56 protein-coding genes (2 of these 56 only partly in view) are annotated in these 55431 nt (G+C 72.6%); 18 read left to right on the forward strand and 38 right to left on the reverse strand.

Annotation, left to right across the window (positions count from 1 at the left end; genetic code table 11):
- Positions 1-861 carry the 5' portion of a methionine ABC transporter ATP-binding protein gene (locus tag DEJ51_RS05940; RefSeq protein WP_150256636.1) on the reverse strand. Its footprint begins 186 nt before the window's first position, so only the first 861 of its 1047 coding nucleotides appear in the window; the start codon lies at positions 859-861; its stop codon lies off the left edge, out of view.
- A 615-nt stretch (positions 862-1476) separates the two neighbouring features.
- On the opposite strand from DEJ51_RS05940, the gene DEJ51_RS05945 reads away from it, so the two are divergent.
- Together DEJ51_RS05945 and DEJ51_RS05950 are read left to right on the forward strand one after the other, a co-directional pair.
- Positions 1477-1845: a hypothetical protein gene (locus tag DEJ51_RS05945; protein WP_150256637.1), complete on the forward strand. Its 369-nt coding sequence runs from the start codon at positions 1477-1479 to the stop codon at positions 1843-1845.
- Positions 1846-1918: 73 nt separating this feature from the next.
- The gene (locus tag DEJ51_RS05950) at positions 1919-2308 is read left to right on the forward strand and encodes a hypothetical protein (protein WP_150261717.1); all 390 of its coding nucleotides are present in this window, start codon (positions 1919-1921) and stop codon (positions 2306-2308) included.
- Here DEJ51_RS05950 and DEJ51_RS05955 read toward each other — a convergent pair.
- The 3 genes from DEJ51_RS05955 to DEJ51_RS05965 all read right to left on the reverse strand — a co-directional run bounded on the left by DEJ51_RS05955 (position 2298) and on the right by DEJ51_RS05965 (position 4651).
- Positions 2298-2804, reverse strand: a complete 507-nt coding sequence (locus tag DEJ51_RS05955) for a GNAT family N-acetyltransferase (protein ID WP_150256638.1) — start codon at positions 2802-2804, stop codon at positions 2298-2300. The two genes, DEJ51_RS05950 and DEJ51_RS05955, sit on opposite strands and share 11 nt — an antisense overlap.
- Positions 2805-2841: 37 nt before the next feature.
- The gene (locus tag DEJ51_RS05960; protein WP_150256639.1) at positions 2842-3402 is read right to left on the reverse strand and encodes an RNA polymerase sigma factor; all 561 of its coding nucleotides are present in this window, start codon (positions 3400-3402) and stop codon (positions 2842-2844) included.
- 73 nt (positions 3403-3475) lie between these two features.
- Positions 3476-4651, reverse strand: a complete 1176-nt coding sequence (locus tag DEJ51_RS05965; protein WP_150256640.1) for a glycerophosphodiester phosphodiesterase — start codon at positions 4649-4651, stop codon at positions 3476-3478.
- 294 nt (positions 4652-4945) lie between these two features.
- On the opposite strand from DEJ51_RS05965, the gene DEJ51_RS05970 reads away from it, so the two are divergent.
- Positions 4946-5575, forward strand: a complete 630-nt coding sequence (locus DEJ51_RS05970; RefSeq protein WP_030765574.1) for a lysophospholipid acyltransferase family protein — start codon at positions 4946-4948, stop codon at positions 5573-5575.
- A gap of 7 nt (positions 5576-5582) precedes the next feature.
- Here DEJ51_RS05970 and DEJ51_RS05975 read toward each other — a convergent pair whose 3' ends face one another.
- The 3 genes from DEJ51_RS05975 to DEJ51_RS05985 form a co-directional block, all read right to left on the reverse strand.
- On the reverse strand, positions 5583-7058 hold the full coding sequence (locus DEJ51_RS05975; protein ID WP_150256641.1) for a membrane-associated oxidoreductase: 1476 nt from the start codon (positions 7056-7058) through the stop codon (positions 5583-5585).
- A 69-nt stretch (positions 7059-7127) separates the two neighbouring features.
- Positions 7128-8672 (reverse strand): MFS transporter, encoded by a 1545-nt coding sequence (locus tag DEJ51_RS05980; protein WP_150256642.1) that lies wholly within the window; start codon positions 8670-8672, stop codon positions 7128-7130.
- The gene (locus DEJ51_RS05985) at positions 8669-9220 is read right to left on the reverse strand and encodes a TetR/AcrR family transcriptional regulator (RefSeq protein WP_150256643.1); all 552 of its coding nucleotides are present in this window, start codon (positions 9218-9220) and stop codon (positions 8669-8671) included. The genes DEJ51_RS05980 and DEJ51_RS05985 overlap by 4 nt, the downstream gene beginning before the upstream one ends.
- An 89-nt stretch (positions 9221-9309) precedes the next feature.
- Here DEJ51_RS05985 and DEJ51_RS05990 point away from each other — a divergent pair, with 89 nt between their 5' ends.
- Both DEJ51_RS05990 and DEJ51_RS05995 read left to right on the forward strand, forming a co-directional pair.
- Positions 9310-9837, forward strand: a complete 528-nt coding sequence (locus DEJ51_RS05990; RefSeq protein WP_150256644.1) for an HAD domain-containing protein — start codon at positions 9310-9312, stop codon at positions 9835-9837.
- A 179-nt stretch (positions 9838-10016) separates the two neighbouring features.
- Positions 10017-10445 (forward strand): hypothetical protein, encoded by a 429-nt coding sequence (locus tag DEJ51_RS05995; protein ID WP_150256645.1) that lies wholly within the window; start codon positions 10017-10019, stop codon positions 10443-10445.
- A 53-nt stretch (positions 10446-10498) separates the two neighbouring features.
- Here DEJ51_RS05995 and argH read toward each other — a convergent pair whose 3' ends face one another.
- Both argH and DEJ51_RS06005 read right to left on the reverse strand, forming a co-directional pair.
- A complete protein-coding gene (gene argH / locus DEJ51_RS06000; RefSeq protein ID WP_150256646.1) occupies positions 10499-11926 on the reverse strand; it encodes an argininosuccinate lyase in 1428 nt (475 codons plus the stop codon).
- A 127-nt stretch (positions 11927-12053) separates the two neighbouring features.
- Positions 12054-13247: an argininosuccinate synthase gene (locus DEJ51_RS06005; RefSeq protein WP_030009472.1), complete on the reverse strand. Its 1194-nt coding sequence runs from the start codon at positions 13245-13247 to the stop codon at positions 12054-12056.
- A gap of 183 nt (positions 13248-13430) precedes the next feature.
- Between DEJ51_RS06005 and DEJ51_RS06010 the strand changes: the two genes are divergently transcribed.
- Positions 13431-14909, forward strand: a complete 1479-nt coding sequence (locus DEJ51_RS06010) for a hypothetical protein (RefSeq protein ID WP_150256647.1) — start codon at positions 13431-13433, stop codon at positions 14907-14909.
- Between the two features lie 61 nt (positions 14910-14970).
- Positions 14971-15657: a L,D-transpeptidase gene (locus DEJ51_RS06015; RefSeq protein WP_150261718.1), complete on the forward strand. Its 687-nt coding sequence runs from the start codon at positions 14971-14973 to the stop codon at positions 15655-15657.
- Here DEJ51_RS06015 and DEJ51_RS06020 read toward each other — a convergent pair.
- The 8 genes from DEJ51_RS06020 to DEJ51_RS06055 all read right to left on the reverse strand — a co-directional run bounded on the left by DEJ51_RS06020 (position 15644) and on the right by DEJ51_RS06055 (position 23936).
- Entirely contained in the window at positions 15644-16561 is a 918-nt protein-coding gene (locus tag DEJ51_RS06020) for a hypothetical protein (RefSeq protein WP_150256648.1), read from the reverse strand. The genes DEJ51_RS06015 and DEJ51_RS06020 overlap by 14 nt on opposite strands.
- A gap of 86 nt (positions 16562-16647) precedes the next feature.
- Complete coding sequence (locus DEJ51_RS06025) at positions 16648-17184, reverse strand: arginine repressor (protein ID WP_150256649.1); 537 nt, start codon at positions 17182-17184, stop codon at positions 16648-16650.
- Between the two features lie 7 nt (positions 17185-17191).
- Positions 17192-18397 carry an acetylornithine transaminase gene (locus DEJ51_RS06030; protein WP_150256650.1) on the reverse strand — a complete coding sequence of 402 codons (1206 nt, stop codon included), beginning with the start codon at positions 18395-18397 and terminating at the stop codon, positions 17192-17194.
- On the reverse strand, positions 18394-19326 hold the full coding sequence (gene argB, locus DEJ51_RS06035; protein WP_150256651.1) for an acetylglutamate kinase: 933 nt from the start codon (positions 19324-19326) through the stop codon (positions 18394-18396). The genes DEJ51_RS06030 and argB overlap by 4 nt, the downstream gene beginning before the upstream one ends.
- On the reverse strand, positions 19323-20480 hold the full coding sequence (gene argJ, locus DEJ51_RS06040) for a bifunctional glutamate N-acetyltransferase/amino-acid acetyltransferase ArgJ (protein WP_150256652.1): 1158 nt from the start codon (positions 20478-20480) through the stop codon (positions 19323-19325). Before argJ ends, argB begins: the two co-directional genes overlap by 4 nt.
- A gap of 139 nt (positions 20481-20619) precedes the next feature.
- A complete protein-coding gene (gene argC, locus DEJ51_RS06045; RefSeq protein WP_150256653.1) occupies positions 20620-21660 on the reverse strand; it encodes an N-acetyl-gamma-glutamyl-phosphate reductase in 1041 nt (346 codons plus the stop codon).
- A gap of 223 nt (positions 21661-21883) precedes the next feature.
- Positions 21884-22459 carry a histidine phosphatase family protein gene (locus DEJ51_RS06050; RefSeq protein ID WP_150256654.1) on the reverse strand — a complete coding sequence of 192 codons (576 nt, stop codon included), beginning with the start codon at positions 22457-22459 and terminating at the stop codon, positions 21884-21886.
- A 31-nt stretch (positions 22460-22490) separates the two neighbouring features.
- Positions 22491-23936: a PLP-dependent aminotransferase family protein gene (locus DEJ51_RS06055; protein ID WP_150256655.1), complete on the reverse strand. Its 1446-nt coding sequence runs from the start codon at positions 23934-23936 to the stop codon at positions 22491-22493.
- Between DEJ51_RS06055 and DEJ51_RS06060 the strand changes: the two genes are divergently transcribed.
- Both DEJ51_RS06060 and DEJ51_RS06065 read left to right on the forward strand, forming a co-directional pair.
- Complete coding sequence (locus DEJ51_RS06060) at positions 23935-24840, forward strand: DMT family transporter (protein WP_150256656.1); 906 nt, start codon at positions 23935-23937, stop codon at positions 24838-24840. The two genes, DEJ51_RS06055 and DEJ51_RS06060, sit on opposite strands and share 2 nt — an antisense overlap.
- A gap of 58 nt (positions 24841-24898) precedes the next feature.
- Entirely contained in the window at positions 24899-25096 is a 198-nt protein-coding gene (locus tag DEJ51_RS06065) for a DUF1918 domain-containing protein (protein ID WP_030010502.1), read from the forward strand.
- A gap of 1 nt (position 25097) precedes the next feature.
- Here DEJ51_RS06065 and DEJ51_RS06070 read toward each other — a convergent pair whose 3' ends face one another.
- Positions 25098-26342 (reverse strand): glycoside hydrolase family 10 protein, encoded by a 1245-nt coding sequence (locus tag DEJ51_RS06070; protein WP_150256657.1) that lies wholly within the window; start codon positions 26340-26342, stop codon positions 25098-25100.
- A 139-nt stretch (positions 26343-26481) separates the two neighbouring features.
- On the opposite strand from DEJ51_RS06070, the gene DEJ51_RS06075 reads away from it, so the two are divergent.
- Positions 26482-27375, forward strand: a complete 894-nt coding sequence (locus DEJ51_RS06075; protein ID WP_150256658.1) for a 3-hydroxybutyryl-CoA dehydrogenase — start codon at positions 26482-26484, stop codon at positions 27373-27375.
- 3 nt (positions 27376-27378) lie between these two features.
- On the opposite strand, the gene DEJ51_RS06080 is transcribed toward DEJ51_RS06075, so the two are convergent.
- The 10 genes from DEJ51_RS06080 to infC all read right to left on the reverse strand — a co-directional run bounded on the left by DEJ51_RS06080 (position 27379) and on the right by infC (position 37624).
- Complete coding sequence (locus DEJ51_RS06080) at positions 27379-27915, reverse strand: NUDIX hydrolase (RefSeq protein ID WP_150256659.1); 537 nt, start codon at positions 27913-27915, stop codon at positions 27379-27381.
- Positions 27916-27968: 53 nt separating this feature from the next.
- Positions 27969-29309, reverse strand: coding sequence for a transcriptional regulator (locus DEJ51_RS06085; RefSeq protein WP_150256660.1), 1341 nt, complete (start codon positions 29307-29309; stop codon positions 27969-27971).
- 350 nt (positions 29310-29659) lie between these two features.
- Positions 29660-29797 (reverse strand): hypothetical protein, encoded by a 138-nt coding sequence (locus DEJ51_RS34415; RefSeq protein WP_190620226.1) that lies wholly within the window; start codon positions 29795-29797, stop codon positions 29660-29662.
- Positions 29798-29931: 134 nt separating this feature from the next.
- Complete coding sequence (gene pheT / locus DEJ51_RS06090; protein WP_150256661.1) at positions 29932-32460, reverse strand: phenylalanine--tRNA ligase subunit beta; 2529 nt, start codon at positions 32458-32460, stop codon at positions 29932-29934.
- Positions 32460-33587 carry a phenylalanine--tRNA ligase subunit alpha gene (pheS, locus tag DEJ51_RS06095; protein ID WP_030012061.1) on the reverse strand — a complete coding sequence of 376 codons (1128 nt, stop codon included), beginning with the start codon at positions 33585-33587 and terminating at the stop codon, positions 32460-32462. Before pheS ends, pheT begins: the two co-directional genes overlap by 1 nt.
- A 153-nt stretch (positions 33588-33740) precedes the next feature.
- Positions 33741-34985, reverse strand: coding sequence for an ATP-binding protein (locus tag DEJ51_RS06100; protein ID WP_150256662.1), 1245 nt, complete (start codon positions 34983-34985; stop codon positions 33741-33743).
- Positions 34986-35041: 56 nt separating this feature from the next.
- Entirely contained in the window at positions 35042-35902 is an 861-nt protein-coding gene (locus DEJ51_RS06105; protein WP_150256663.1) for a TrmH family RNA methyltransferase, read from the reverse strand.
- A 195-nt stretch (positions 35903-36097) separates the two neighbouring features.
- The gene (rplT, locus tag DEJ51_RS06110) at positions 36098-36484 is read right to left on the reverse strand and encodes a 50S ribosomal protein L20 (protein ID WP_007263143.1); all 387 of its coding nucleotides are present in this window, start codon (positions 36482-36484) and stop codon (positions 36098-36100) included.
- A 105-nt stretch (positions 36485-36589) separates the two neighbouring features.
- Positions 36590-36784 (reverse strand): 50S ribosomal protein L35, encoded by a 195-nt coding sequence (rpmI, locus tag DEJ51_RS06115; RefSeq protein WP_030012385.1) that lies wholly within the window; start codon positions 36782-36784, stop codon positions 36590-36592.
- A gap of 105 nt (positions 36785-36889) precedes the next feature.
- Entirely contained in the window at positions 36890-37624 is a 735-nt protein-coding gene (gene infC, locus DEJ51_RS06120; RefSeq protein WP_150256664.1) for a translation initiation factor IF-3, read from the reverse strand.
- A 325-nt stretch (positions 37625-37949) separates the two neighbouring features.
- Between infC and DEJ51_RS06130 the strand changes: the two genes are divergently transcribed.
- A complete protein-coding gene (locus tag DEJ51_RS06130; protein WP_030723460.1) occupies positions 37950-38327 on the forward strand; it encodes a DUF1844 domain-containing protein in 378 nt (125 codons plus the stop codon).
- Between the two features lie 99 nt (positions 38328-38426).
- Here the strand turns inward: DEJ51_RS06130 and DEJ51_RS06135 are convergent, their stop codons facing one another.
- From DEJ51_RS06135 to DEJ51_RS06145, 3 genes are read right to left on the reverse strand one after another with little or no spacing between them, the layout of a single operon-like run.
- Positions 38427-39167, reverse strand: coding sequence for an SseB family protein (locus DEJ51_RS06135; protein ID WP_150256665.1), 741 nt, complete (start codon positions 39165-39167; stop codon positions 38427-38429).
- Between the two features lie 12 nt (positions 39168-39179).
- Positions 39180-40385 (reverse strand): type VII secretion-associated serine protease mycosin, encoded by a 1206-nt coding sequence (gene mycP / locus DEJ51_RS06140; protein WP_150256666.1) that lies wholly within the window; start codon positions 40383-40385, stop codon positions 39180-39182.
- Entirely contained in the window at positions 40382-41173 is a 792-nt protein-coding gene (locus DEJ51_RS06145; protein ID WP_223835684.1) for a hypothetical protein, read from the reverse strand. Before DEJ51_RS06145 ends, mycP begins: the two co-directional genes overlap by 4 nt.
- Positions 41174-41422: 249 nt before the next feature.
- Between DEJ51_RS06145 and DEJ51_RS06150 the strand changes: the two genes are divergently transcribed.
- On the forward strand, positions 41423-42625 hold the full coding sequence (locus DEJ51_RS06150; protein ID WP_150256667.1) for an amino acid deaminase/aldolase: 1203 nt from the start codon (positions 41423-41425) through the stop codon (positions 42623-42625).
- Here the strand turns inward: DEJ51_RS06150 and DEJ51_RS06155 are convergent.
- The 4 genes from DEJ51_RS06155 to DEJ51_RS06170 all read right to left on the reverse strand — a co-directional run bounded on the left by DEJ51_RS06155 (position 42622) and on the right by DEJ51_RS06170 (position 47013).
- Positions 42622-43266, reverse strand: a complete 645-nt coding sequence (locus tag DEJ51_RS06155; RefSeq protein WP_150256668.1) for a GNAT family N-acetyltransferase — start codon at positions 43264-43266, stop codon at positions 42622-42624. The two genes, DEJ51_RS06150 and DEJ51_RS06155, sit on opposite strands and share 4 nt — an antisense overlap.
- Positions 43267-43440: 174 nt before the next feature.
- Positions 43441-44226, reverse strand: coding sequence for a 3-oxoacyl-ACP reductase (locus DEJ51_RS06160; RefSeq protein WP_150256669.1), 786 nt, complete (start codon positions 44224-44226; stop codon positions 43441-43443).
- Positions 44227-44231: 5 nt separating this feature from the next.
- Complete coding sequence (locus DEJ51_RS06165; protein ID WP_263411696.1) at positions 44232-45578, reverse strand: aldehyde dehydrogenase family protein; 1347 nt, start codon at positions 45576-45578, stop codon at positions 44232-44234.
- Positions 45579-45648: 70 nt separating this feature from the next.
- The gene (locus DEJ51_RS06170; RefSeq protein WP_150256671.1) at positions 45649-47013 is read right to left on the reverse strand and encodes a glutamine synthetase family protein; all 1365 of its coding nucleotides are present in this window, start codon (positions 47011-47013) and stop codon (positions 45649-45651) included.
- A gap of 77 nt (positions 47014-47090) precedes the next feature.
- Between DEJ51_RS06170 and DEJ51_RS06175 the strand changes: the two genes are divergently transcribed.
- The 4 genes from DEJ51_RS06175 (at position 47091) to DEJ51_RS06190 (ending at position 51119) form a co-directional block, all read left to right on the forward strand.
- Positions 47091-47837: a FadR/GntR family transcriptional regulator gene (locus tag DEJ51_RS06175; protein WP_150256672.1), complete on the forward strand. Its 747-nt coding sequence runs from the start codon at positions 47091-47093 to the stop codon at positions 47835-47837.
- A gap of 121 nt (positions 47838-47958) precedes the next feature.
- Positions 47959-49437, forward strand: a complete 1479-nt coding sequence (gene eat, locus DEJ51_RS06180; protein ID WP_223835685.1) for an ethanolamine permease — start codon at positions 47959-47961, stop codon at positions 49435-49437.
- A 43-nt stretch (positions 49438-49480) separates the two neighbouring features.
- Positions 49481-50188 (forward strand): gamma-glutamyl-gamma-aminobutyrate hydrolase family protein, encoded by a 708-nt coding sequence (locus DEJ51_RS06185; RefSeq protein ID WP_150256673.1) that lies wholly within the window; start codon positions 49481-49483, stop codon positions 50186-50188.
- Positions 50189-50306: 118 nt separating this feature from the next.
- Complete coding sequence (locus DEJ51_RS06190) at positions 50307-51119, forward strand: hypothetical protein (protein ID WP_150256674.1); 813 nt, start codon at positions 50307-50309, stop codon at positions 51117-51119.
- 36 nt (positions 51120-51155) lie between these two features.
- Here DEJ51_RS06190 and DEJ51_RS06195 read toward each other — a convergent pair whose 3' ends face one another.
- Entirely contained in the window at positions 51156-51506 is a 351-nt protein-coding gene (locus DEJ51_RS06195; protein WP_150256675.1) for a hypothetical protein, read from the reverse strand.
- Positions 51507-51744: 238 nt separating this feature from the next.
- Here DEJ51_RS06195 and DEJ51_RS06200 point away from each other — a divergent pair, with 238 nt between their 5' ends.
- A complete protein-coding gene (locus DEJ51_RS06200) occupies positions 51745-52548 on the forward strand; it encodes a thioesterase family protein (protein ID WP_150256676.1) in 804 nt (267 codons plus the stop codon).
- Here the strand turns inward: DEJ51_RS06200 and DEJ51_RS06205 are convergent.
- Positions 52545-53468: a LysR substrate-binding domain-containing protein gene (locus DEJ51_RS06205; RefSeq protein WP_150256677.1), complete on the reverse strand. Its 924-nt coding sequence runs from the start codon at positions 53466-53468 to the stop codon at positions 52545-52547. The two genes, DEJ51_RS06200 and DEJ51_RS06205, sit on opposite strands and share 4 nt — an antisense overlap.
- Positions 53469-53538: 70 nt before the next feature.
- On the opposite strand from DEJ51_RS06205, the gene DEJ51_RS06210 reads away from it, so the two are divergent.
- Entirely contained in the window at positions 53539-54657 is a 1119-nt protein-coding gene (locus DEJ51_RS06210) for a TDT family transporter (protein ID WP_150256678.1), read from the forward strand.
- Between the two features lie 484 nt (positions 54658-55141).
- Here DEJ51_RS06210 and DEJ51_RS06215 read toward each other — a convergent pair whose 3' ends face one another.
- Positions 55142-55431, reverse strand: the end of a protein-coding gene (locus DEJ51_RS06215; RefSeq protein ID WP_223835686.1) for a helical backbone metal receptor. 430 nt of this gene lie beyond the right edge of the window; 290 of the gene's 720 nt are visible here — the last part of the coding sequence; the start codon falls outside the window, past its right edge; its stop codon occupies positions 55142-55144.

Below are 55431 nucleotides of genomic sequence, written 5' to 3' on the forward strand. Positions count from 1 at the left end.
CGAGATGTCGATGTTGTACGTGCGCGAGAGCTGCGAGATCACCGGCTGGGCGGCGCTCTCGCCGTGGAAGGTGACGTCGACGACCGTGCGGTCGGGGCCGGTGGCGCTGCCGGTGACCGGGAAGAGTTCGCCGGCGAGCTCGGAGCCGGGGGTGGCGAGGAGTTCGGCGACGGTGCCGGACTCGACGATCCGGCCGTTCTTCATCAGGGCGGCCGAGTCGCAGACGGTCTTGACCACGTCCATCTCGTGCGTGATCAGCAGCACGGTGAGGCCGAGCTGCTGGTTGAGGTCGCGCAGCAGGCCCAGGACCGAGCGGGTGGTCTCCGGGTCCAGGGCACTGGTGGCCTCGTCGGACAGCAGCACCTTGGGGTCGCCGGCCAGGGCGCGGGCGATGCCGACGCGCTGCTTCTGACCGCCGGAGAGCTGGGTCGGGTAGGCCTTGGCCTTGTCGGCGAGGCCGACGAGGTCGAGCAGTTCCAGGGCCTTGCGGGAGCGCTCGCGGCCGGAGACGCCGAGGATCTCCAGGGGCAGCTCGACGTTGGCCTGGACGGTGCGCGAGGACAGCAGGTTGAAGTGCTGGAAGACCATGCCGATGCGGCTGCGTGCCTGGCGGAGCTCCTTGCCCGCGCGCCGGCCGCGGCCGGCCAGGGCGGTGAGGTCGACGCCGTCGACGGTCACGGTGCCGGAGGTGGGGCGCTCCAGCAGGTTGACGCAGCGGATCAGGGAGGATTTGCCTGCGCCGCTCTGGCCGATGACTCCGTAGACCTCGCCCTCGCGGACGTGGAGATCGACGCCGTCCAGGGCGGTGACCTCGCGGCCACGGGACTGGTAGACCTTCGTGAGGCCCGATGTGGTGATCACAGGATTTCCGTCGCTGTCGAGTGCGCGGCGCAGCGGGGTGCCGGCACGGGGCAAACAATCTGGGGACGCGATACGGGACGAACCGTCAGAAAACGATGGCATCGACGCGTGCGCGGGGCATGAGTGAGCCGTGCTGTTCATCAGCGGTGACGTGATGGCGCGGCGGCTGGTCTCGCTTCGGGGCGCGAGGCTCAGGAAGGGGCCCTCAGAAGGCGCACATTCGACACATACAACGAGCACCGGGCGTCATCGTCGCCTCGGTCGCAAGGGTGCGGCTGCTCGTCGTGGTCATGGGCCCCAGTAAAGCAGACGTATCCCGTCACCGATCAAAACTGTCCGGATAGCGGACGAATTTCGGCCGCATACCGGACAGGGACGGGCAGTGCCGACACCCTGTCCCACGACCGCCTCCCCCGTGCTGACCTGCACCGACACTCCGGGAAGGGCGCCGGGGAGCGGACCCGCCGGGAGGCGTCCCGGAGGCCCCGTTGTGGTCAAGACCACGGCGGTCGGGCCGGTGCGCGAGCCGGAGTCGCGGACCGGAGGGCGATCCGGAGCGTCGCCCCCGGAAGGGGCGGGCACGGCGGGTCCCCGGGCCCGTAATACCCTCGCTGCATGCTCGACGCCCTGACGGTCGCCATCGGCGTGGCCGCACTCGCCCTCGCCGCCTGGTGCGGCCACGCCGCATGGCGGGACCAGCCGACCAAGGACTGGCACTTCATCGGCATGGCCGTCGTGACCGTGCTCGTCCTCGCGCAGCTGGTGATCGGCGTGGTCAGCCTGGCCCAGGGGAAGAAGCCCGACGAGGGCACCGTGATCTTCGTGGCCTACCTGGTGGGTGCGTTCGCCGCGGTACCGGCGGCCGGGCTGCTCTCGCTGACCGAGCGGACCAAGTGGGGATCGATCACGGTGGCGGCCGGCGCCGTCGTGCTCGCCGTCCTCGAAGTACGGCTCTACGACATCTGGGGAACCACCGGTGCCTGACTCCGACACGACGAACGACACCGGCACCGCCGCCACCGACCGCGGCGCCACCACCGCCACCGGGCGCAAGCGGCTGGTCTCCGGGCCCGGCCTGCTCCTGGTGTGGCTGTACGGGGTGATGGTGGTGGGCGCGGTCTCCCGCTCGGCCTTCCAGATCTCCACCGAGTTCGACCGGGCGCCGCTGCCGTACTCGCTGTCCGCCGTGGCCGCGCTGGCCTACGCGTTCATCACGTACTCACTGGTGCGCGGCGGCGAGACGGCCCGCAAGGCGGCGCTGGTCTGCTGCGCCGCCGAGCTGGCCGGAGTGCTGGCCGTCGGCACCTGGACCCTGGTGCGGCCCGAGTCCTTCCCCGACACCACCGTGTGGTCCCAGTTCGGGATGGGATACCTGTTCATCCCGGTGGTCCTGCCGATCACCGGGATGCTCTGGCTGCGCAGGCGCGGAGAAGCGGCTACGCGCTGACCGTGAAGTCGGTCGGGTCCTTGGCTTCCTTCTCCAGGATCACCAGCTGGACGCCGTCGGAGGCGGTGCGGCCGCCGACCTTGACGTAGCCGGCCTTGCGGTACAGCCGCAGGTTCGACTCGCTCTTGTGCCCGGTGTGCAGGCGGAAGCGGGTGGTGTGACCAGGGCTCGCCAGGGCCTCCTCGACCGCGCGCAGCAGGCGCGCCCCGAGACCGTGACCCTGCAGGCGCGGGTGCACGCAGAGCTTGGCGATCTTGCCGGTGCCGTCCTCGTCGACGTTGCCGCGCACGGTCCCGACGACCTCGTCGCCGAGCCGGGCCACCAGGACGGTGTCCGTCGCCAGCTCCCCCTTGAGGGAGTCCAGGGACTGGGTGAGCGGCTGGATGAGGTAGTTGCCGTACAGCTCGGCCTCCCGCTGGAAGGCCAGGTACTGCAGTTTGAAGATCTGCTCAGCGTCCTCGGCAGCCGCCGCCGAAATGGTCACGCTCATGCCCATGTGCGCATGCCTCCAGCTCACCTGGTAGCCCGTTGGTCTACCGCTCCTTTCCCCGCAGGCCAGGAGCCGCAACCTCTGCAGCCAGCATTCTGCGCAGACATCCCAGGCAACGGGAACGGACGGGCCCTAAACTTCCTTGTGAGATACCCAACTCTCCTGCGATTTCACGGTAAGTGAGGTCTCTGGGCGAAAGAAGTGCCTTCATCAGCTCGGGACAGCGTCCGGGCAACCGGGCGACCGCCGATCGGAGTGCGCGGTTCTCCTCGCCGTGCAGCAGGGCGTCTTCCGGCTCGGCAGCGGCGGCCGCGCCGGGCGGAGTGCTCCCGTCCACCGCGTGCTGGCGGTGGCCGTACGGGATCTCCCGCCTCGCCCGGCGCCGGGCGAGGCGGGCCTCGGCCCGGACCGCCCGGCGCAGCCACCGCGCCGGCTCGGCGGGTTCGGCCGGATCGGGGACGTGGCGGCCGCTCTCCAGCAGCCTGACCCAGACGGCTTGTTCCAGGTCGGCCGCGTCCACTCCGGCGCCCGGGGCCTCCGCGGCCGCCTCGGCGGAGAGCAGAGGGCCGAGCTTGTCGAGGTAATCAGCCTTCAGCAGGTCCATGCCGGGCGGGACGAGCGGGCCGGGCCGGACGGTTTCCCCGCCGGGCCCGGCCCACTCGTACGGGAAGCGGCGCTCAGCGGTTGACGGGGCGTCGGCCGGGGCGGAAGGCCTCCGCCGCGAGCAGCCCGGTGTCGGGGTTGTCGGTGAAGATCCCGTCGATGCCCTGTTCGAAGTAGGTCCGGAAGGCGCCGAGGGCGTCCCCGTACGCGGTGGGATCGGTTCCCTTGCGGTACTCGGCGGGCAGGAAGCTGTTCTCGTTGCGCGCGGTGTAGGGGTGCAGCAGCAGTCCGCGGGCGTGGGCGTCCTTCACCAGGGTGGTCGGCGTGCCGAGCCCGCCGGACGCGTCGCGCGGCAGGATCAGGTCCATGGTCGGGCCGATGCCCTGGGCGAAGCCGGAGATCCACTTCAGCCCCTCGGGCTTGACCAGGTCCGCGACCGTACGCGGGTCCTTGGCCACCTCGAAGTCCCACGGGCGGGTGCCGGCCGCGGAGAGCAGGACCACGCGGGGCGCGGAGACCAGCCGGGAGAGCCGCTGGATGCTGGAGGGCTCGAAGGACTGGAGGAAGACGGCTGCGTTCCGCCCGTCGCGCCCGTAGCGGCGCAGCAGCTTGGCGAGGGGCTCCTCCAGACCGAGGCCCAGGCCCCGGAAGAAGCTGGGGTGCTTGGTCTCGACGTGCAGCCACACCCGCCTGCCGCGCCGCCTGCCCTCGCGGTCGGCCCAGCGGAGCACCTCTTCGAAGGTGGGCACGGCCCACTGCCCGTCGTAGAGCGTGTTGCGCTGGCGGACGGCGGGGATACGTTCCTTCGCACGCAGGGTCCGCAGCTCGGCCAGGGTGAAGTCCTCGGTGAACCAGCCGGTGACGGAGACCCCGTCGACGGACTTGGTGGTACGCCGGGAGGCGAACCCGGGGTGCTGGGCGACGTCGGTGGTCCCGCCGATCTCGTTCTCGTGGCGGCACACCAGATGGCCGTCCCGGGTCGGGACCAGGTCCTGCTCGACCACGTCGGCGCCCAGGTCGAGGGCGAGCTGGTAGGAGCCGATCGTGTGCTCCGGGCGGTAGCCGCTGGCCCCGCGATGGCCGATGACCGTCGGGTAGGGGAGGTCGCGGTATCCCCCGTCGCCGCGGCCGTCCGCGTACCCGTCCTCCGCCGCGGCGGCGGAACCCGCCGTGAGTCCGGTGACCGCGGTGCCCGCCGCCAGGACGGCCGCCCCCAGGACCGTGCGCCGCGCTGCCCCACCCTGTGTCATGAGTGCCCACTCCTCGTCGTGAACGCCGTGTCGCGGCCCGCGATCGGCGTGCCGATGGTAGGCAGAACGGGGTGGCCGAGCGGCGTGCACGGAGGGCCGATCCGGGGAACTTGGCGCAAACGTGCGTCAACACTCTGTATCCGACACGTGAACCCGATGTGCGCTCCGACCTGACCCGCGAGTATCGTCCTCACCTGCGCTACCGCCGTGTGGTGGGTGCGCGAATCGCTTTTCGATGCCGGAGGGCCCACGTTGTTCCGTACGAAGCTCATCAAAGCCACTGTCGGACCGGTCATGCGCATGATGTTCCGCACCCGTGTGGAGGGCATCGAGAACATCCCCGGTTCCGGTCCGGTGATTCTGGCGGGCAACCACCTCACCTTCATCGACTCCATGATCCTGCCGCTGGTGTGCGACCGCACGGTCCACTTCATCGGCAAGGACGAGTACGTGACCGGCAAGGGCATCAAGGGCCGCGCCATGGCCTGGTTCTTCACCGGCTCCGGCATGATCCCCGTCGACCGGGACGGCGCCAACGGCGGCGTCGCGGCCCTGATGACCGGCCGCCGGATCCTCGAAGAGGGCAAGATCTTCGGCATCTACCCCGAGGGCACCCGCTCCCCCGACGGCCGGCTCTACCGCGGCCGCACCGGCATCGCCCGCCTGACCCTGATGACCGGCGCCCCCGTGGTGCCGTTCGCGATGATCGGCACCGACAAGCTCCAGCCCGGCGGCGCCGGCATGCCGCGCCCGGGCCGGGTCACCGTCCGGTTCGGCGAGCCGATGGAGTTCTCCCGCTACGAGGGCATGGACCGCGACCGCTACGTGCTGCGCGCCGTCACCGACTCGGTGATGGCCGAGGTCATGCGCCTCTCGGGCCAGGAGTACGTCGACATGTACGCCACCAAGGCGAAGGCCGCGTAGCGCTCCGCTACTGACGCTGGAGTGACCGGCTGACGCCCGCCACCGTGGTGGTGGCGAGGATCCAGCCGGTCACGATCAGCAGGTACGACAGCCACTGGTGCCAGCCGCCCGGTGCGAAGGCCGCTTCCTGGCCGAAACTGACGATCGGCACCATCAGGTCGATCGTGTAGAAGACCGCGTTGAAGTCCGGGGCCTCCCCCGCCTTCAGGGCGCGCGGCGGGTCGATCCCGTATGCGATCGCCCCGGTCGCCAGCAGGGCCACCAGCCAGCCCGCCGCCCGCAGCGGCCGGAAGCCGTAGCCGACGGTGGCGTCCTGGAGCAGGCCCCACAGGCGTGTGTGCCGGGGCAGTGTGCGGCGGTGCCTGCGCAGCTTGGCGAGCTGGACGGTCCGGGCGGCCGCCTCGTCGCCCGCGGTGCGGTAGGCCGCGGCCAGCTGCTCGTACGGGTACGGGAGGTATCCGGGCTCGCCGGCCTCCAGTGCGGCCAGCCGCTCCTCGGCCGGCAGGTGGGGCCCCAGGGTGCGGTAGGTCAGGCCGTCCAGGCGCAGCGGGTCCCGCCAGGTCCCGGCCCGCATGTTCAGCAGGTCGAACTGCGATCGCCGCAGGTTCACGGTGCCCCGTACGTCCTCGCAGGCGGGCAGCCACACCTCGCCGACCGTGCAGCTGGAGGCGCGCAGGGCGATGCCGCCCGGGTTCTCCAGGACGGCGTGGGCGAGGTTGAGGCGGCCGGGTATCCGTGAGCCGGTGAGGTTGAGGCGGCCCTGCGTCCGGGCCCGGGCGGCGTGGAGGTTGGTGCCGACCGTGAGGGTCTCGGCCTCCAGGGCGGTGCCGTCGGGGGCGAGCAGGCGGGCGTCGTCCAGGTTGATCCGGCCGCCGACGACGGCTCCGTTGAGGCGGAACTGGCCGTGGACGGTCAGGTCGTTGGCGATGATGTCTGTGCCGACCTCCGCGTGGTTGAGCTGGAGCGGGGGTTCGTCCGCCTCCTCGCCCGACACGGGGCCGATCACCGCGCCCTGGAGGAAGAGGCCGCCGGATATCTTGGCGCCCTGGAGCCGGACGGGGCCGGTGATCCGGCAACAGGAGAGCCGCAGGACGACGTCGACGCGCAGGGTGGCCGCGGTCAGGCCCGGCAGGGTGGAGTAGCCGAGGACGAGGGCCTTGAGCTGGGCTCCGTACAGGAGCGGTTTGCGTTCGAACCAGCAGTCGCGCATCCGGATCGGATGGTCGATCACCGCGTAGCGCAGGTCGAGCTTGCCGACGATCCTCGCGCCTTTGATCTTGAGCCCTGCGACCCGGCCCTCCGCGGCGGGGGCGGCGCCCAGCAGGAGGGCCCGCAGCACCTCGGCACGCAGCGTACGGTCGGGTCCCCAGTCGGCCCCGTCGACGGAACTGTCCTCGGGGGCGGCGCGGAAGTCGACCCCGTCGCCGCGCGGGAAGGCCTCCCAGACGCGGCGTTCCGCCGGGGTCAGATCGTTGATCTCCATCGCCGGGATGGTGTCCCGCGGTTCGACGAACTGTCAACTCCGCCCGGACACCATCCTTTCGGCGGTGCGTCAGTGCTCGACGCCCTCCTGGAGCCGCTGGCCCTTCAGCAGGAACCAGGCGGCCACGGCGGTGGCCAGCAGCACGGCCGCGCCGACGCCGGAGGCGAACCGCAGCCCGTCGACGAAGGCGTCCTGGGCGGCGCCCACCATCACCTGGGCGGTGTGCGGGTCCAGTGCCTTGGCGGCCTCGACGGCCCCGCCGAGGGATTCGTGCGCGGCGTCGGCGACCGGGCCCGCGACCGAGGCCGGGGCGGTGAAGCTCTGGTAGACACCGGTGACGATGGAGCCGAGCAGGGCGATGCCGAGGGCTGCGCCGAGCTCGTACGCCGTCTCGGAGACGGCGGAGGCCGAGCCGGCCTGCTCCTTGGGCACGCTGGAGAGGATCACGTCGGCGGTGACGGTGAAGGAGAAGCCGGCGCCGAGACCGACGACCAGCAGGGCCGCACCGAGCAGCGGGTAGCCGCTCTCCTTGTGGATCAGGGTGAGCACGGCGAGGGCCAGGCCGATGGCGCCGAGGCCGCCGGCCACGATGGTCCGTACCGAGTACCGGCGGGCGTACCGGCCCGCGATCAGGCCGGTGACCACCGCGCCGATGGCGGCGGGCAGTTCGGCGAGGCCCGCCTCCAGCGGGTCGCGGCCCTGGACGAGCTGCAGGAACTGGGAGAGGAAGAAGACCAGTCCGGAGAGGCCGAAGACGGTGAGCAGGTCGGCGAGGACCGCACCGGAGAAGCCGCGGTGCTTGAAGAGCCTCATGTCGAGCAGCGGGGACGGCAGGGCGAACTGGCGGCGCACGAACGCGTACAGGGCGCCCGCGCCGAGTGCCGCGGTGGCCGCGACCTCCCAGGTGACGCCGTGGGTGGCGACTTCCTTGACGGCGTAGACCACGCTGATCACGCCGACGAGGGAGAGGCCGACGCTCACGAGGTCCCAGGGACCGGCGACCGGGTTCTTGGATTCGGGAAGCAGCTTGATTCCGACGACGACCAGGGCGATCATCACAGGGAGGTTGATCAGGAAGACCGAGCCCCACCAGAAGTGCTGGAGGAGGGCTCCGCCGACGACCGGGCCGACGGCCGCGCCGGCCGAGGCGGTGGCGCCCCAGATGCCGATCGCGAGGCTGCGCTCCTTGGGGTCGTGGAAGATGTTGCGGATCAGCGCGAGGGTGGACGGCATCAGGGTGGCACCGGCCACGCCGAGCAGGGCCCGGGCGACGATCATCATCTCGGGGCTGGTCGCGTAGGCGTTGAGCACGGACACCGCGCCGAACGCGGCGGCGCCGGTGAGCAGCAGCTTCTTGCGGCCTATCCGGTCACCGAGGCTGCCCATGGAGACCAGGAGTCCGGCGATGACGAAGGAGTAGATGTCGCCGATCCACAGCAGCTGGGTGCCGGACGGCTTGAGGTCCTCGGAGAGTGCGGGCGTGGCGAGGCCGAGTACGGTCGCGTCGACGGCGACCAGCAGCACGGCGAGCACCAGCACGCCCAGGGCGAGCCAGCGGCCGCGGCTTTTGGTCTCCGTCCCGATCGGGCTGTTCAGGTGCTGGGTCGTGCTCATTTCTCCACACTCCGTCTGGCGCCACCGAGCAAGAGCTCGATGATCATGTACTGGAAGTCCTTGGCGGCGACCCGGCCGTCCATCACGGCCCAGGCGCAGGTGCCGACGAGGCCGTAGAGGGCCTCGGTGAGCCATGCGGGGCTCAGGTCGATCCGGATGTCGCCCTCTTCCTGGCCGCGCCGGAAGAGCGCGCCGACGCGGGCGTCGAGCCGGGCCCACCCCTCGTTGACCTCGTCACCCTCGAACAGCTGGTTCTCGGTGACGAGGAAGGCCAGCAGCTGGGCGTTGGGCTCGGCCTCGGCGACGAGGCGCTTGATCGCCTCCACCGCGGTGCCCTCGTCGAGGCGGGCGTTGTCGAAGGCCACCTCGAACTCTCTGATGCCGAGGTCTTCGAGGGCCCGCACGAGGGCGTCGCGTCCGGCGAAGTGCCGGTGGAGGGTCGCGCGGCCGATTCCGGCGGCGCGGGCGACCTCGTCCATCGTGGCGGTCGACTTGCGGGAAAGCAGGGCGGCCGCATCGCGGAGCACCTGGTCACGATCCATGGCCATGAGACAAGCATACCCCGAATGAGACGTCATTGTCTCATTCTCTGCGAAAATGAGCTGCCCGAGGGCAGCCGGAACGGAATCCTGCCGCAATGAAGCCACTGCTGCTGATCGACGTCGACGGCCCGCTGAACCCCTACGCGGCCAAGGCCCAGCGCCGCCCCGAGGGCTATCGCACCCACCGGATGCGCCCGACGGGCTGGACGGAGGCCGAGCGGGCCAAGCCGCTGCGGGTCTGGCTGAATCCCGGCCACGGAGCGGAGCTGCTCGCCCTCTCGGAGGTCTACGAGCTGGTCTGGGCCACCACGTGGAAGGACGAGGCCAACGACTGGATCGGCCCCCACCTGGGACTGCCGGGACTCCCCTTCGTCGACTGGCCGGTGATGCACGGCCGGGCGCCGCGCGGCACGTTCTGGAAGACCCAGTACATCCTCGAATACGCCGGCGAGCGCCCCTTCGCCTGGATCGACGACGACATCACGGAGCTGGACCGCGAGTACGTCGGCCTGCACCACCCGGCACAGACCCTGCTGATGCGCATCGACGGACGGATCGGGCTCGCCCGCGAGGACTTCGACACTCTGGCCGCATGGGCCACACCGTCACCAGTCGACTACTGATGGTGATTCGATCATGACTACCCGTGTCGGTCGGGCTGATGCGAACTGTGATCATTTGGAGTGACGGTGCCCCCGGGAGCCTTCCCCCACCGGCCCGGCACCCGGGAGTCTCTCCTCGGTGAACCCCTACCCGGGGCGGGTTCACCTGCAGGTATTCCGTCTTAGGCAGGGAGAGAGTCATGAACGCATCACGGAAGCTGGCCATCGGCGCGGCCGCGCTGGCGCTGACGACGGTCGGCGGCGTTCTCGCCATGTCCTCGGCGTCGGCCGAGTCCAGGGAGGCGCGGCAGGCGGCGGCGGTCACCACGGCCTGGGCCAGGATCTCCGCGAGCGGACAGTTCCTGGGCGCGCAGGGGATCACCGGGACCGTGAACCACTTCGGCAACGGCCGCTACAACATCACCACGACGTCCAACCTCAACGGGTGCGCCCTCCTGGGCACCATCAACACCAACGGCGGCGGCGACCCCGGGCCGGGCAGCTCGTCCATCCTGATCGGCCAGGTGAACGCGAACACCCTCTTCGTCCGCACCGCGACGCCGTCCGCGGGCGGCAGCCCCGCCGTCGACAGCGACCGGCCGTTCTCCATCAGCGTCGTCTGCCTGTAACGCCGAAGGGGCGGGGGAGACCATCCGCTCCCCCGCCCCCGGCCGTGCCCGGACTACTGCTTGTGGGCCGCCCAGGCGTGCTGGATGACCAGGTCGGCCTTCAGCTCGGTGAGCTGGGTGGCCACCGCCGAGGGGGCGGTGCCGCCGCGGCCGCTCCGCGAAGCCAGGGCGCCCTTGACGTTGAGGACGGTCCGGACCTCGGGGGTCAGGTGCTCCGAGATCTTCGCGAACTGGTCGTCCGTCAGCTGGTCGAGCTCGATGCCCTCGCCCTCGCAGACCTTGACGCACTCGCCGGCCACCTCGTGGGCCACCCGGAACGGCACGCCCTGCTTGACCAGCCACTCGGCGATGTCGGTGGCCAGCGAGAAGCCCGCCGGGGCCAGCTCCTCCATCCGCTCCCGGTTGACCGTGAGGGTCGCCATCATGCCGGTGAAGGCGGGGAGCAGGACCTCAAGGGTGTCGCAGGAGTCGAACACCGGCTCCTTGTCCTCCTGGAGGTCCCGGTTGTACGCCAGGGGCAGCGCCTTGAGCGTCGCGAGCAGGCCCGTCAGATTGCCGATGAGACGGCCCGACTTGCCGCGCGCCAGCTCCGCGATGTCCGGGTTCTTCTTCTGCGGCATGATCGACGAACCGGTCGAGAAGGCGTCGTGCAGCGTCACGAAGGAGAACTCCTTCGTGTTCCAGATGATGATCTCCTCCGCGATCCGGGACAGGTTGATCCCGATCATCGCGGTGACGAAGGCGAACTCGGCGACGAAGTCGCGTGAGGCCGTGCCGTCGATCGAATTGCCGACCGAGCCCCGCTCGAAGCCCAGGTCGGCGGCGACCTGCTCCGGGTCCAGCCCCAGCGAGGAGCCGGCCAGGGCCCCCGAACCGTACGGGGAGACCGCGGTCCGGGTGTCCCACTGGCGCAGCCGCTCCGCGTCCCGGGACAGGGACTGCACGTGGGCCAGAACGTGGTGGGCGAAGAGCACCGGCTGCGCGTGCTGCAGGTGGGTCCGGCCCGGCATGGCCACGTCGTGGTGCGCCTCGGCGAGGCCGACCAGCGCGTCCTGGAGGTCGGCGATCAGGCCGCCGATGATCCGGCCGTGGTCGCGCAGGTACATCCGGAAGAGGGTGGCCACCTGGTCGTTGCGGGACCGGCCGGCGCGCAGCTTGCCGCCGAGCTCGGCGCCGAGCCGCTCCAGCAGGCCGCGCTCCAGGGCGGTGTGCACGTCCTCGTCGGCGACGGTGCCGGTGAAGGACCCGCTCGCCACGTCGGCTTCGAGCTGGTCGAGTCCGGCGATCATGCGGTCGAGCTCTTCGGCCGTGAGCAGGCCGGCCTTGTGGAGCACGCGCGCGTGGGCACGGGAGCCGGCGATGTCGTACGGCGCGAGGCGCCAGTCGAAGTGGACCGACGCCGACAGCAGGGCCAGCGCCTCCGAAGGACCGTCGGCGAACCGGCCGCCCCAGAGCCGGACGTCACCCTTGTTGCTGCTCACAGCTACTGCTCCTCAAGACTGCATGGCTTTGACTGCTGGTAAGGCTCCGGAGGCCGGTGTGGCTCCGGATGTGCAACCGCCTCCCCGCCGCGGAGGTAACGGGGAGGCGGTACGGACTGCCGGTCGGTCAGGCGAGGTCGCGGCGGGCCGCGATCTTCGAGGAGAGACCGAAGATCTCGATGAAGCCCTGGGCCTTGGACTGGTCGAAGGTGTCGCCCGAGTCGTAGGTCGCGAGGTTGAAGTCGTAGAGCGACTCGTCCGACTTCCGGCCGGTGACGACGGCGCGGCCGCCGTGCAGGGTCATCCGGATGTCACCGGTGACGTGCTGGTTGGCCTCGTTGATGAAGCCGTCCAGGGCCCGCTTGAGCGGGGAGAACCACAGGCCGTCGTAGACCATCTCGCCCCAGCGCTGCTCGACCTGCCGCTTGTAGCGGGCCAGCTCGCGCTCGACGGTGACGTTCTCCAGCTCCTGGTGGGCCGTGATCAGCGCGATCGCACCCGGGGCCTCGTACACCTCACGGGACTTGATGCCGACGAGGCGGTCCTCGACGATGTCGATCCGGCCGATGCCCTGCGCTCCGGCGCGGTCGTTGAGCTGCTGGATGGCCTGCAGCACGGTGACGGGCTTGCCGTCGATGGCGACCGGGACGCCCTCCTTGAAGGAGATGACGACCTCGTCGGCCTCGCGCGGCAGGGCCGGGTTCGAGGTGTACTCGTAGATGTCCTCGATCGGGGCGTTCCAGATGTCCTCCAGGAAGCCCGTCTCGACGGCGCGTCCGAAGACGTTCTGGTCGATGGAGTACGGGGACTTCTTGGTGGTCGCGATCGGGAGCTGCTTCTCCTCGCAGAAGGCGATCGCCTTGTCCCGGGTCATCGCGTAGTCACGGACCGGGGCGATGCACTTGAGGTCCGGGGCGAGGGCGACGATGCCCGCCTCGAAGCGGACCTGGTCGTTGCCCTTGCCGGTGCAGCCGTGGGCGACGGTCGTGGCGCCGTGCTTCTTGGCGGCGGCGACCAGGTGCTTGACGATGGCCGGCCGGGAGAGCGCCGAGACCAGCGGGTACCGGTCCATGTAGAGGGCGTTCGCCTTGATCGCCGGGAGGCAGTACTCATTGGCGAACTCGTCGGAGGCGTCGGCGACCTCGGCCTCGACCGCACCGCAGTCGAGCGCGCGCTTGCGGATGACGTCCAGGTCCTCGCCGCCCTGGCCGACGTCCACGGCAACGGCGATGACCTCGGCGCCCGTCTCCTCGGCGATCCAGCCGATGGCGACGGAGGTGTCCAGGCCGCCCGAGTAGGCGAGTACGACGCGCTCGGTCACGGGTTTCTCCTTACGGTGCATTCAACGACAGGCATAACTATGCATTACTCCGTATGTTTCGTCAATCGAGGCGTGGGCGCGCCGCGGCCGGCACCCTGCCCTCCGGCCTGACCTGCGGATATAAGGGAGGCCGGTCGGCGGCCGATTGCCTACCATCGACCGGAACGACCACAGGGGGGACCCATGAGCGCCGGATCTCACGGCGGAAGAGGCGCGGGGCGCGCCTACGCGCAGTCGCTGACGGCCACGGCGCCGGACGGGGCCGGGTCCCGGCTCCCCGACGGCGCGGCCGCCGAGTGGATCGACTTCGACCACGAGGTCCGCCGGATCCACCGCTGGTCGTACGGGACCCGTGACAGCACCGCGGCGGCCGTACGGCTGTGCCACCCCGACGGCCGGCGCCGCGAGGCGGCGCTGCGCGAGCCCGGTCCGGTGCCCGAACTCGTCGCGATCCGCTGCACGGACTGGGTGCCGGCCGTACGGGACCAGGCCCGGCGGCTGCTGGCCGGGGCCCTGGCCGGCGACCCCGCGGGCACCCTGCGCCGGCTGACCCCGCTCGTACTGCGGCTGGGCCGGCGCGAACAGGGCGTGTGGGCGCTGGAACTGTTCCGGGCCGTGCTGCGCGGGGAGCCGGTGGCCGTGGCCACGTCCTGGTGGGAGCTGCGGCCGCCGCGGGCCGTACTGGAGGATCCCGCCGGGCTCCTCGCGGAGCTGTGCCGGAGCGCGGACCTGCCGACCCGGCGGTTCGCCGCGCGGCTGACCGTCGACGCCGGACGGCTGGACGTACGGGAGCTGGCCCGGCTGGCCGCCGGCGAGCTCGACCCGGCGGCGGCCCGGGTGTGGACGGACGCCGCACTGGCGGCCATGGCCGCCGGCGGACCCGACGACGGGGCGATCGACACGCTGCTCGGTGCGCACGGGGCGATGGTCCGCTCCGCCGGGGTCACCGCCCTGCGCGGGGCCGGCCGGACCGCCGAGGCTCCCGGCCACCTCGCGGACCGCTCGGGAATGGTTCGGGCCTGCGCACGCTGGCTGGTCCGCCAGGGCGGCGGCGACCCGTACCCGCTCTACCGCGAGGTGCTGGCCGACCCCGACCGCGTGACCCGGTACGCGGTGGCCGGCTTCGCCGAGTGCGCCCGCCGCCAGGACGCACCCGTGCTGCGCGCGCTGCTGGAACACCCCGACGGTCCGGTGCGGGCCGCGGCCCTCGCCGGGCTGCGCCTGCTGGACGTCACGGACACCGAGCTGCTGCGGGAGCAGCTGGACGACCCGTCGGCGGCGGTGGCCCGCGAGGCCGCCCGGAGTCTCACCGCTTCGGCCGGGCTGCTGCCCGTCGACTGGCTGACGGCCCGCATCGCGCCCGGGCGGCCGCCGCACGTCCGCCGGGCCGCGTACCGGCTGCTGTTCGCCCGGGGCGGGGTGGCCGGACTGCGAGCCTCCGTCGAGCTGCTGACGGACCGTGACCCGGCGCTGCGGACGATCTCGGCGCAGCGGGTCCAGAGCATGTGGTCCCCGTACAGGACACCGGACCTGCCGTCACGCGACCCGGAGGTCGGCGTTCTCCTGGACCGGTGCACGCACCTGTTCAGTGACCACGTCATGCGCCAGATGCGCGCACGGCTGGGACTCGTGACCCGGTCGGACGACCCGGAAGAACAGTGAGAGTGTCGGCGGCCCGCCTGCGCTGCCGCCGGCCCTTGCGCACCGTAGCGTCTGCCATGTGCTGCGTACCGCTGTGGTCACCGCCTCGTTGATCGTCACGACCCTGCTCCCGCGGGGCCCCGTACCCCTGCCCGACCGCCTGGCCGACACCGGCGGCGGCAGTCAGCTGATCACCGCCGTCGCGCCCGCGCCCGGTTCCACGACCGGCGAAGTGGTCTGGTGGGAGCGGTGGGCGGGGCGCTGGCACCGGTCCGGAAGCGCGCCCGCCCGCTTCGGAGCGAACGGCCTCACCGAGGGGGCGACCCGGACGCAGGGCACCAGCACCACACCCACGGGCCTCTTCGAACTTCCCTTCGCCTTCGGGATCAGGCGGGCGCCCGCCGGCACGGACCACGTCTACCGGCGGGTGGGACGCGACTCGTGGTGGTGCCAGGACAACGCGTCCGAGCGGTACAACCGCTGGGTCGAGCCGCTGCCCGCGGACTGCGCACCGGGTGAGGCCGAGCACCTGGTGACGTACGAGAAGCAGTACGCGCACGCCCTGGTGATCGCCTTCAACTACGACCGGCCCGTCCGCGGCCGGGGCGCCGGGATCTTCCTGCACGTCAACGGCAAGGGCGCAACGGCCGGTTGTGTGTCCGTGCCCGAGCCGGCCATGCGGGCGATCCTGCGCTGGGCGGACCCCCGCCGCCGTCCGCACATCGCGATCGGCACGCAGGAGGGGCCGCTCGCCGTCACCCGCTACTAGGCCCTTTCGGGTCCTGCCGGGGCCCGGGCCCGGGTTCGTCCTCGTCGGCCACCCGGTACTCGTACGCGTCCTCCCACCAGACCTTGTCGTCCAGCCACTCGTCATCGTCCTCGTCGTCTCCCCGCACGACGACCCGGTCGGCGCCTCGCCACCGGTAGCAGTCCGCCATGCTGCGCCGGACGTGGAGGCGCTGCTGCTCGTCCAGCGCCGTGAAGGCCGGGTGCGGCGCGGCTCGGACCAGGTCGCCCAGCGGGTCCTCGCATGCCGTCCGGGCCCGGACCGTCCTGGCGGCCTTCTCCGCGAACGCGAGCGTCACCAGGCCGAGGGCGGCCACCGCGGCGCAGGCCCATTCCCTCATGCCGTGGGGGCGTTCGGCGAACAGCAGGACGCCCGCGATGGTCCAGAAGAACATCGCCAGGACGATGCCCACGCAGCCGCAGCAGGCCAGCAGCCGGTTCTCCTGGCCGTCCGGCATCCGCGGGAGTTCGGGCAGCAGGGACTCGCGTTCACTCCCGTACGCGCTGCGCCGCGCCGTGTACTCCTCGTCGCACCGGTCGATCCAGCCGATCGACACCGGCTCGGGATCGTGCCGGCGTACGGCCTCCAGCAGGGCGGCGGGCAGTGGATGGGCGGGGGTCCGGCCGGGGTCGCGGCCTTCCTCGGTGAGGAACACCGCGCCTTCCCCGTCGATCCGGAGGGACCCGGCGAGGACGAGTTCGGCGGCCGCCGTCCCGGTCGCCTCGCCTCGCAGCAGCGCGGCGTGGTACGGCTCCAGGCGCAGGGCGGCGAGGCGCCGGAGGATCTCGCGCCGGACCAGCGTCCGGCGCCGCCACCGCAGGCCGATGGGCCCGTAGACGGCGGCGGTGACGACGGACACCGACAGGGCGAGGACGAGTTGGAGCACGTCCCGAGGCTATGTCGGCGGCCCCCGGTCCGGCACCGGATTTCCCGCCCCGCGGTCCCCGGGGGACTCGCCCCGACCGGCCCCGCTCAGCCCTCCTTCTGCGCCAGCTTCAGCAGGTGGTCGGCCAGGGCCTGGCCGCCCGCCGGGTCCCGGCTGATCAGCATCAGCGTGTCGTCGCCCGCGATCGTGCCGAGGATCGCCCGGAGTTCGGCCTGGTCGATCGCCGATGCGAGGAACTGCGCGGCACCCGGCGGGGTGCGCAGGACCACGAGGTTCGCGGACGCCTCCGCCGAGATCAGCAGCTCCCCGGAGAGGCGCCGCATGCGCTCCTCCTTCGCGGACTCGCCGAGCGGGGCCTGCGGGGTGCGGAAACCGCCCTCGCTGGGAACCGCGTAGATCAGCTCGCCGCCGGTGTTGCGGATCTTCACCGCGCCCAGTTCGTCGAGGTCGCGCGAGAGCGTCGCCTGGGTGACGCTCAGCCCGTCGTCGGCGAGCAGCTTGGCCAGCTGGCTCTGTGAGCGGACCGGCTGCCGGTTGAGGATGTCCACGATCCGGCGGTGACGCGCGGTGCGGGTCTGCGGGACGGCCTGGCCGCCTTGCTCGTTGTCCTGCGCCTGACTCATCGTCGTCTCATTCTCCGGATCCGTCCCCACCTGCTGCGTCAAGGATGCCGGGCAGGGCCCGGACGAACGCGTCCGCCTCGGCCTCGGTGAGTACGTACGGCGGCATCAGCCGTACGACGTCGGGGGCGGGCGCGTTGACCAGGAAGCCGGCATCCTGAGCCGCCTGCTGCACCCGGGCGGCGAGCGGCTCGGTCAGCACGATACCCAGCAGCAGGCCCGAGCCGCGGACGTGGGAGACGAGGGCGTGGCCCGTGCCCTCGATCCCGGAGCGCAGTCGCTCGCCCCGGGCCTTGACCTGGTCGAGCAGGCCGCCCGTCGCGATCGTGTCGATGACGGCGAGGCCGGCGGCGCAGGCGACCGGGTTCCCGCCGAAGGTGGTGCCGTGCTGACCGGGCTGGAGCAGGTCGGCGACGGGGCCGAAGGCGACCACCGCGCCGATGGGCAGACCGCCGCCCAGCCCCTTGGCGAGGGTGACGATGTCGGGCTCGACGTCCTCGTGGGCCTGGTGCTCGAACCACTGGCCGCACCGGCCGACACCGGTCTGGACCTCGTCGAGGACGAGCAGGGTGCCGGTGGCGCGGGTGATCTCGCGGGCGGCCGTCAGGTATCCGGCGGGGGGTACGACGACGCCGTTCTCGCCCTGGATGGGCTCGATGACGACGAGCGCGGTCGCCTCGGTGACGGCGGCCCGCAGGGCCTCCACGTCACCGTAGGGGACGTGCGTGACATCGCCCGGCAGGGGCCGGAAGGGCTCCTGCTTCTTCGGCTGGCCGGTGAGCGCGAGGGCACCCATGGTCCGGCCGTGGAAGCCGCCGTCGGTGGCGACCATGTGGGTCCGCCCGGTCAGCCGGCCGATCTTGAAGGCGGCCTCGATGGACTCGGCCCCGGAGTTGCAGAAGAAGACCTTGCCGGGGCGGCCGAAGAGCTGGAGCAGCCGTTCGCCGAGCGCGACGACCGGCTCGGAGATGAAGAGGTTGGAGACGTGGCCGAGGGTGGAGACCTGCTCGGTCACGGCTGCCGTGATCGCCGGGTGGGCGTGCCCGAGGGCGTTGACCGCGATGCCGCCGACGAAGTCGGTGTACTGGTTCCCGTCGGCGTCCCAGACCTGGGCGCCCTGGCCGCGCACGAGCGCGACCGCGGGGGTGCCGTAGTTGTTGGTCAGCGCGCCCTGCCAGCGTGCGCCGTACGCCTGGTTGCCGGTGCCCTTCGTCATTCCGTTCCCCCTGACTGGTCGTCGGGCACGACCATCGTGCCGATGCCGGAGTCCGTGAAGATCTCCAGCAGGATCGAGTGCTGGACCCGCCCGTCGAGCACGCGGGCGGTGTTCACCCCGTTGCGGACGGCGTGCAGGCAGCCCTCCATCTTGGGCACCATGCCGCTGGACAGCTCGGGCAGCAGCTTCTCCAGCTCGCTGACGGTGAGCTTGCTGATGACCTCGTCGCTGTGCGGCCAGTCCGCGTACAGGCCTTCGACGTCGGTGAGGACCATCAGCGTCTCGGCGCCCAGGGCGGCGGCGAGCGCCGCGGCCGCCGTGTCCGCGTTGACGTTGTAGACGTGGTGGTCGTCGGCGCTGCCGGCGATGGAGGAGATGACCGGGATCCGGCCGTCCGCCAGCAGGGCCTCGATGGCTCCGGTGTCGATGGAGGTGATCTCCCCGACCCGGCCGATGTCGATGACCTCGCCGCCGATCTCCGGGGTGTGCTTGGTCGCGATGATCGTGCGGGCGTCCTCGCCGGTCATGCCCACGGCGAGCGGCCCGTGCTGGTTCAGCAGGCCGACCAGTTCGCGCTGGACCTGGCCCGCGAGGACCATCCGTACGACGTCCATGGCCTCCGGGGTCGTGACGCGCAGCCCCGCCTTGAACTCGCTGACCAGGCCCTGCTTGTCGAGCTGGGCGTTGATCTGGGGGCCGCCGCCGTGCACGACGACCGGCCTCAGGCCGGCCTGGCGCAGGAAGACGACGTCCTGGGCGAAGGCCGCCTTGAGGTCCTCGTCGATCATGGCGTTGCCGCCGAACTTGATGACGACGACCTTGCCGTTGTGGCGGGTGAGCCACGGCAGGGCCTCGATGAGGATCTGCGCCTTGGGCAGGGCGGTGTGCTTGCGGGCGGTGCCGGGCTGGCCGGCCTTCTCGTCGCTCATGAGGAGTAGGCGCTGTTCTCGTGGACGTACTCGGCGGTCAGGTCGTTGCCCCAGATCACGGCGGATTCGCCGCCGTTCGCCAGGTCGGCGGTGATGCGGACCTCACGGCCCTTCATGGAGACCAGGTCGCGGTCGTCGCCGACCGATCCGTTGCGGCAGACCCACACGTCGTTGATGGCGACGTTCAGCCGGTCCGGGTCGAAGGCGGCCTTGGTGGTGCCGATCGCGGAGAGCACCCGGCCCCAGTTGGGGTCCTCGCCGTGGATGGCGCACTTGAGCAGGTTGTTCCGGGCGATGGACCGGCCGACCTCGACCGCGTCGTCCTCGGTGAACGCACCGATGACCTCGATGCGGATGTCCTTGCTGGCGCCCTCGGCGTCGCCGATGAGCTGGCGGGCCAGGTCGTCGCAGACCGTGCGCACGGCCTCCGCGAACTCCTCGTAGGCCGGCACCTGGCCGGAGGCACCGGAGGCGAGCAGCAGGACCGTGTCGTTGGTGGACATGCAGCCGTCGGAGTCGACCCGGTCGAAGGTGGTGCGGGTGGCGGCGCGCAGCGCCTTGTCGAGCGTGGCGCTGTCCAGGTCGGCGTCGGTGGTGATGACGACGAGCATGGTGGCCAGGCCCGGGGCGAGCATGCCCGCGCCCTTGGCCATGCCTCCGACGGTCCAGCCGCCCTGCGAGACGGTGGCCGTCTTGTGCACGGTGTCGGTGGTCTTGATGGCGATGGCCGCGGCCTCGCCGCCGTCCGCCGACAGGGCCGCGGCGGCCGTCTCGATGCCGGGGAGCAGCTTGTCCATGGGGAGCAGGACGCCGATCAGGCCGGTGGAGGCGACGGCGATCTCGCCGGCGTTGAAGTCGCCGCCGAGGACCTGCGCGGCCTTCTCCGCGGTGGCGTGGGTGTCCTGGAAGCCCTTGGGGCCGGTGCAGGCGTTGGCGCCGCCGGAGTTCAGGACGACCGCGCTGACCGCGGCGCCCCGCAGGACCTGCTCGGACCAGTGCACGGGCGCGGCCTTGACGCGGTTGGAGGTGAAGACGCCCGCGGCGGCCAGACTCGGCCCGTTGTTGACCACGAGGGCCAGGTCGGGGTTGCCGTTGGCCTTGATCCCGGCGGCGATGCCCGCTGCCGTGAATCCCTGTGCTGCCGTGACGCTCACTGCGTGCTCCTGTTCGCTCCGCCGCGGTAGCGGCTGGTGTCCCGGTCGCCCGCGCAGTGCGCCGGTGCGGCCGTCGTCGTCGTCCGCAGCCCGGTGGCTGCGCGTGCTCCCCCGGCTGTCGCCGGGAGGTGCCCCCTGCTCACGGAGCGACTCCGATCGTCGAAAGACCCAGGCTCTCGTGGAACCCCAGGGCGATGTTCATGCTCTGCACCGCGCCGCCGGCGGTGCCCTTGGTCAGGTTGTCGATGGCGCTGACGGCGATGATCCGCCGGGCGGACTCGTCGTAGGCGACCTGGACGTGGACGGCGTTGGAACCGTGGACGGATTTGGTGGACGGCATCTGGCCCTCGGGCAGCAGGTGGACGAAGGGCTCGTCGGCGTACGCCTTCTCGTAGGCGGCGCGCAGCGATTCGGCGGTGGTGCCGGGGAGCGCCTTGGCCGAGCAGGTGGCGAGGATGCCGCGTGCCATGGGCACGAGGGTGGGAGTGAAGGAGACCGAGACGCGCTCGCCCGCGAGCGGGCTGAGGTTCTGCACCATCTCGGGTGTGTGGCGGTGTCCGCCGCCCACGCCGTACGGGGTCACGGTGCCCATCACCTCGGCGCCGAGCAGGTGCGGCTTGAGGGCCTTGCCCGCGCCGGAGGTGCCGGTGGCGGCGACGATCACGGCCTCCGGTTCGGCGAGCTTCCCCTGGTAGGCGGGGAAGAGCGCGAGGGAGACGGCGGTGGGGAAGCAGCCGGGGACCGCGATGCGCCTGGTCCCTTCCAGTGCCTCGCGGGCGCCGGGCAGTTCGGGGAGTCCGTAGGGCCAGGTGCCGGCGTGCGGGGCGCCGTAGAAGGCGTCCCAGTCGGCGGAGTCCTTGAGCCGGTGGTCGGCGCCCATGTCGACGACGAGGACGTCGTCGCCGAGCTGGGCGGCCACGGCTGCGGACTGGCCGTGCGGGAGGGCGAGGAAGACCACGTCGTGCCGGCGGCCCTGTCCGGCGAGGACCTCGGGGGTGGTCGGCTCCAGGGTGCGTCCCGCGAGCGGCACGAGGTGCGGTTGCAGGGAGCCGAGGAGCTGTCCGGCGTTGGAGTTGCCGGTCAGGGCGCCGATCTCCACCTCGGGGTGCGACAGCAGGAGGCGCAGGACTTCTCCTCCCGCGTACCCGCTCGCACCGGCCACCGCTACACGTACCACCATCGGACCCTCCTCATCGATGGCATGACTATACGTACTGCTGCACGTTTATGCAACGGCTCGGAGGCGGAGAGGAGGGGCGCGAAGGGCGCACGGGGACGCGGTACGCGCTGGAAGATGTCTAGCAGGAAAGATCGTGCTCCGCGGGTGATTCGGACGCCCGCTTCGATATTCGGGCGCCCGTTTCGATCACCGTGGACCATGGCCGGCGACCCTCACCACCGGATTACGCCGGGGCCTGCAGAGACAGGTGCCAACGGCCGGACCAGCCGGTGAGGGTCATCGTGGACAGCGGCCGGACGTCCACGTTCCAGTAGGTCAGCGGGGGCGCCTTCAGCGCGTACACCAGGGCCGCCCGGACCACCGAGGGCTCCGCCACCGCCACGATCGCTCCCCCGTCGTCGGCCGGCCGGGTGTCGAGCCAGCCGCCGACGCGTGAGATGAAGGCGAGCAGGGACTCGCCCCCGTGCGGGGCGGACCACGGGTCGCTGAGCCACTGGTCCACCGCTCCGGGCTCCTGGGCGGTCACCTCGGCCAGGGTCAGCCCCCGCCAGCGGCCCATGTCGCACTCGCGCAGCGCGGGCTGGGCGAGGGGCGCGTACCCGAGGGCCTCGCCCGTGGCACGGCTGCGCGGGGTCGGCGAGCAGTAGCGCAGCTCGGCCGCGCCCAGGGGCACGAGGCCCTGCGCGGCGGACTCCACCGACCGCCAGCCGGCTCCGTCCAGCGGGCGGTCGTCGTCGAAGCGCTCGGCGAGCAGCGAGGAACTACGGGCTGCTGCGACAAGCGAAACCCGAACATGCATGCGGCGATGGTGATCCGCATACCGCAGCGGGTCAAGCGTCCGGACCGAGGCCGTCCGCCAGACCGGTACGCAGCCGCTGGACCGCCTCGACCAGTTCGCCCGGGCCCGAGACCCCGGCGAAGCTGAGCCGTACGTAAGGGCCGGGGGGTTCGGCGCAGAAGTACGGGCGGCCGGCGGCGACCGCCACCCCGGCGCGCAGGGCCGCCGCCGCGAGGGCCGCGTCGTCGCCGCCGTCGGCCATCCTGACCCACAACTGGTAGCCGCCCGAGGGCAGGTGCGACAGCGTCAGCCCGGGCAGCTCGCGCCGCAGGGCCCCTGCGAGCACGTCCCTCCGGTGCCGCAGCTCGGCGGCCACGGTGCGCAGGTGGCGCGGCCAGGCGGGCGCACCGACCAGTTCGAGGGCGGCCTCCTGGAGCGGCCGGGACACGAAGAAGGTGTCGACGACCTGGATGGCCCGCAGCCGGTCCACGACCGGGCCCCGGGCCGCGAGGGCGCCCACCCGCAGGCTGGGCGAGGTGGCCTTGGTCAGGGACCGGACGTGCACGACCACCCCGTCGTGGTCCTCGGCGGCCAGCGTCGCGGGCAGTGGACCGGCGTCGTCGTGGCCCAGCGCGCGGGCGTAGTCGTCCTCCACCACGAAGGCCCCGGCGGCCCGCGCGATCCTCAGCACCTCGGCCCGCCGCGCGGGAGCCAGTACCGCCCCCGTCGGGTTCTGGAACAGCGGCTGGCATACGAACACCCGCGCCCCGGTCGCTTCGAAGGCGGCGGCCAGCAGCTCCGGCCGGACCCCCTCGGCGTCCACGGGGACGGGCACGGGCCGGCACCCGGAGGCGCGGGCGATGGCCAGCAGCCCGGGATAGGTCGGGGACTCCACCAGGATCGGCGCGCCCGGCGGGGCCAGCGCCCGCAGGGCGGTGGTCAGCGCGCTCTGGCCGCCCGCGGTGACCAGTACGTCGGCGGCCGCGACGCCCCCGCCGATCTCGCGGGCGAACCAGTCACGCAGTTCGGGCAGCCCCTCCATGGGCGGCCGGTCCCAGGCTCCGGGGCGCCGCCCGGCCCGGGCGAGCGCCGCCGCCATGGCCCGCTCGGGCTGGATGGAGGCGTGCAGGTAACCGCTGTTGAGCCCGATCACCCCGGGCGGCGGCGCGGCCAGACAGGCCAGCACACCGGAGGCGTCCACCGAGCGCGGCACGATCTCGCCGGGGGCCTCGGCGCTGAGGGCGACCTCCTGCCAGGAGGTGTCCCCGGGTGCGGTGGCGGCCGTACGCGGTGCCGCGCGGAAGACCCCCGCGCCGGGCCGGGTGACGACAAGGCCTTCGGCGGCGAGCTGCGCGAGGGCCCGGGAGACGGTGACCGGGCTGACCCGGTGGCGCTCGACCAGAGCCCTGCTCGACGGGAGCTTTCCACCTACCGAGTAGCGGTCGAGTTCGGACCGCAGGGAATCCACCAGCTCGGCCACACTGCTACGCTCATACATGACAGCACAGAATAGCACTACTCTCCCGACCGCGATAGCGGTCAAGAACCCGGTACGCCGGGGTACCGCGCTCGCCCTGCTCGGCGTCGTCGCCTTCTCGCTGACCTTCCCCGCCACCGCCTGGGGACTGGAGAGCTTCGGCCCGTGGTCGCTGGTCGCGCTGCGCAGCGTCCTCGCCGCCGCGATCGCCGGGGCCTTCCTGCTGGCCCGGCGGGTCCCGCTGCCCGCCCGTGAGCACTGGGCGGGACTCGCGGTCGTCGCCGCCGGAGTGGTCGTCGGCTTCCCCATGCTCACCACTCTCGCGCTGACGACCTCCACGACCTCGCACGCCGCCGTGGTGGTCGGCCTCCTGCCGCTCACCACCGCCGCGCTGTCCGCGCTGCGCACCGGAGCCCGGCCCTCGCGCGCCTTCTGGGCCGCGGCCCTCACCGGGGCGGCGGTCGTGATCGCCTTCACGCTCGCGCAGAGCGGCGGCGCCCTCTCGACGGGCGACGCCTACCTGTTCGGGGCCCTGCTGGTGTGCGCCGCCGGGTACACCGAGGGCGGCCGCCTCGCCCGGATGCTGCCCGGCTGGCAGGTGATCGGCTGGGCGCTGGTCCTGTGCCTGCCGCTCAGCCTGGCCGGCTCCGCCGCCGGGCTCGCGTACGAACCGGTGCACCTCAATGGCCACGGGCTCGCCGGGCTGGTCTGGGCGGCGGCCGGTTCCACCTTCCTGGGCCTGTACGTCTGGTACCGGGGCATGGCCGAGATCGGCGCACCGCGGGCCAGCCAGCTCCAGCTCGCCCAGCCGCTGCTGACCCTCGTCTGGTCGGTGGCCCTGCTGGGCGAGCACCTCTCCCCCGCCGCACCGGCCGCCGCCTGCGCGGTCCTCGTCTGCATCGCGGTGACCCAACGGGTCAAATAGCCCCATGACGACCTAAACTGCAAGCACCGGATCGGACCGCCACCCGAGGAGGTCAGTTATGCGCGCGACCGAGGGCGACCAGCTGGTGCAGCACGGCAGGATCGTCGGACAGCACGACAAGGTGGGCGAGATCACCCAGGTCCTGGGCGAGAACGGAACCCCCCCGTACCGGGTCCGCTTCCAGGACGGACACGAGGCACTGATGGCTCCCGGACCCGACTGCACGGTCCGCCACCCCTCCGAGCCCACGCACTGAATCAGCGCCGGGGCGCCGCCGTGCCGTAGTGGTCGGCGACCACCCGGGCCATCGCCCCGTTGGGGTCCGCGGCCACCTGCTTCGCGGAGAAGTAGACGTGGCCACGGACCTCCGGGTACCCGTCGGCGAACGACAGGTGCTTCGACAGCTCCCCGGGGTCGCGCCACGCCGCGGTGGGGCTGTCCGCGTCGCAGCGGTACAGGGCCTCCCCCACGTACAGGTCCACCTTCGTACCGGCCACGGTCCGCGCCCACCAGGGCACGATGTCGGCGTAGTCGGCGGTCGGGTGCCCGATGTGCCAGTAGGCCTGCGGCACGATGTAGTCGATCCAGCCCTCCCTGACCCACTTGCGGGTGTCCGCGTAGAGGTCGTCGTACGTCCCGAGGCCGGCCCGGGTCGGTGAACCGGCCGGGTCGCGGTCGGAGTTGCGCCACACGGCGAACGGGCTGATCCCGAACCGCGGCGCCGGATCCAGCGCCCGCAGCCGTGCGGACATCTCGCGGACCAGGGTGTCGGTGTTGGCACGGCGCCAGGCCGCGCGCGAGGCGAAGCCCGCTCCGTACTCCTCGAAGGCCTCGTCGTCGTCGAAGTACTCCCCCTCCACCGGGTAGGGGTAGAAGTAGTCGTCCCAGTGCACGGCGTCCACCGGGTAGCGGGAGACCGCGTCGAACATGGCGTCCTGGACGAAGCGCCGCACCTCGGGCAGGCCGGGGTTGTAGTAGAGCTTGCCGCCGTACTCCACCGTCCAGCCCGGATTGCGCCGCGCCGGGTGCGCGGGACCCAGCCGGTCGAGGTCCGTGTGGTTCGCCACCCGGTACGGGTTGAACCAGGCGTGCAGCTCCAGCCCCCGGGCGTGCGCCTCCCGCACGGCCGTGCCCAGCGGGTCCCAGCCGGGATCGGCCCCCTGCTCGCCGGTCAGCCACTGCGACCACGGCTCCAGCTTCGAGGGCCAGAACGCGTCCGCCGCCGGCCGGACCTGGAGGACCACCGCGTTCAGGCGCCGCTCGACGGCGGTGTCGAGGAGGTCGAGCAGCTCGGCGCGCTGCCGCGCCGCGGAGAGTCCGCTCTCGGAGGGCCAGTCCACATTCGACACGGAGGCGATCCACATCCCCCGGAAGCCCGCGGCGGCCCGCCCCCCGCGGATCCCCCCGGAAGTCCGCGGCGCCGCGGCCGCCGACCCGGCCGTGGCGGCGGCGATCACCCCCACGGCTCCGGCCAGCAGTGCCCGTCGACCGATGTACGTCATGTGACATCTCCACTTCGCTGAGTGACATTGCACGGTGCCCGCTCAGCATGCCCGCCCCGGCCCGCCGCCCCGCGCAAGGTCGGGAGTAACGTCGGGGGGCGTGGCGGGCGCCGGAATCGTACGGGGGACCCGCCGACGGATGAGCTGCGAAAGGCACGAAGTGACTGACCTCCCTTCCGACATCACACGGGTCGGCGTAGTGGGCTGTGGCCAGATGGGTGCGGGTATCGCCGAGGTGTGCGCCCGTAGTGGCCTTGAGGTCAAGGTCGCCGAGACCACCGGCGAAGCCCTGGAGATCGGCCGGACCCGGCTGCACAACTCGCTGACCAAGGCCGCCGAACGCGGCAAGATCACCGAGGAGGAGCGGGACGCCACCCTGGCCCGCCTCACCTTCACCACCGACCTCGGCGAGTTCGCCGACCGAGACCTCGTCATCGAGGCCGTCGTCGAGAACGAGCAGGTCAAGACCGAGATCTTCCAGATCCTCGACCAGGTGATCACCCGCCCGGACGCGATCCTGGCCTCCAACACCTCCTCGATCCCGCTCGTCAAGCTGGCCGTCGCGACCTCGCGGCCGGACCAGGTCATCGGCATCCACTTCTTCAACCCGGCCCCGGTCCAGAAGCTCGTCGAGCTGATCCCGGCGCTGACCACGGGCGAGGAGACGGTCAAGCGGGCCGAGGCCCTGGTGCGGGACGTGCTGGGCAAGCACGCGGTCCGCGCCCAGGACCGGTCCGGGTTCGTCGTCAACGCGCTCCTCGTCCCGTACCTGCTGTCCGCGATCCGGATGTTCGAGTCGGGCATCGCCAGCCGCGAGGACATCGACAACGGCATGGAGCTGGGCTGCGCCCACCCGATGGGCCCGCTGAAGCTGTCCGACCTGATCGGTCTGGACACCATCGCGTCGATCGCCGACTCGATGTACGCGGAGTACAAGGAGCCGCTGTACGCCGCTCCCCCGCTGCTCCAGCGCATGGTCGACGCCGGCCGCCTGGGCCGCAAGACGGGCGCGGGCTTCTACCCGTACGGCTGACCCCTACGGCCGGCCCAGCCGCAGATGGTGCAGCAGGAGCAGCCCGGCCGCCATGTTGGCGGCCGGGATCTCCCCGCGGGCGATCATGTCCGGCACGAGCTTCAGCGGGACCCACTCCCGGCGTGAGGACTCGAAGTCGTCCTCGGGATGCCCGACGTACGTGGCCCCGTCCGCCCAGTAGAGGTGGTGCCGGGCATCGGTCAGCCCGTTGGACGGCTCGACGGTCATGAGGTGGTGGAGCGGGCCGGGACGCCAGCCGGACTCCTCCTCCATCTCCCGGGCCGCCGCGCACGCGATGTCCTCGCCGTCCTCGACCACCCCGGCGGGCAGTTCCCAGCCCCAGCTGTCGGTGATGAAACGGTGCCGCCAGAGCAGCAGCACCTCGTCGGCCCCGTTCACGGCCGTGGCGACGGCGACCGGACGCAGCCGGATCACGAAGTGGTCCAGGTGCCGGCCGTCGGGGAGTTCCACATCGGCGAGATTCACGTCGAACCAACGGTTCTTGTACACGGTCTGCTCACTCAGGTTCGTCCACTGCACGGTTGTGCCACCTTCCGTTCGAGTAGGTGGCAACATGGCAACACTCCGGCGCGTCACAGCGGAACGCGCAGCGCCCCGTCGATGAGCCGCGCGGTCTCCTCCGCGCCCGTACAACCGCTGGTCAGAAGCTGTTCGCGGACCGCCCGCAGCCGGTCGCGCAGCCGCAGCGACTCCATGCCCTTGGCCCGCTCGGCCATCTCGGCCGCGGACGCCGCGGCCCGGTCCGCCTCCCCCTGGCGCAGCTGGATCTCGCACAGCATCGCCAGCCGGTGCACCCGGCCGCGGTCGTGCGCCGGGGTGCCGACGGCGGCGGTCGCCTGGACCCGGGCGGCCTCCAGATCGCCCAGGCTGAGCAGCGCCTCGGCGACCTGGACGTTGACGAGCCCCGGCTGTACGTAGCCGGTCTCGTCCGGTTCGCTGCCCGGGGTGATCCGCTCCGCCGCCGCCTCCGCCTTGCGGATGCAGGCCAGTGCGGCCCGGGTGTCGCCGAGTTGGGCGTAGGCCTTGGCCTGCATCGCATACAGGTCGGCGGCCAGCGCCGGGGTGGTGTGCCGCCCGGCGGCCCGCAGGGCGGCCTCGGCGAAGGCGACGGCCTGGCGGTACTCCCGCAGGTGCAGGGACTGGTTGACGATCAGCGCGATGACGTACGCGCCGAGCCCCCGGTCCCCGCTCGCCTTGGCCAGGCGCAGGGCCTGGTGGAAGTAGCGCTGGGCCAGGCCGTGGGCGTCCGAGTCGTACGCGCAGATCCCGGCCACCGCCACCAGGGACCCCGTGGCGCGGTGCAGCCGGCGGCCGAGGTCGTCGGAGTAGCTCCCGCGCAGCATGGGCGCGGTCTCGTTGCCCAGGAAGCGGACGATCCGGTCCCGTGTGGCGAGACCGCCGGCCCGGCGGTACATCAGCTCGTAGTGCGCGCGGGCGGACTTCAGGATCTCGATGTGCTCGGGACCGATCGGGTGCGGGCCCTCGCGGGAGACGTCGGCGTCCTCGGGCGGATTCTCCCATTCCCACACGGGGATGACGGCGGGCGTCCCCGTGACCGCCTCGGCGGCCAGGAGCTGCGGCCGGGCCTGGACGTCGGAACGCCACAGCGCGGCGGCCCGGTCCACGAACCCGCTGAGGGGCGAGGCGTGCAGCGGAACGGGCCGGTCGGCCGCGCCCAGCCCGATGTCGTCCAGCCCGAGGGGCCTCCGCAGCCGCCCGCCGAGCACCTCGCAGATCAGGTCCGGGACCTGCCCCCGGGGCCGCTGCCCCTTCAACCACCGTGTCACGGCGGTGTGTTCGTAGCGCAGAGCGAGTCCGCGGGTGCGGCCTGCCTGGTTCACGTACGCGGCGAGTCCGGCGTGGGACATACCCGCCTCGGCGAGGAGGGCGTCGAGCAGGACATTGGGCTGCATGGGCCGCTCCAGGGGCTCGTCGGTCTCAGGCTAGTGGGTGCGCGGTTCACACGGGGTGTGAACCGCGTACGCGCATAAATGCGATGCGCACTCTGCCGCACGGACCCATGGAAGCGCTTCACTGAAGAGCCTCGCCAAGAGGTAGCTCGGGTCGTCGGCTCCCCCTCGTACAGTGCGACGACCCGTCACCGCGCCGCCCGTTCTGCTGTCTGCCCGACACTCCATGGCAGACGGGCGGCGCGTTCCGGCCCCGCCGGCGCCCGGTTGGTCGCCGCGCCCCGGCAGGGGCCGGGCCGAGAGCGCGCGCCGGGCTCATCCACCGGGCCCGGCGCGCGTGTCGGGGCCGGTGGTCAGGACCGGTCGCCGCAGAGCACCGGCAGGGTGACGTCGTCGGCGAGCCGCCCGCCGGTGTGCCGCGGCAGAGCGGCGTGCCCGCCCGCCTCCAGCCGCGCGGGCGTGGCCGCCGCCTCCCGCGCCGGGACGGCCACCGGTCCGCAGGACCAGCCGGACCGATGGTGCCGACCGGCCGGCCCCCATGGCACGGCCACCGCGGTTCTCACCCGAACGAGTGAGGGGCACGTCCGGTGTTCCGGACGTGCCCCTCACGCGGGTACGGAAGCGGCTACGCGCCCCGGAGCACCGCCCCGGTCCGCTCGCCCGCCAGGGCCACCGCCGCGTCACGCGCGGCCGTGGACTCCTCGGCGGTCAGCGTCCGGTCGGCCGCGCGGAAGCGCAGCGCGTAGGCCAGGGACTTCTTGCCCTCGCCCACCTGCTCACCGGTGAACACGTCGAACAGCCGCAGCGATTCGAGGAGTTCGCCCGCGCCCTTGCGCAGCGCGGCCTCCACCGAGGACGCCGGGACCGACGCGTCGACGATCAGCGCCACGTCCTGGGTCGCCACCGGGAAGGAGGAGATCCGCGGAGCCCGCAGGGCCTCGCCGCCGGCCGCCGCGAGGCGGTCCAGGTCGAGCTCCATCGCGCTGGTGCGGGCCGGCAGGCCCATCGCCTTGACCACGCGCGGGTGGAGCTCACCGGCGTGGCCGATGACCTGCTCGACCCCGTCGAGGGTGACGACCAGCTCGGCGCAGCGGCCCGGGTGCCAGGGGCCGTACTGGCCCTGGCGGACCACCAGCTCGGTGCCGGCCTCGGCGGCCAGCGCGCGGGCGGCCTGGACCGCGTCCGCCCAGCCGGCCGGACGGCCCTTGCCCCACCAGCCGGCCTGCTCGCGGGCACCGGCCAGCACGACCGCGGCGTACCGCGGCTGCGCGGGCAGGGCCGCGTTCAGGGTGGCGATCTCCTCGTCCGTGGGACGCCGGTCGACGGGCAGCCGTACGGCGACACCCGGCTGGGCGGCGGCCCGGAAGACCGAACCGGTCTCGAAGAGCGCGAGGTCGTGGCTGCCCCGGCTGTCGTTGCGGCGCAGCGCGCCGAGCAGACCCGGCAGCAGCGTGGTGCGCAGCGCCGGCTCCTCGTCGGAGATCGGGTTGACCAGCTTGACGACCTGGCGGGCCACGTCGTGCGCCGGGAGCTGGAGCTGGTCGAAGACGCCCTCGCCGATGAACGGGTAGCTGAGCGCCTCGACGTAGCCCGCGCCGGCCAGCGCACGGCCGACCCGGCGGTGCAGCTGCTGCCGGGCGGTCAGACCGCGGCCCGAGGGCACCTGCGGGAGGGTGGAGGGGAGGTTCCCGTAGCCCTCCAGCCGGATGACCTCTTCGGCGAGGTCGTTGGGCGCGGCGAGGTCGGGCCGCCACGAGGGGACGGTGACGACGAGCTCGTCCTGGCCGTAGACGTCGCAGCCGATCTCCTGGAGCCGGCGTACGACGGTCTCGCGGCCGTACTCCATGCCCGCCACCCGGTCCGGGTGGTCCGCGGGCATGGCGATGGTGCGCGGCGCGCCCGGGGCGATGACCTCGGTGACGCCCGCCTCGGCGGTGCCGCCCGCGAGCAGCACGAGCAGGTCGACGGTCCGCTGCGCGGCCGCGGCGGCGGCCTGCGGGTCGACGCCCCGCTCGAAGCGCTTGGACGCCTCGGAGGACAGCTTCAGGCGGCGGGCGGTGCGCGAGATCGCCACGGAGTCGAAGTGCGCTGCCTCGATGACGACGTCCGTGGTCCCCGTGACCTGGCCGGTCTCGGGGTCGGTGACGGAGTCGGCGATCTCGGTGTTGGCGCCGCCCATGACACCGGCGAGCCCGATCGGCCCGCTGTTGTCGGTGATCACCAGGTCCTCGGCGTCGAGCGTGCGCTTGACGCCGTCGAGGGTGGTGAACTTCTCGCCCTGCTCGGCGCGGCGGACACCGATGGTGCCCTCGATGCTGGAGCGGTCGTAGGCGTGCAGCGGCTGGCCGAGCTCCAGCATCACGTAGTTGGTGATGTCCACGGCGAGCGAGATCGGGCGCATGCCCGCCTTCTGCAGGCGGCGGGACAGCCAGATCGGGGAGCGCGCGTCGGGGTCGAGACCGGTGACCGTGCGGGCCGTGAAGCGGTCGCAGCCGGCCGGGTCGTCGACCTTGACGGGGTAGCCGTACGAGTTCGGCGCGGGCACGTCGAGCAGCGCCGGGTCGCGCAGCGGCAGCCCGTAGGCGGTGGCCGCCTCACGGGCGACACCGCGCATGGACATGCAGTAGCCGCGGTCCGGGGTGATGTCGATGTCGAGGACCTCGTCGACGAGCTGGAGCAGCTCGATCGCGTCGGTGCCGACCTCGTGCTCGGGCGGCAGCACGATGATGCCGTGCGTGCCGTCGTCGCCCATGCCCAGCTCGTCGCCGGAGCAGATCATGCCGTGCGAGGTGCGGCCGTAGGTCTTGCGCGAGGCGATCGCGAAGTCGCCGGGCAGGACCGCGCCGGGCAGCACCACGACGACCTTGTCGCCGACGGCGAAGTTCCGGGCGCCGCAGACGATCTCCTGCGGCTCACCGGTGCCGTTGGCGGAGCCGACGTCGACCGTGCAGAAGCGGATCGGCTTGCGGAAGCCCTCCAGCTCCTCAATGGTCAGCACCTGACCGACGACGAGCGGGCCCTTGAGGCCGCCGCCGAGCTGCTCGACGGTCTCGACTTCGAGGCCGGCGTCGACCAGCTTGGCCGCCACGTCACGGCCGGTTTCGCCCGCGGGGAGGTCGACGTACTCCCGCAGCCAGGAAAGCGGGACGCGCATCAGATCTCACTCCCGAACGGCCGGGTGAAGCGAACGTCACCCTCGACCATGTCTCGCATGTCTTCGACGTTGTGGCGGAACATCAGCATCCGTTCGATGCCGAACCCGAAGGCGAACCCGCTGTACTTCTCGGGGTCGACACCGCAGGCGACGAGCACCTTGGGGTTGACCATGCCGCAGCCGCCGAGCTCGATCCAGCCCTCGCTGGAGCAGGTACGGCACGGGCGGTCGGGGTTGCCCACCGACTCGCCGCGGCACACGTAGCACTGCATGTCCATCTCGGCGGACGGCTCGGTGAAGGGGAAGAAGTGCGGGCGCAGGCGCGTGGTGGTGCCCTCACCGAAGAGCTCCTGGACCATGTGGTCCATGGTGCCCTTGAGGTCCGCCATGGTCAGGCCCTCGTCCACGGCGAGCAGCTCGACCTGGTGGAAGACCGGGGTGTGCGTCGCGTCCAGCTCGTCGGTGCGGTACACGCGGCCCGGGCAGACGATGTAGACGGGGGGCTTGCGCTCCAGCAGCGAGCGCGCCTGCACCGGGGAGGTGTGGGTGCGCAGCACGACACCGGACTCGTCGCCCTGGGTGCCCTCGGGCCCCTGGACGAAGAAGGTGTCCTGCATCTGCCGCGCCGGGTGGTCGGGCGTGAAGTTGAGGGCGTCGAAGTTGAACCACTCCGCCTCCACCTCGGGGCCCTCGGCGACCTCGTACCCCATGGCCACGAAGATGTCCGCGATGCGGTCCATCAGCGTGGTCAGGGGGTGCCGGGCGCCCGCGGGGACGCGGTCGTAGGGCAGCGTGACGTCCACGGCCTCCTCGACCAGCACCCGCTCGTCGCGCTCGGCCTCCAGCGCGACCGTGCGGGCCCCGAAGGCCTTGTTCACGGCGCCACGGGCCTGGCCCACGCGCTTGCCCGCCTCGGCCTTGGCCTGCGGGGGCAGCGCGCCGATCTCGCGGTTGGCGAGCGCCAGGGGCGAGCGGTCGCCCATGTGCGCGGTCTTCGCCTCGCGCAGCGCGTCGAGGTCGCCGGCGGACGCGAAGGCGGCGAGCGCCTCGTCCCGCATGCGCTCGATCTCTTCCGGTTTCAGTGCCTCGACCTCGACAGGGTCGTACGACTTGTTCGGTGCCGACATCTCTTCCCGTACTTCCGATGGCTGGCTGGTTGGGTCCCCCGCGCGACGCGCAGGACGCGCTCGGCACAAGGACACAAAGGTGCCAAAGGACGAGTCTAAAGGTCGCCGGGGGTGAAGGAGCCCGTGGGCCGCCTGCCGAGACGCTCCGCAGGGCTACTGCGTGAGGTACGCGGGGGCGCTCACGGGCAGGATAAATCGGAACTCGGCGCCGCCGCCGGGGCCGCGGCCGACCGTGATGGTCCCGCCGTGCGCCTCCACGATGCCCTTGACGATGTACAGGCCCAGGCCGGTGCCGCCGCGCTTGCTCCCCCGCCAGAAGCGGGTGAAGACGCGGCCCATCGACTCCTCGGGGATCCCGGGGCCTTCGTCAGTCACGGTGACGGCGGTTCCCTTCTCATGCGGCGACACCCCGATGGTGACCGTTCCCTCGCCGTGGCGCACCGCATTTTCCAGGAGGTTGCCGAGGATCTGGTCGATCTTGTCCGGGTCGGCCCACAGATCGGGGAGCGGACGGCTGACGCTCACGAGGAACCGTTCGGGGGCCTGCCCGTTCGCGGTGAGCGCCTGCACGTGGCGGCCGACGGCGGTGGCGATGTCCACCGGCTGGCGGCGCACCTCCAGACGGCCGGAGTCGATGCGGGAGATGTCGAGCAGCTCGGCGATGAGGCGGGTGACGCGGTTGGCGTCGGCGTCGACGGTCTCCAGCATCAGCCGCTTCTGGTCGTCGGTGAACCGCTCCCACTTGGCGAGCAGGGTGGCCGTGAACCCCTTGACCGAGGTCAGCGGGGAGCGCAGCTCGTGGGCGACGGTGGCGATGAGCTCGGCGTGGCTGCGCTCGGTCCGGCGCCGGGCCTCGGTACCGCGCAGGGTGACCACGAGGCGGCGCAGCGGGCCGGTGGGGTGCGTGCGCACGTAGCTGGCGGAGACCAGCACCTCGCGGCCGCCGGGAAGCAGCAGGTTCCGCTCGGGCTGCCCGCGCCGGGTGGCGAGGCCCCCGTACGGATCGGTCAGCGCCCACCAGCGGCGGCCTTCGAGGTCCTCCAGCGGGAGCGCCCGCTCGATGCGCCTGCCGAGGGCCTGGGCGGGATCGGTCGCGGTCATCCGGGCCGCGGCCCGGTTGAAGCAGATGACGTGCCCGGTGGCGTCGGCGACGACGAGCCCGTCGGGCAGGCAGTCGGGGTCGATCCCGAAGGCGAGCCCCTCACCCGGGGCACCGGCGCCCAGGAGCGCCCCGCGGCCCGCGCCCTGCGGCGGTACGCCGCTCAGTGCCTCGGAGGCGCGTGCGGGGGGCACGGCGTCGTCCGCGGGCCCGCCCGTACGGGCGCAGGGGGCGCCCGGCGACGACGCCGGACCGGCCGTCGTGTCGGCCTCCGGCAAGCTGTTCGTACCGACGGTCATGTCCCCGTACCCCACATCTCCGAGTAGCGCAGTGGGCCCCCCGGGCCGCCACATTACTAGCTGGGGGTCACAGAGCGGCACCCTCCGGGCGCCCGCTGTGCACGCGCGGACGCGTAGAGGCACACGGCGGCGGCCGTCGCCAGGTTCAGGCTCTCCGCCTTTCCGTGGATCGGGACCCGTACGACGGCGTCCGCCAGGGCCCTGGTCTCCTCCGGGAGACCCCATGCCTCGTTGCCGAAGACCCAGGCGGAGGGCCCGCCCATGGTGCCGGCGTCGAGCTCGGCGTCGAGGTCGTCCTCACCGGCGCCGTCGGCCGCCAGGATGCGCACGCCGGCCGCCCGGAGCCCTTCGACGGCCTCCTCGACCGGAACGCCGACGGCGACCGGGAGGTGGAACAGGGAGCCGACGGAGGCCCGTACCGACTTCGGGTTGTACAGGTCCACGGAGGCGTCGGTCAGCACCACCGCGTCGGCGCCCGCGGCGTCCGCGCAGCGCAGCACCGTACCGGCGTTGCCGGGGTCGCGGACGTGCGCGAGGACGGCGACGAGCCTCGGCCGGGCCCGCAGGACCTCCTCGAACGGGGAGTCCAGGAAGTGGCAGACACCGACCAGGCCCTGGGGGGTGACGGTCTGCGAGACCTCGGCGAGGACCTCGTCGGAGGCGTAGTGCACGCGGGCGCCCGCGTCCAGGGCGGCCTCGACGATCCCGGAGTAGCGCTCGGCGGCCTCGACGGTGGCGAACAGCTCGATCAGGGTCGACGCGCCCGTGGGACCGCGGTGCTCCACGGCCTCGCGGACGGCCTGGGGGCCCTCGGCGATGAAGCGGCGCTCCTTGGTGCGGAAGTTGCGCCGCGCCAGGCGTCTGGCGGCGGCCACCCGCGGGGATCGGGGGGAGATCAGCTCGTCGGGGTGACCCATGGTGTGTGCGGTTCTCTCTCGGGGTTCCGGGCTCGGGGTTCCGGGCGGGACGGGAACGGGACGGCGGCGGCAGCGCGGCGGGCCGCTCGGGGCGGCTCGGCCCGGCGCGGCGCGGCGCGGAAAGCACACGGACCCGCAGGCGAATGCCTGCGGGTCCGTGGGGGCCGGCCCTGGGTGAGCTGGGCCGGCTAGCCCTTAGGCAGCGGCCTTGGGGGCGTTGACGTCGGCCGGAAGCGCCTTCTGCGCGACCTCGACGAGCGCGGCGAACGCGTTGGCGTCGTTGACGGCCAGCTCCGCGAGGATCTTGCGGTCCACCTCGATGTTGGCGGCCTTCAGACCCTGGATGAGGCGGTTGTACGTCATGCCGTTCTGGCGGGCAGCGGCGTTGATGCGCTGGATCCACAGCTGACGGAAGTCGCCCTTGCGCTTCTTGCGGTCGTTGAAGTTGTAGACCAGCGAGTGGGTGACCTGCTCCTTGGCCTTGCGGTACAGGCGCGAACGCTGACCGCGGTAGCCGGAGGCCGCCTCGAGGATCGCCCGGCGCTTCTTGTGGGCGTTTACTGCCCGCTTGACGCGTGCCACTTTTTAACTCCTTGTAGCGGGGCCGTGGTTGTCTTCACACGGCCCGAAATTCGATGGGGTCCCGGTCTCGACGTGCGTCCGCTCCCGGCAGGGGGAGCGGAGACGTCAGATGCCGAGAAGCTTCTTGATCTTCGCGGCGTCGCCGGGGGCCATCTCCGCGTTGCCGGTGAGGCGGCGGGTGACACGGGACGACTTGTGCTCGAGCAGGTGGCGCTTGCCGGCGCGCTCACGGAGCACCTTGCCGGAGCCGGTGACCTTGAAGCGCTTCTTGGTACCGCTGTGCGTCTTGTTCTTCGGCATGGCGCCGTTATCTCCTCGTCGGTGGCGCTCCCACCGGTCCGGTACGGGACCGGCTTACGGGAGCGTCATGTTGTGTCGGGTGATCCGGGACGGAGTGTCCTGGAATCAGGCCTCGGCGTTCGCCTCGTCGGCCGGAGCCTGTTCGGCAGCGGCCTCGGTGGCCTCGGCGGAGGCGACCTCGGTGGTGTCATCGGCCTCGACGGCGGCAGCCTCGGAAGGAGCCTCGTCTTCGGTGTGGGCGACACCCTGGCGCTCCGCCTTGCGGGCGGCCTGCGCCTCGCGGGCTTCGGCCATCGCCTCGGTCTTCTTCTTGTGCGGACCGAGGACCATGATCATGTTTCGGCCGTCCTGCTTCGGGTTCGACTCGATGAACCCGAGGTCCTCGACGTCCGAAGCGAGACGCTGCAGCAGTCGGTAGCCGAGTTCCGGCCGGGACTGCTCGCGACCACGGAACATGATCGTGATCTTGACCTTGTCGCCCTGCTTGAGGAACCGAACGACGTGACCCTTCTTGGTGTCATAGTCGTGCGGGTCGATCTTCGGCCGGAGCTTCATTTCCTTGATGACCGTGTGCGCCTGGTTCTTGCGCGCCTCACGGGCCTTCATGGCCGACTCGTACTTGAACTTGCCGTAGTCCATGAGCTTGCAGACCGGCGGGCGTGCGGACGCCGCGACCTCGACCAGGTCGAGGTCGTACTCCTGCGCGAGCTCAAGCGCCTTGGCAAGCGGCACGATGCCGACCTGCTCGCCGCTGGGACCGACAAGCCGTACCTCGGGAACGCGAATCCGGTCGTTGATGCGGGGCTCGGTGCTGATGGATCCTCCTCGGTAGCACCACACGGCTGCCTGGCAGACAGCCGCTGACGTGTATTTCCGTCAGACCGACCGCAGCGGGAGAATCAAAAAAGCCCCGCCGGGCACAGGCAGGGGCTCCAAAACAACCGGAACACCGCCGCGTGCGAACCGCGGGGCGTAAACTCGGGCAGCTTTCCATCGTCCGTACGGAACGATGGATGCCGCCTGACCGGTGACCCGCCGCCCCGGAGGGCAGTCAGGTGGGAGAACGGAGCCTCCACTTGTGGGCCGGGCACAGAAGTGTCCGGCCGGTCGAAGTACATACTAGCACCCGCGCCGCAAGCCCGCCGCACGGCATATCGTGGGGCGCATGACTGACGCGACACCCCCCACCGAACCCGCTGCCGACGGCGCCCCCGACTACGACACCATGACCCGCGACATCGCGGACGTGCCCGCCGTCGAGGTGATCACCACGGTGGCCGTGCACCTGCTGAGCGCCGCGGCGGTCAACCTGGGCCTGGACAAGCCGGACTCCGAGCACAAGGACCTCGACGAGGCCCGCAAGCTGATCACGGCCCTGGCCGGCCTGGTCACCGCGAGCGCCACCGAGATCAGCTCCTTCCACGCCGCCCCGCTGCGCGACGGCCTGAAGTCGCTCCAGCTGGCCTTCCGCGAGGCCTCGATCGTGCCGGACGAGCCGGGCCAGGGTCCGGGCGAGAAGTTCACGGGTCCCGTCTTCGGCTGAGCCCGGAACCGGAACCGCACACGACGACGGCCGGCGCACCCCGCACGGGGGTGCGCCGGCCGTCGTCGTGTGCGGGGACCGCGCGGGGAACCCGCCCGGTCAGCGGGTGAACAGCGGCTCGCCGGGCGGGGCCGGGGCCTCCGGGGGCAGCAGCGCCAGGTCCAGCCCTCGGACCAGCCGGGCCCGCAGCGTGGTGTCGGCCGCCAGCGCCTCGGCGACCCGCCGGGCCGCGGCGGACGCCTGCGCGCCCCCGGCCAGGACGATCGCCAGGGTGCCGTCGGAGTCGGCACCGCCCGGGCCGAGGTGGGCGCGCAGGACGGCCGGCTCCGCGGACACGGCGGCCCGTACGGCTTCCCGTACGGCGGGATCGGCCAGCGGCCCCGCGTCGGTGCGGCCCTCGGCGAGCGCGAGCAGGGCGGAGCCGGTCAGCTGGTAGGTGACGGGGCCGGCCAGGTCGATGACCACGGTGTCGGCCTTCTCGTGCGCGGCGGCCGCCAGCGCCTGGTGCAGCGGGACGGCCACCGGCCGGGCGGCGGGGTCCCAGAGCGCGAGCGAGGCGATCGAGGTGAAGGCGGGCAGGGCCCGCCGGTCGCCCGCCCGCAGGGTGGGGACGGCCATGTCGCTGGTCTTCTCGCGCCGCAGACCCGTCTCCGGGTCGGTCTCCACCTCGCCGAGGACGGCCACCACGGGGACCAGCAGGCGGGCGCCCCTGAGCGCGGCCAGGACCTGCGGCTCCTTCGACCGGTCCGCGGACCAGGCGGCCAGGGCCTCGGTCAGCCGGGGATCGGCGGAGCCGTCGTCGTCGGAGAATCCCGGGTCGGGAATGTTCTTGTTCGCCACAGTTACCCGACCCTACTGTGCCGGGTACGGGTCCTGGCCACGGCCCCGGGCGCCCCGGCGCGGGCGCCGCGCGAGTACGGCGGCCAGCACCAGCAGCACCGCCCCCGCGACCGCTGCCGCCGGGGCCCCCGGCCGGACGCCCCGCGCGGGCGGGCGGGGCGCCTCGGGGCCGGGGCCGAAGTAGGTGCTCCCGGCCAAGGCGGGCACGGGTGCCGCGGCCTCCGGGCGTATCTCCTCGGCGGCCCGGAGAGCGGCGACGGGGTCGACCAGCCCATGACCGCGGGCGTCGTCGCGGCCGCCGGCCGGGGAGTCGGAGGCGGTCGTCTCCAGCAGCTTCTTCACCTGCGCCGGGGTCAGGTCGGGGTGCGCGGCCAGGACGAGGGCGACGGCGCCGGAGACGAAGGCCGCCGCGGCGCTGGTGCCCCAGCCCTCGTAGTAGGAGCGGTCGGGGTCGGCGATGACGACGTCGACGCCGGGGGCGCTGACGGTGGCGTACCAGTTGCGGGTGGAGAACTTGGCCTTCTTGCCGCGCCGGTCGACGGCGGTGACGGCGATGACCCCCGGATAGGCGGCCGGGTAGGAGACGCGGTCGCCCGCCTCGCCGCCGTTGCCCGCGGAGGCCACGACGACCACCCCCTTGGCCAGGGCGTACTGGACGGCCTCGTCCTCCCCCGCCTCGTGGTGGGCGGAGTCGCTGTCGTCACCGAGGGACAGGTTGATCACGTCGGCGCCGTGGTCCGCGGCCCAGCGGATGCCCTCGGCCAGCGACCCGCCCTTGCTGTCGCGGGCCTTGGCGCGGCCCGGGTCGCCCTCTTCGAGGATCACCCGGACGGGGAGGATCCGTGCCTGCGGGGCGATGCCGAGGACGCCCTGGCCGCGGTTGGGACCGTGGCCGTGCCCGGCGATGATGCTCGCCATGGCGGTTCCGTGGCGGGCCCAGGCGCGGTCGCCGGGGCCGGCCCCCATGCCGATGAGGTCGGTGCCGGCGAGGACCTGGCCGGAGAGGTCGGGATGGGATTCGTCGACGCCGGTGTCGAGGACGGCCACGGTCACCCCGTCGCCCCGGGTGGTTCCCCAGGCCTCCTCGGCACGCAGGGCCAGCAGGCCCCACTGACGGTCGCGGATGTTGTCGGCGGCGACGGGGGACGCGGTGGCGGACACCAGGAGGGTCGCGGTGAGCAGGGCGGCGGCCGTCCGCCCGGAGGCCCGGCGGATCATCGGGTGGGCTCCGGGGTGGGCGTGGCGGGCGGTGCGGCGAGGAAGGCGAGGCCGTGGCCGACCCGGTCGGCGAGCGCCTGGGCCTCGTGGCCGAGACCGGCCTGGGCGGCGGCTCCCGTGGCCTCCTTCTTCATCAGGTCGGCGGCGGGGTGGAGTGCGCCCGGTGCGCGGCCGTCGGCGAAGGCGGAGACGGTGTAGACGACGACGGGTGCCTCGGTGAGTACGGAGCTGGCCCAGGCGGCGCGCTGCGCGTCGGTGAACCCGTACGCGGGCGGGGCCGGGACATGGCCCCGGAGGGCGGCCATCGCGGGGGCTCCGGCGGGGGTGAAGACCATGCCGACGGTGATCAGTGAACTGCGGGTGGCGTCGGTGTAGGTGGCGCGGAGCACGCGGGTGCAGCCGGTGGCGGCGAGCAGGGCCTGCCAGTCGGCGGCGAGGGCGGCCGGGCAGTCGGCGTCGGGGGCGAGCGCGATCCGGGTCCAGGTGCGGTCGGAGCCGCCGGGGCCGGCGGAGGGGCCGGTGAGGACGGGCGGGAGCAGGCTGTCGACGGGGGCGGCGCGCCACAGCGACCCGGCCTTGCGGTAGGCGGCGTCGGCGGGGAGGGGGCGGGCCGCGGCGCGGTGTTCGGCCCAGGTGGCGAGGGCGGCCCCGCCGACGAGGCCGCTGCCGAGGAGGGCGCAGAGGGTGGCGGCGAGGATCCGGGCGGGGTGGCGGCGCGTGTCCGGGTGCGCGGGCTGTGGCGGTTCGGGCTCGCCCAGGATCTCGGTCCGCGGTGTCGTCGTGGTCATCCGGCGGCTCCGCCCCCCGTTCCGTACGGCTGCCTGCCCTTACTCTACGGCGTCGGCACCACAGGCTGCTTGCCGGTACCGCACCACTTGGACCCGCCCGCGTCCGGCCACCCCCGGCCCCGCCGGCGATCGAGGCGCGGGGCTCGGGGCGGAGCCCCCGCGCCCGGGGCGCGGCGCCCCCGGGAAACGGGGAAAGGGCGGGCGGGGAACCCCTACCCACCGGTAGAGACCTCTGGCAAGCTGCCGCCCATGAACTCCGCCGCCACCGACCGCGCCCGGTACGACCGGGCGACCGCGCACCTGGACGCGCCGCTGGCCGTCGTGGATCTCGACGCCTTCGACGCCAACGCCGACGATCTCGTCCGCCGCGCCGCCGGCAAGCCGGTCCGGGTCGCGAGCAAGTCGGTGCGGTGCCGCGCGCTGCTGGAACGGGCCCTCGCCCGTCCCGGGTTCGCGGGGATCATGTCGTACACCCTCGCCGAGTCGCTCTGGCTGGCCCGGTCCGGGTTCGAGGACGTCCTGCTCGCCTATCCCTCGGCCGACCGGGCCGGCTTCGGCGAGCTGGCGAACGACGCCAAGCTGGCCGGCGCGGTCACGGTGGTCGTGGACGATCCGGCGCAGCTCGACCTGATCGACGCGGCCCGGGACGGCGGCGCCGAGGAGATCCGGGTCTGCCTGGAACTGGACACGTCCCTGCGGCTGTTCGGCGGCCGGGTACGGATCGGGGCCCGCCGGTCCCCGCTGCGCGAGCCCGCGCAGCTGGCCGGGCTGGCCCGGGCGGTGACCGCCCGGCCCGGCTTCCGGGTCGTGGGGCTGATGGCGTACGAGGGCCATGTCGCCGGGGTCGGGGACTCGCTGGCCGGTCGCCCGCTGCGGTCCCGGACGATCCGGCTGATGCAGGGCGCGGCCCGCAAGGAGCTGGCGGAGCGGCGGGCGGAGGTGGTGCGGGCCGTACGGGCCGTCGTACCGGACCTGGAGTTCGTCAACGGCGGTGGTACCGGCAGCGTGCAGCAGACGGCCGCCGAGGACGCGGTGACGGAGATTGCGGCGGGTTCGGGCCTGTACATGCCCCGGCTGTTCGACAACTACACGTCGTTCAGCGGCCGTCCGGCGGCCCTCTTCGCCCAGCCCGTGGTGCGCAGGCCCGGGGTGGGTGTGGTGACGGTGCTCGGGGGCGGCTATCCGGCCTCCGGTGCGGCCGGGCCGGACCGGCTGCCGGTCCCGTACCTGCCCCAGGGGCTCCGCTACGACCCGCAGGAGGGCGCGGGCGAGGTGCAGACCCCGCTGCTGGGAAGCCCGGCCGACGACCTGCTGATCGGCGACCGGGTCTGGTTCCGGCACGCGAAGGCGGGCGAGCTGTGCGAGCGGTTCGACACCCTGCACCTGATCGAGGGCGACCGGGTCACCGCCGCCGTGCCGACCTACCGGGGCGAGGGGCGGACCTTCCTCTAGGCCGTCCGGATTCCGGCGGCGGGCTTGTGGACGAAGCCCGTCAGCGGGGCGAGGACCTTCCAGTCGAGCGTTTCGTAGAGCGCCCGGCCCTGGACGGTCGCGCCCAGGATTCCGGTGGCCGCCCCGTGCTCGGTGGCCGCGGCGGTCAGGGCGCCCATCACCACCGTCCCGAGGCCGAGGCGCCGGTGCGCCTCCTCGGTGACGATCTGGTCGAAGACGCAGGCGGCGCCCGTCAGCCCGATCTGGCCGCGCGCGGCGGGTTCCCCGCCGGCGGCCAGGACGCTCACGGTGACGACGCCGTCGGCGGTCTCGGCGGTGACCGTGTACCCGTCAGGCGGGCGCACGGGGGAGGGACGCAGGTCGACGGCCATCAGGAAGCCGGGATCGACCGGCTCCCACTCGGGCGGGAACCACGCTTCCATGACCTCCGGTGCCAGGAAGCCCTTGATCCAGGTGGCCGGTTCGGTGACGGCCGCGACGAGCCCGCGGGCGGTCTCGGCATCGGCGTCGAGGAGGACGTGACGGACCGTCTGGGACGCCAGTCCGACCTGGATGCTCAGCCCCCAGGGCGCGTCCACCGGTTTCGGTGTCCGCCGCGAGACGGTCCATCCGTCGACCCACGAGCGCGCGATCTCCCACATCCGAACACCCCTCCGAGTAATGACTGCCTTTCAGGTTCGGATGTTACACAAGCGGGGTGGGGCAGGATCCGGTTGCTCCTTCGGCGGCCGGGACGGCCCTCAAGGCCGGCCGGGCACCTCGCGGTGCCCGGCCGGCCTGGGTGCGGTGCGGTGCCGGTGCGGGACCGGCGGGTCCTACAGCGGGGTCACGTACGCACCGGAGATGCCGCCGTCGACGAGGAAGTCGGTGGCGTTGATGAAGGAGGAGTCGTCGCTGGCGAGGAAGGCGACGGCGGCGGCGATCTCGGTGGGTTCGGCGAAGCGGCCCAGCGGGATGTGGACGAGGCGGCGGGCGGCGCGCTCGGGGTCCTTGGCGAACAGCTCCTGCAGCAGCGGGGTGTTCACGGGCCCCGGGCACAGGGCGTTGACGCGGATGCCCTCGCGGGCGAACTGCACGCCGAGCTCGCGGGACATGGCGAGGACCCCGCCCTTGGAGGCGGTGTAGGAGATCTGGGAGGTGGCGGCGCCCATGATGGCGACGAAGGAGGCGGTGTTGATGATGGACCCGCGGCCCTGGCGCTGCATGTAGGGCAGGGCCGCCTTGCAGCACAGGTAGACGGAGGTGAGGTTGACGTCCTGGACGCGCTTCCAGGCCTCCAGGCCGGTGGTCAGGATGGAGTCGTCGTCCGGGGGCGAGATGCCCGCGTTGTTGAAGGCGATGTCCACGGAGCCGTAGGTGTCGAAGGCCGTCTTGAAGAGCGCCTCGACCTCCTCGGGGCTGGTGACGTCGACCTTGACGTAGGTGCCGCCCACCTCTTCGGCCGCGGCCTTGCCGGCGGTCTCGTCGATGTCGCCGCAGACGACGTTGGCACCCTCGGAGGCCAGGCGGCGGGCGGTGGCGAGGCCGATGCCGCTGCCGGCTCCGGTGATGACGGCGGTACGGCCGACCAGGCGGCGGCAGACGATCTCTTCGTTGGACATGTGCTTCAGGCCTCCGTGCTGATGAAGACGTTCTTGGTCTCGGTGAAAGCGGTGAGGGCGTCGGGTCCGAGCTCGCGGCCGAGTCCGGACTGCTTGTAACCGCCGAAGGGGGTCCAGTAGCGGACGCTGCTGTGGGAGTTGACGGACAGGTTGCCGGCGGCGACGGCGCGCGAGACGCGCAGCGCCCGCCCGATGTCGCGGGTCCAGAGGGAACCGGAGAGGCCGTATTCGGTCGCGTTGGCCAGGCGTACGGCGTCCTCCTCGTCCTCGAAGGGCAGGACGACGGCGACCGGTCCGAAGACCTCCTCGGCGGCCACGGGCGCGGTGGGGGCGACGTCCGTGACGAGGGTGGGCGGGTACCAGAAGCCGGGGCCCTCGGGGGCGGTGCCGCGGATCGCGGTGAGGTCGTCGGTGACGTACGACCGTACGCGGTCCAGCTGGGTCCGTGAGATCAGCGGGCCCATCTGCGTCTTCTCGTCGAGCGGGTCGCCGACGGTCACGGCCGCGATGCCGGGGGCCACGAGCTCCAGGAAGCGGTCGTAGGCGGAACGCTGTACGAGGATCCGGGTGCGGGCGCAGCAGTCCTGGCCGGTGTTGTCGAGGAAGGCCATGGGGGCGGCGGCGGCCGCCGCTTCGAGGTCGGCGTCGGCGAAGACGATGTTGGGGCTCTTGCCGCCGAGTTCGAGGGTGACGCGCTTCACCCGGTCGGCGCACTTGGCCATGATCTGCTTGCCCACGCGGGTGGACCCGGTGAAGACGATCTTCGCGACGCCGGGGTGTTCGACGAGTGCGTCGCCGGCGACGCCCCCGTGCCCGGGGAGCACCTGGAAGAGGTGTTCGGGGATCCCGGCCTGGAGGGCGAGTTCGGCGAGGCGCAGCGCGGTCAGCGGGGTGGTCTCGGCGGGCTTGAGGATGACGGCGTTGCCGGCGGCGAGGGCCGGGGCGAGGCCCCAGGCGGCGATCGGCATGGGGAAGTTCCACGGGGCGATCACGCCGATCACACCGAGGGGTTCGAGGAAGGTGACGTCGATGCCGCCGGCGACGGGGATCTGGCGGCCTGAGAGCCGTTCCACTCCCCCGGCGGCGAAGTCGAGGAGGTCGCGTACGTTGCCGGCTTCCCACCGGGCGTTGCCGATGGTGTGGCCGGCTTCGAGGACCTCCAGCCGGGCCAGTTCCTCGATGTGGCCGTCGACGACCGCGGCGAAGCGGCGCAGCAGCCGGGCCCGGTCCGCGGGGGCGGCTGCCGCCCAGGCGCGCTGGGCCGCGGTGGCCCGTGCGACGGCGGCGTCGACGTCGTCCCGTGTGGCGGCCGGGACGATGGCGACGGTTTCCTCGGTGGCCGGATTCAGCACTCTTAGTTCGAAGGGGGCCGGCGCGTCGGACACGTGGTGCCTCACAGTTTCGTTCGGTGGTGTGCGGTGGCTACAGGCGTTCGAAGGAGCGGCGCAGCTCCCAGTCGGTCACCGCGGAGTCGTAGGCGTCGAGTTCCACGCGGGCCATGTTCCGGTAGTGCGCGACCACTTCGGGACCGAAGGCGGCCTTGGCGATCTCGCTGTTCTCCCAGAGCTCGGCGGCCTCGCGCAGGGTGGTGGGGACATGTGCGAAATCGGCGGTGTAGGCGTTGCCGCCGCAGGCCTCGGGGAGCTCCAGGCGGTGCTCGATGCCGTAGAGCCCGGCGGCGACCAGGCCGGCGACGGCGAGGTACGGATTGACGTCGCCGCCGGGGAGGCGGTTCTCGAAGCGCATGGAGCGGCCGTGGCCGACGACCCGGAGCGCGCAGGTCCGGTTGTCCACGCCCCAGGCGACGGCGGTCGGCGCGAAGGATCCCGGCCGGAAACGCTTGTACGAGTTGATGTTCGGGGCGTAGAGAAGGGAGAAGTCGCGCAGCGCGGCCAGCTGGCCGGCCAGGAAGTGCCGCATCACCGGTGACATTCCGCCCGGACCGTCCCCTGCCATCGCGTTGCGTCCGTCGGTGTCGGCCAGCGAGAGGTGGATGTGACAGGAGTTGCCCTCGCGCTCGTCGAACTTGGCCATGAAGGTGAGCGAGACACCTTCCTGGGAGGCGATCTCCTTGGCTCCGGTCTTGTAGACGGAGTGCTGGTCGCAGGTGGTGAGCGCCTCGTCGTAGCGGAAGGCGATCTCGTGCTGGCCGAGGTTGCACTCCCCCTTGGCCGACTCGACGACCAGGCCCGCGGCCTGCATCTCGTTGCGGATCCGGCGCAGCAGGGGTTCGATGCGGCCGGTCCCGAGGACGGAGTAGTCGATGTTGTACTGGTTGGCCGGGGTCAGGCCGCGGTAGCCGGAGTTCCAGGCCTGCTCGTAGGTGTCCTGGAAGACCATGAACTCCAGCTCGGTGCCCACCATCGCCGTGTAGCCGGCCTCGGCGAGGCGTTCCAGCTGGCGGCGCAGGATCTGCCGGGGCGCGGCGACGACGGGCGAGCCGTCGCTCCAGGCGAGGTCCGCGAGCAGGAAGGCGCTGCCGGGGTTCCACGGGATGCGGCGCAGGGTGGCGAGGTCGGGGTGCATGGCGAAGTCGCCGTAGCCCCGGTCCCACGAGGACATCTCGTACCCGTCGACGGTGTTCATGTCGGTGTCGACGGCGAGGAGGTAGTTGCAGCCCTCGGTACCGTGCTCAAGGACCTCGTCGAGGAAGAACTGTGCGGCGAACCGCTTGCCCTGGAGCCGCCCCTGCATGTCGGGGAAGGCCAGGACGACTGTGTCGATCTCACCACTGGCGACGAGGGAGCGGAGCTCCTCGGGCGCGAGCGGCGGCATGCGGTCTACCACTGGAATCTCTCCTTCGGTGAGCCGAGGAGGCCTAAGGTATTGAATAGAACCATTGCTTGGGAAGGGGAGGAGCCGAGATGACCGACACCGCGAGCGAGGGCGACGCGATCGCGCGCCTGAATCCCGTGCTGCGGCAGGTACGGGCGGGCAACGGTTTCGAGGAGGCGCTGGAGCAGATCCTGCAGGTGGTCCGGCTGGGTCTGGTGCCGGGCGGCGAGCGGCTGCCACCGGAGCGCGAGCTGGCGGAGCGCATGGGGATCAGCCGGGTGACCCTGCGCGAGGTGCTGAAGGTGCTCCAGGACCAGGGGCTCGTGGAGGCCCGGCGCGGGCGGTACGGCGGAACGTTCGTGCTGCCGCGGCCCGACACCCCGGCCGGCGGTGCCGAGGAGGAGCTGCGGCGGCGCGTCGCGGGGGTGGACATCGAGGACGTCCTGCGGTTCCGCGAGGTCCTGGAGGTGGGGGCCGCCGGACTGTGCGCCTCCCAGGGGCTGACCGAGGAGGGCACCGAACGCCTGCTCGGCGCCCTGGCCGCCACGCACGACGCCCCGCTCTCCGCGTACCGGCGCCAGGACACGCTCTTCCACCTCACCCTGTGCGAGCTGGCCGGGTCCGCCACCCTGACGGCCCAGTACGCGGCCGTCCGGGCCACCGTGAACGACCTGCTGGACTGCATCCCGCTGCTCGTGCGCAACCTGGAGCACTCCCAGCAGCAGCACAGCACGCTGGTGGAGGCGGTGCTGGAGGGCGACGCGGCCGGGGCCCGGGAGACGATGCGCGAGCACTGCTGCGGCACGGCGGCACTGCTGCGGGGCTTTCTGGCCTGAGCGGCACCGGGGGCCGCCGAGAGGGTTTCGTAACTTCTGTTTAACGCAGAGGTCTTGCGCACTCCCCTGCTCTAAGGCAAAGGTACGCCCCACAACCATTGCCCTGAGGCAGGAGCGCACGATGGCCGACGACATCGAGGCACGGCTCGCCGCCGTACCCGCACCCACCACGTCCCCCGACGGCGGGGACGGCCCCGACGAATACCTCGCGCGCCGCACGCTGCGCCGCGGCAGCGCCGGCTGGCTGCTCCTCACCGGCCTCGGCGTCGCCTACGTCGTCTCCGGGGACTTCTCCGGCTGGAACGTCGGTCTCGACAAGGGCGGCTTCGGCGGCCTCGCCATCGCCACCGTCCTCATGGGCGCGATGTACGCCTGCCTGGTCTTCTCGCTCGCGGAGCTGTCCACCATCCTGCCGACCGCGGGCGGCGGCTACGGCTTCGCCCGCCGCGCGCTCGGCCCGTGGGGCGGCTTCCTCACGGGCACCGCCATCCTCATCGAGTACATCCTGGCCCCGGCCGCGATCGTCATCTTCATCGGCGACTACGTCGAGTCCCTCGGCCTCTTCGGACTCACCTCCAGCTGGCCCGTCTACCTCGGCTGTTTCGTCATCTTCATCGGGGTCCACCTCTGGGGCGTCGGCGAGGCGCTGCGCTTCAGCCTCGTCGTGACCGCGATCGCCGTCGCGGCGCTGCTGATCTTCGCGGTGGGGGCCTTCACCGAGTTCGACGCCTCCGGCCTGAACAACATCCCCGTCGACGCGGACGCCCTCGGCTCGAACTCCTGGCTGCCGCTGGGCGTGCTGGGCATCTGGGCCGCGTTCCCCTTCGGCATGTGGTTCTTCCTCGGCGTGGAAGGCGTACCGCTGGCGGCCGAAGAGGCCAAGGACCCGGTCCGCTCGATGCCGAAGGCCCTCTCCATCTCCATGGGCATCCTCGCCCTGCTCGCCCTGATCACCTTCTTCGCCGCGACCGGTGCCCAGGGCGCCGACGCGGTCAAGGCCGCCGGCAACCCGCTGGTCGTGGCCCTGGAAGGGGACGGCGGCCCGACCGCGCTCAGCCGGTTCGTGAACTACGCGGGGCTGGCCGGCCTGGTGGCCTCCTTCTTCTCCCTCATCTACGCGGGCTCGCGCCAGCTCTTCGCCCTCTCGCGGGCCGGCTACCTGCCCCGCTTCCTCTCGCTCACCTCGAAGCGCAAGGCCCCGTACCTGGGCCTGATCATCCCCGGCGCGATCGGCTTCGCCCTCGCCGCGGCCACCGGCAACGGCGCCCGCATGCTCAACATCGCGGTGTTCGGCGCCACCATCTCCTACGCCCTGATGGCGCTGTCCCACATCGTGCTGCGCCGCCGGGAGCCGGACCTGGAGCGCCCGTACCGCACCCCCGGCGGGATCCTGACCTCCTCGGTGGCCTTCGTGCTCGCGCTGTCGGCCCTGGTCGCCACCTTCCTGGTGGACAAGGACGCCGCGTTCATCGCCCTGGCCGTGTACGCCGTCGCCCTCGCCTACTTCGCCTTCTACAGCCGGCACCACCTGGTGGCCTCGGCCCCCGAGGAGGAGTTCGCGGCTCTCGCGGAAGCCGAGGCGGAACTGACCCGCGACTGAAACCCTGTACCTGCCCTGCTCCACCCCCGTCGGAGGTCAGAACGTGCCCAGGCCGCTCATCGGCATCACCACCTACGTCGAGGATTCCACCCGCTACGGCGTGTGGGACCTCCCGGCATCCCTCGTACCGACCGGGTACCACGAACTCGTCCAGGCGGCGGGCGGCGCGGCCGTGCTGCTCCCGCCGGACGAACCGGGGAGGGCGGCGGAGGTGCTGAGCCGGGTGGACGGCCTGGTCGTCGCGGGCGGCCCGGACCTGGACCCGGTGCACTACGGGGCCGTCCGCGACTCCCGTACGGGCGCCCCCGCCACGGTCCGCGACCACTGGGAGCTGGCCCTGATCGCCGCCGCGCTCGACGCGGACCTGCCCCTGCTCGGCATCTGCCGGGGCATGCAGGCCCTCAACGTGGCCCTGGGCGGCACGCTGATCCAGCACCTCGACGGCCACGTCGAGACCCCGGGCGTCATGTCGTGGCACCCGGTCCGCCCGGTCCCGGGCACCCGCTACGCGGACCTGGTCCCGGAGGAGGCCCAGGTCCCGACCTACCACCACCAGGCCGTCGACCGGCTGGGCCGCGACCTGGTCGTCTCGGCCCACGCGGTCGACGGCACGGTCGAGGCGATCGAACTGCCCGACCCGGAGCGGTGGGTGCTGGGCGTCCAGTGGCACCCGGAGCGGGACAAGGACACGCGGGTGATGTCCGCCCTCGTCGGGGCGGCCTCCGTCCGCACCGCGGTACCGGTGGGCTGACCGGCCGTCGGCCGCGGGACTCCGGCCCCCTTCCCCGGCGCCGGGCCCGCGGCCGGCCCCTCCCGCACCCCGCGTCCCCGCACGAATGGCCCTGCGGCCCCGGGACGTGCAGGCTGGAATGGTGAGCACACAGGCGCACGGCAAGGCGACCGGGCCGGTGGCCGGGTTCCTGGAGAACCCGGTCGTGGGCATGGCGCCCTGGATCATCTTCTCGCTGCTGGTCGGCCCGGGACGGTTCGAGCTCGCGGTCGGACTGGCCCTGGCCGTGTCGGTCGGCCTGACCCTGATGAGCCACCTGGTCAACCGCGGCACTTCCTGGAAGCTGCTGGAACTGGCCGACATCGTCTTCTTCGCCACCATGGCCGTGATCGGGGCCCTGGCGAGCGAGGGGACCCTGAACTGGCTGGAGACGTACGCGGGCGAAGTCGCCAACATCGCGCTGGCGGTGATCGCCTTCGGGTCGATGGCGGTCGGTACGCCGTTCACCCTCCAGTACGCCCGCGAGCAGGTCGATCCGTCGCTCTGGCACACCCGCGGCTTCCTGCGGACCAACTACATGATCACGGGAGCCTGGGGCATCGCCTTCCTCGTGGCGGCCGCCGCGGGAGCCTACGGGGATCTGGTCCTGCACAACCCGAACAACATCTGGACCGGCTGGGTCATCCAGATCCTGGCGATCGTCGCCGCGGTGAAGTTCACCGTCTGGTACCCGGACGTCGCCCGCGCCCGAGGAGTCCGCGAGGCCGCCGGCCTGCCCCCCGAGCCCACACCGTGGGCCGGCTTCCTGGTGCCGCTGGCGGGTCTGCTCGTACCGATCGGCATCATCGTGCTGATCTTCGAGAACATGTGGTGGCTGGGTGTCGCCCTGATCGTGGTGGGCTCGCTCCTGACGAAGTCCCTCCAGTCACGGGCGACCCAGGAGCCCACCTGACGGCGGACTCCCGGGATCCGGCGGACGTCCCGTCCGTCAGTGGCTGAACACGACCGAACGCAGCGTCAGCCGCTCCGAGCCGTAGCCGGTGCGGGGCCGCAGGGTGAAGTGGTCGCCCTCGCAGCCGGGCTCGGTGAACACCGTCGCCGTCGCGTCGGTCCGGTTGCGCGGCGAGTGCGCCGGGGAGCTGGCACCGGGGTCGGCGACCTCCGGCAGGGTGATGCACTCCTCGCCCACCGGGTCTTCGAGCACCACGCGCATCGGGCGGCCGTCGAGACCGCTGACGGTGTACTGGAACTCGCCGGTGGCGGCCGAGGCCGAGGCCGGGACGGTGAGCAGGAGGGTGAAGGCGCCGAAAGCGGCGACGGCGGCATGGCGAAGACGCATCAGGGGGTCTCCTCGTGTGGGGGGCGTGACACGTGCAGGAGCCACCTTTCCGGCGGGGCGGCCCCGGAGCACGGTCCGCCCCGTGCCGAATCGATCCGCCCTCGCTCGAACGGACGCGCACCCATGCGCCGGGTGTTCGGCAGATCACAGTGACGGACACCGCGGCGCCTCCTACGATGCGTGATCGCTACAGCTACTTCCGTCCGCACCTTCCCGCCCGTACGAGGAGGCCGATCCCGTGACCACCGGCGCCGCCGCACGCGAGAGCTACTACGAACGGACGGGCGAGCACCGCTACAAGCCCACGGCCCACGCGGGCGGTGCCTGGAACACCGACGAGCAGCACTTCAGCCCGCTCGCCGGCCTCGTGGTGCACGCCGTCGACGCCCACCTGGCGGACCGCCCCGAGCGGCCGGCGCTCGCCCGGATCAGCTACGACATCCTCGGCCGCATCGCCCTCGACGAGTGCGAGATCACCGTCGAGACCCTCCGCCCGGGCCGGACCATCGAACTCCTCGAAGCGACCGTGGTCATCGGCGGCCGTCCGGTGGTCCGCGCCCGCGCCTGGCTGCTGGCCACCCTGGACTCCTCTTCCGTCGCCGACAGCCCGCACGAGCGCCTCCCCGCCCCCGGCGAACTCGACGTCTGGGCGATGGAGGACGCGTGGGACGGCGGCTACGTCTCCTCCGTCGAGGTGCGCCGCACGCCCCCGGCGCGTCGCGGCCGCACGGCGGCCTGGGTGTCCTCGCCCCTGGCCCTGGTCTCGGGCGAGCCCAGCAGCGCCCTCGCCTCGTACGTCGCCCTCGTCGACACCGCGAACGGCATCGCGGTCCAGCAGGACCCCACGGCGTGGATGTTCCCGAACCTCGACCTGACGATCCACCTGCACCGCCAGCCCCGCGGCCCGTGGACCGGCCTCGACACCACCGTCAGCTTCGGCCCGTCGGGGCAGGGGCTCACCAGCAGCGTCCTGCACGACGTCGACGGCCCCGTCGGCCACGCAGAACAGATCCTCACGGTCCGCCCGCTCCGGGCGGACTAAGCCGTTCCCCTGGTCAGGGACAGCAGGTCACGGGCCGGGCCCGCCGGGCGGGATCCCGTCGGCCAGACCGCCCGCAGGGCGCGGTCGAGCGGCGCACCCGTCACCGGGACCTCCACGAGCCGCCGCGCTCCCAGTTCGTCCCCGACCGCCAGCTCCGACAGGACGCACGGCCCGGCGCCGCCCAGCGCCGCCGCCTTCACCGCCGTGGTCGACGCCAGTTCCAGCAGCGGCGCGGCCAGCCCGCCGGCCGCGGCCAGTGCGGCGTCCAGGACCTGTCGCGTACCGGACCCCCGCTCGCGCAGGATCAGCGGGGTCGCGGCCAGCTCCGCCGCCGTCACGCCCCGGGCCCGGCGCGCCCACGGGTGGCCCGGGGCCACCGCCACCACCAGCCGGTCCTGCGCGATCACCGCCGAATCCAGCCCCTCGGGAACGGTCAGCCCCTCCACGAAGCCGAGGTCGGCCTCGTGCGCGAGGACCCGCCTGGCGACCACCGCCGAGTTGCCGGCGTGCAGGGACACCGCCGTGTCCGGGCGCTGCCCGCGCAGGGCGATCAGCCAGCCCGGCAGCAGGTACTCCGCGATGGTCATGCTCGCGGCCACCCGCAGACGCGAGTCCCGGCGCCCGCGCAGCGCCTGCGCCCCCGCATCGAAGGCCTCCGCAGCCTCCACCACCCGCCGGGCCCAGTCCGTGACGAGCGCGCCCTCGGCCGTCAGCGTCGACCCGCGCGGCGAGCGGTCCACCAGGGCCACGCCGAGCCGGGTCTCCATCGCCCGGATCCGGCTGCTGGCGGCGGGCTGGGTGATGCCGAGCCGCCGGGCCGCGCCGCTCAGACTGCCGACCCGTGCGACCGCGAGCAGCAGTTCCAGCGCGCCCAGGTCCGGTACCCGGTGCGCCAGCGGAACCCACTCCTCATTACCCATAACATCAGTTTATGGCCTCATAGGGAGATGGTCTCTGCCGCCCCGTCCGCGCAGGCCCGAGGCTGGATCCATGGCCACCACCCTCGTGCGACCCCGCACGCTCACCACTCCCGCGGTCCGGACCCACAAGGCCCCCGCCCTGCGGCACCTCGGCCCCAACTGGTACGCCTGCGTCATGGGCACGGCGATCCTCGCCGGCGCCGGCGCGACCCTCCCGTACCAGCTCCCCGGCCAGCGCGTGGCCTGCCAGCTCGTCTGGGCGCTGTCCGCCGTCCTCCTCGCCGTGCTGCTCGCGGCCCGCGCCGGGCACTGGCTCCACCACCGCGACCAGGCCCGCGCCCATCTCCTCGACCCCGCCGTCGCCCCCTTCTACGGCTGCCTCGCGATGGCACTGCTGGCCGTCGGCGGCGGCACCCTCACCGTCGGCAAGGACCTGATCGGCACCGGCCCCGCCGTCGCCGTGGACGCCGTGCTCTTCACCGCCGGCACCGCGATCGGCCTGGTCATGGCCGTGGCCGTGCCCTATCTGATGGTCGTACGGCACAAGGTCGAGCCCGGGCAGGCCACGCCCGTCTGGCTGCTCCCCCTGGTCGCCCCGATGGTGTCCGCCGCGCTCGGCCCGCTGCTGATACCCCACCTGCCCGCCGGCCAGCCCCGCGAGACCCTGCTGCTCGCCTGCTACGCCATGTTCGGGATCAGCCTGCTCGCCACCCTGCTGATGCTCCCCCTGATCTTCGGCCGGCTGGTCGTGGGCGGCCCCCTCCCCCTGGCCCTGACCCCGACGCTGTTCCTGGTCCTCGGCCCCCTCGGCCAGTCCACCACCGCCGTCAACCAGCTCGCCGACGTCGCCCCCGGGGCGATCGACGGCAGCTACGCGGGCGCGCTGGGTGCCTTCGCCGTCGTCTACGGGGTCCCCGTGATGGGCTTCGCCCTGCTGTGGCTGGCCCTGGCCACGGCCATGCTGGTCCGGGCCGCCCGGAACGGAATGGGATTCGCGATGACCTGGTGGGCCCTGACCTTCCCCCTCGGCACCTGCGTCACCGGCGCCACCGGCCTGGCCCACCACACCGGCCTGACCGCCTACGCCTGGCTCGCCACCGCCCTCTTCGCCGGCCTGCTGACCGCCTGGCTCCTGGCCGCGGCCCACACCCTCCGAGGCCTGCTCTCGGGCCGACTCCTGCCCCGCTAACCCGCCGCGGGGCGGGTCCGAGTCGGCCTGCCGGGCCGGGATCCTGGCCCGGTGCGGGCCGGTCCGCGGGGCCGGGGAGGGGTGTCTCCTCGGCTCGGCGCGTGCGGGCGTGTCTCGGCAGTGCGCGGTGGTTGCGCGCTCGTCCTGCGGGGACACCCCTCCCCGTCCCCGCTCCCCAAGCGCCGGGGCGGCTTCGGGGCACGGGCCGGAGGTGCACGCCGTGGGGCGGCTCCGGGGCACTGCCGGGCACGGGTCGGGGGTTCTGGTGGGGCGGCTTCGGGGTGCTGTCGGAGCACTGCCGTGGGGTGGGGACACGGCGGAGTGTCCCCGCAGGACGAGCGCGCACCACCGGGTACAGCCGAGACATGCCGAACCGCGCGAGCCGAGGAGACACTCCGGCGGGGCACCGCCCCACACCACCCAGCCCCGCCGGCGCTTGAGGCGCGGGGCCCGGGGCAGCGCCCCGGAACCACCGACCCGCCGATCAGCGGGCGGCGCGCAACTGCTCGGCCAGGGCCGCCGGCGCCTCCGCCAGCGAGGGCCCGTACCACGTCAGATGCCTGCCGCTGACGAGAGCCGCCGGCAGGCCGGGAAACGCCTCCGGGCCGTCGCCCGCCGCGAAGGCGTACGGCTCGTCCGGCAGCACCACCAGGTCACAGCCGGCCGCCGCCAGCTCCTCCACCGGCACCCGGGGATACCGCTCCGGGTGCCCGGCGTAGACGTTGCGGACCCCGAGCCGCGCCAGCAGGTCCCCCGCGAAGGTGTCGCGGCCCA

Source organism: Streptomyces venezuelae, assembly GCF_008642275.1.
Classification (GTDB): Bacteria; Actinomycetota; Actinomycetes; order Streptomycetales; family Streptomycetaceae; genus Streptomyces; species Streptomyces venezuelae_E.

Excerpts from the sequence above, each read along its gene's own strand:
- DEJ51_RS05945 (WP_150256637.1), top strand. The coding sequence starts at position 1,477 with ATGCTCGACGCCCTGACGGTCGCCATCGGCGTGGCCGCACTCGCCCTC.
- DEJ51_RS05955 (WP_150256638.1), bottom strand. The coding sequence starts at position 2,804 with ATGGGCATGAGCGTGACCATTTCGGCGGCGGCTGCCGAGGACGCTGAG.
- DEJ51_RS05960 (WP_150256639.1), bottom strand. The coding sequence starts at position 3,402 with ATGGACCTGCTGAAGGCTGATTACCTCGACAAGCTCGGCCCTCTGCTC.
- DEJ51_RS05965 (WP_150256640.1), bottom strand. The coding sequence starts at position 4,651 with ATGACACAGGGTGGGGCAGCGCGGCGCACGGTCCTGGGGGCGGCCGTC.
- DEJ51_RS05970 (WP_030765574.1), top strand. The coding sequence starts at position 4,946 with ATGCGCATGATGTTCCGCACCCGTGTGGAGGGCATCGAGAACATCCCC.
- DEJ51_RS05975 (WP_150256641.1), bottom strand. The coding sequence starts at position 7,058 with ATGGAGATCAACGATCTGACCCCGGCGGAACGCCGCGTCTGGGAGGCC.
- DEJ51_RS05980 (WP_150256642.1), bottom strand. The coding sequence starts at position 8,672 with ATGAGCACGACCCAGCACCTGAACAGCCCGATCGGGACGGAGACCAAA.
- DEJ51_RS05985 (WP_150256643.1), bottom strand. The coding sequence starts at position 9,220 with ATGGCCATGGATCGTGACCAGGTGCTCCGCGATGCGGCCGCCCTGCTT.
- DEJ51_RS05990 (WP_150256644.1), top strand. The coding sequence starts at position 9,310 with ATGAAGCCACTGCTGCTGATCGACGTCGACGGCCCGCTGAACCCCTAC.
- DEJ51_RS05995 (WP_150256645.1), top strand. The coding sequence starts at position 10,017 with ATGAACGCATCACGGAAGCTGGCCATCGGCGCGGCCGCGCTGGCGCTG.
- DEJ51_RS06010 (WP_150256647.1), top strand. The coding sequence starts at position 13,431 with ATGAGCGCCGGATCTCACGGCGGAAGAGGCGCGGGGCGCGCCTACGCG.
- DEJ51_RS06025 (WP_150256649.1), bottom strand. The coding sequence starts at position 17,184 with ATGAGTCAGGCGCAGGACAACGAGCAAGGCGGCCAGGCCGTCCCGCAG.
- DEJ51_RS06030 (WP_150256650.1), bottom strand. The coding sequence starts at position 18,397 with ATGACGAAGGGCACCGGCAACCAGGCGTACGGCGCACGCTGGCAGGGC.
- argB (WP_150256651.1), bottom strand. The coding sequence starts at position 19,326 with ATGAGCGACGAGAAGGCCGGCCAGCCCGGCACCGCCCGCAAGCACACC.
- argC (WP_150256653.1), bottom strand. The coding sequence starts at position 21,660 with ATGGTGGTACGTGTAGCGGTGGCCGGTGCGAGCGGGTACGCGGGAGGA.
- DEJ51_RS06050 (WP_150256654.1), bottom strand. The coding sequence starts at position 22,459 with ATGCATGTTCGGGTTTCGCTTGTCGCAGCAGCCCGTAGTTCCTCGCTG.
- DEJ51_RS06060 (WP_150256656.1), top strand. The coding sequence starts at position 23,935 with ATGACAGCACAGAATAGCACTACTCTCCCGACCGCGATAGCGGTCAAG.
- DEJ51_RS06055 (WP_150256655.1), bottom strand. The coding sequence starts at position 23,936 with ATGTATGAGCGTAGCAGTGTGGCCGAGCTGGTGGATTCCCTGCGGTCC.
- DEJ51_RS06065 (WP_030010502.1), top strand. The coding sequence starts at position 24,899 with ATGCGCGCGACCGAGGGCGACCAGCTGGTGCAGCACGGCAGGATCGTC.
- DEJ51_RS06070 (WP_150256657.1), bottom strand. The coding sequence starts at position 26,342 with ATGACGTACATCGGTCGACGGGCACTGCTGGCCGGAGCCGTGGGGGTG.
- DEJ51_RS06075 (WP_150256658.1), top strand. The coding sequence starts at position 26,482 with ATGAGCTGCGAAAGGCACGAAGTGACTGACCTCCCTTCCGACATCACA.
- DEJ51_RS06085 (WP_150256660.1), bottom strand. The coding sequence starts at position 29,309 with ATGCAGCCCAATGTCCTGCTCGACGCCCTCCTCGCCGAGGCGGGTATG.
- pheT (WP_150256661.1), bottom strand. The coding sequence starts at position 32,460 with ATGCGCGTCCCGCTTTCCTGGCTGCGGGAGTACGTCGACCTCCCCGCG.
- pheS (WP_030012061.1), bottom strand. The coding sequence starts at position 33,587 with ATGTCGGCACCGAACAAGTCGTACGACCCTGTCGAGGTCGAGGCACTG.
- DEJ51_RS06100 (WP_150256662.1), bottom strand. The coding sequence starts at position 34,985 with ATGACCGTCGGTACGAACAGCTTGCCGGAGGCCGACACGACGGCCGGT.
- DEJ51_RS06105 (WP_150256663.1), bottom strand. The coding sequence starts at position 35,902 with ATGGGTCACCCCGACGAGCTGATCTCCCCCCGATCCCCGCGGGTGGCC.
- rpmI (WP_030012385.1), bottom strand. The coding sequence starts at position 36,784 with ATGCCGAAGAACAAGACGCACAGCGGTACCAAGAAGCGCTTCAAGGTC.
- DEJ51_RS06130 (WP_030723460.1), top strand. The coding sequence starts at position 37,950 with ATGACTGACGCGACACCCCCCACCGAACCCGCTGCCGACGGCGCCCCC.
- mycP (WP_150256666.1), bottom strand. The coding sequence starts at position 40,385 with ATGATCCGCCGGGCCTCCGGGCGGACGGCCGCCGCCCTGCTCACCGCG.
- DEJ51_RS06145 (WP_223835684.1), bottom strand. The coding sequence starts at position 41,173 with ATGACCACGACGACACCGCGGACCGAGATCCTGGGCGAGCCCGAACCG.
- DEJ51_RS06150 (WP_150256667.1), top strand. The coding sequence starts at position 41,423 with ATGAACTCCGCCGCCACCGACCGCGCCCGGTACGACCGGGCGACCGCG.
- DEJ51_RS06155 (WP_150256668.1), bottom strand. The coding sequence starts at position 43,266 with ATGTGGGAGATCGCGCGCTCGTGGGTCGACGGATGGACCGTCTCGCGG.
- DEJ51_RS06160 (WP_150256669.1), bottom strand. The coding sequence starts at position 44,226 with ATGTCCAACGAAGAGATCGTCTGCCGCCGCCTGGTCGGCCGTACCGCC.
- DEJ51_RS06175 (WP_150256672.1), top strand. The coding sequence starts at position 47,091 with ATGACCGACACCGCGAGCGAGGGCGACGCGATCGCGCGCCTGAATCCC.
- eat (WP_223835685.1), top strand. The coding sequence starts at position 47,959 with ATGGCCGACGACATCGAGGCACGGCTCGCCGCCGTACCCGCACCCACC.
- DEJ51_RS06190 (WP_150256674.1), top strand. The coding sequence starts at position 50,307 with ATGGTGAGCACACAGGCGCACGGCAAGGCGACCGGGCCGGTGGCCGGG.
- DEJ51_RS06195 (WP_150256675.1), bottom strand. The coding sequence starts at position 51,506 with ATGCGTCTTCGCCATGCCGCCGTCGCCGCTTTCGGCGCCTTCACCCTC.
- DEJ51_RS06205 (WP_150256677.1), bottom strand. The coding sequence starts at position 53,468 with ATGGGTAATGAGGAGTGGGTTCCGCTGGCGCACCGGGTACCGGACCTG.
- DEJ51_RS06210 (WP_150256678.1), top strand. The coding sequence starts at position 53,539 with ATGGCCACCACCCTCGTGCGACCCCGCACGCTCACCACTCCCGCGGTC.